Source organism: Streptococcus sp. FDAARGOS_520 (assembly GCF_003812685.1).
In the GTDB taxonomy this organism is placed as follows: Bacteria; Bacillota; Bacilli; order Lactobacillales; family Streptococcaceae; genus Streptococcus; species Streptococcus agalactiae.
Genome location: NZ_CP033810.1, coordinates 1355344 through 1402500, shown reverse-complemented (window position 1 = coordinate 1402500; position 47157 = coordinate 1355344). Strand labels below are relative to the sequence as shown.

Here is a 47157-nt window from a genome sequence, read left to right as displayed (position 1 = left end):
ACTACCTGTGTCGGTTTGCGGTACGGGTAGAGTATATGTATCGCTAGAAGCTTTTCTTGGCAGTGTGACATCACTAACTTCGCTACTAAACTTCGCTCCTCGTCACAGCTCAATGTTAAAGATATAAGCATTTGACTCATATCACACCTCACTGTTTGACCAGACACTTCCAATCGTCTGGTTTAGTTAGCCTACTGCGTCCCTCCATCACTATATACTCTAGTACAGGAATATCAACCTGTTGTCCATCGGATACACCTTTCGGTCTCTCCTTAGGTCCCGACTAACCCAGGGCGGACGAGCCTTCCCCTGGAAACCTTAGTCTTACGGTGGACAGGATTCTCACCTGTCTTGCGCTACTCATACCGGCATTCTCACTTCTATGCGTTCCAGCGCTCCTCACGGTACACCTTCTTCACACATAGAACGCTCTCCTACCATGACACTTTTGTGTCATCCACAGCTTCGGTAATATGTTTTAGCCCCGGTACATTTTCGGCGCAGGGTCACTCGACTAGTGAGCTATTACGCACTCTTTGAATGAATAGCTGCTTCTAAGCTAACATCCTAGTTGTCTGTGCAACCCCACATCCTTTTCCACTTAACATATATTTTGGGACCTTAGCTGGTGGTCTGGGCTGTTTCCCTTTCGACTACGGATCTTAGCACTCGCAGTCTGACTGCCGATTATATCTCGTTGGCATTCGGAGTTTATCTGAGATTGGTAATCCGGGATGGACCCCTCACCCAAACAGTGCTCTACCTCCAAGAGACTTAACATCGACGCTAGCCCTAAAGCTATTTCGGAGAGAACCAGCTATCTCCAAGTTCGTTTGGAATTTCTCCGCTACCCACAAGTCATCCAAGCACTTTTCAACGTGCCCTGGTTCGGTCCTCCAGTGAGTTTTACCTCACCTTCAACCTGCTCATGGGTAGGTCACATGGTTTCGGGTCTACAACATGATACTATGACGCCCTATTAAGACTCGGTTTCCCTACGGCTCCGTCTCTTCAACTTAACCTCGCATCATATCGTAACTCGCCGGTTCATTCTACAAAAGGCACGCTCTCACCCATTAACGGGCTCGAACTTGTTGTAGGCACACGGTTTCAGGTTCTATTTCACTCCCCTCCCGGGGTGCTTTTCACCTTTCCCTCACGGTACTGGTTCACTATCGGTCACTAGAGAGTATTTAGGGTTGGGAGATGGTCCTCCCAGATTCCGACGAGATTTCGCGTGTCTCGCCGTACTCAGGATACTGCTAAGGTTAATCTATCATTTTAAATACGAGGCTGTTACTCTCTTTGGCTTACCTTCCCAGGTAATTCTTCTATAATGATTAATCCTATATCGCAGTCCTACAACCCCGAAGTGTAAACACTTCGGTTTGCCCTCCTGCCGTTTCGCTCGCCGCTACTAAGGCAATCGCTTTTGCTTTCTCTTCCTGCAGCTACTTAGATGTTTCAGTTCACTGCGTCTTCCTTCTCATATCCTTAACAGATATGGATACTAGTCATTAACTAGTGGGTTCCCCCATTCGGACATCTCTGGATCAGCGCTTACTTACAGCTCCCCAAAGCATTTCGTCGTTAGTCACGTCCTTCTTCGGCTTCTAGTGCCAAGGCATCCACCGTGCGCCCTTATTAACTTAACCTTATTAACCTAGTTTCTTTAAAACTAGAAAACTCATTAAATATTCACAGCGTTTTCGGTTTATTTCTTGTTACTTTCTACAATCTATTTCTAGATCGTGGAATTTGATATAGATATTCAATTTTCAATGAACAATTTGAACCTTTCGATTCAATGGAGCCTAGCGGGATCGAACCGCTGACCTCCTGCGTGCAAAGCAGGCGCTCTCCCAGCTGAGCTAAGGCCCCACAAGACCTCTCAAAACTAAACAAGACGCAAATGGCAGGTTTCCTTATCCTTAGAAAGGAGGTGATCCAGCCGCACCTTCCGATACGGCTACCTTGTTACGACTTCACCCCAATCATCTATCCCACCTTAGGCGGCTGGCTCCTAAAAGGTTACCTCACCGACTTCGGGTGTTACAAACTCTCGTGGTGTGACGGGCGGTGTGTACAAGGCCCGGGAACGTATTCACCGCGGCGTGCTGATCCGCGATTACTAGCGATTCCGACTTCATGTAGGCGAGTTGCAGCCTACAATCCGAACTGAGATTGGCTTTAAGAGATTAGCTTGCCGTCACCGGCTTGCGACTCGTTGTACCAACCATTGTAGCACGTGTGTAGCCCAGGTCATAAGGGGCATGATGATTTGACGTCATCCCCACCTTCCTCCGGTTTATTACCGGCAGTCTCGCTAGAGTGCCCAACTTAATGATGGCAACTAACAATAGGGGTTGCGCTCGTTGCGGGACTTAACCCAACATCTCACGACACGAGCTGACGACAACCATGCACCACCTGTCACTTCTGCTCCGAAGAGAAAGCCTATCTCTAGGCCGGTCAGAAGGATGTCAAGACCTGGTAAGGTTCTTCGCGTTGCTTCGAATTAAACCACATGCTCCACCGCTTGTGCGGGCCCCCGTCAATTCCTTTGAGTTTCAACCTTGCGGTCGTACTCCCCAGGCGGAGTGCTTAATGCGTTAGCTGCGGCACTAAGCCCCGGAAAGGGCCTAACACCTAGCACTCATCGTTTACGGCGTGGACTACCAGGGTATCTAATCCTGTTTGCTCCCCACGCTTTCGAGCCTCAGCGTCAGTTACAGACCAGAGAGCCGCTTTCGCCACCGGTGTTCCTCCATATATCTACGCATTTCACCGCTACACATGGAATTCCACTCTCCCCTTCTGCACTCAAGTCCTCCAGTTTCCAAAGCGTACAATGGTTAAGCCACTGCCTTTAACTTCAGACTTAAAGAACCGCCTGCGCTCGCTTTACGCCCAATAAATCCGGACAACGCTCGGGACCTACGTATTACCGCGGCTGCTGGCACGTAGTTAGCCGTCCCTTTCTGGTTAGTTACCGTCACTTGGTAGATTTTCCACTCCTACCAACGTTCTTCTCTAACAACAGAGCTTTACGATCCGAAAACCTTCTTCACTCACGCGGCGTTGCTCGGTCAGACTTCCGTCCATTGCCGAAGATTCCCTACTGCTGCCTCCCGTAGGAGTCTGGGCCGTGTCTCAGTCCCAGTGTGGCCGATCACCCTCTCAGGTCGGCTATGTATCGTCGCCTTGGTGAGCCTTTACCTCACCAACTAGCTAATACAACGCAGGTCCATCTCACAGTGAAGCAATTGCTCCTTTTAAATAACTAACATGTGTTAATTACTCTTATGCGGTATTAGCTATCGTTTCCAATAGTTATCCCCCGCTATGAGGCAGGTTACCTACGCGTTACTCACCCGTTCGCAACTCATCAGTCTAGTGTAAACACCAAACCTCAGCGTTCTACTTGCATGTATTAGGCACGCCGCCAGCGTTCGTCCTGAGCCAGGATCAAACTCTCATTAAAAGTTTGAGCTTTGCTCTTTTCTGTCTCGCTGACAGATTTATTGTTTTTTGTCATTGACGGATTTACAATGTAAATCCACCCTGCACATTCGTTCGTCTTGTTCAGTTTTCAAAGGTCTTTGCCTCTCTTGAGACAACTTCTATATTCTAGCAAACTTATTCTGCTTTGTCAACTACTTTTTTTAAGTTGTTAACTACGCGCTAATAGAAACTGCTCTCTCGAGACAACTTATTTAGTTTACTACATCATCTCTTACTTTGTCAACTCTTTTTTCATACTTTTTCTACATTTTCTGAAAATGTAGATAGAGCGCAAGAAAAAAAGAGGTCTCACCTCTTTTTATTTCTTAGTAACTACTACAAATCTATTAGGATCGTTACCTTCAGAATAACTTTCAACACCCTCTATAGTTGCAATTGTTTTATGAACAGTTTTTCGCTCACTGTTACTCATAGGATCCATATGGTAAGGTTCATTAGTCTCTAAAACACGCCTAGCTATTTTTTTAGAAAAATCAATTAAAGTTTCTGTACGATGCTCAACGTAGTCATGGACATTAATGGATACTGAAAAACTCTTAGAAAAGCGGTCATGAAGATAATTTTGTGCTAACAACTGCAACGATTTTAATACTTTTCCATGATAACCAATGATGCGCCCAGCTTCTGGCGTTTCTATTTGGAGATTTATTTGTCGCTTACTTGTCGTAGTTTCTATTGTTGCATCTAAATCCATCTCATAGATGATATTTTCAACGTATTTAGTCACCTGAGCAGCTGCTACTTCAATATTAGGAAGTAGGTCAATTTTTTCAATAGCTTCACTTGTAGTTACAACGTTTTTATCATCAATTTTTGGAAGTTCTGGTTGTGATACGTCTTCTTTTTCAAGCGTTTCATCAACCTCCTCTATATATTCTTCCACCACATCTACGCTAGACGGTACATTCTTAATATTTTTTAACGCTACCGATTCATTAATATCAGTTACTTCGTCGGTGATACCTTCTATTTCAACTTTTGCTGGCTTTTTACCAAAGCCCAAAAACCCTTTTTTCTCACGTGATACAACTTTTATATGTGCCCTCAATCGTGAAATGTTTAACTCTTGTAGTCCTTTTTCAATAGCTTCTTCTACAGTCGCTCCTGTAAATAATACCATGGTTTTCCTACTTTCTTTTCTTACTTGCTTTTCTCTTAGCACGTTTAACTCTTTGTTCTTTTTCATGTGCCACTCTTACTGCTTCTTCTCGAACCTTTATAATCTTGTATGGGTTGTTCAATAATAGAATTTGAAATACTTGAAAAGCATTAGACACCGTCCAGTATAAAACAACACCACTAGCAAAGTTAAAGCTTGTTACCAATATGATAAACGGCATAACATAAGTCATAAGAGTTAAAGCAATATTTTTTTCAACAGCTGCTTTGTTAGTTAACCAAGTTGATAAAAAGGTAAATAAGGCCGCCAGTACAGGTAAAATATAATATGGGTCCGGCTGTGATAATTCTAGGCTCAAAAATGTTCCTACTTTTAAGAAAGAAACCCTAGTCAAAGCTTGGAAAAGAGCCCATAGGACAGGTAACTGAATTAGAAGAGGTAATACACTTGCATATGGGTTAACTCCCTCAGCTTTATACATAGATTGCATTTCATCATTTAGCTTTAAACGGTTATCAGGATCTTTCCCTGGATATTTTTTTTGTAATTCCTTGAGCCTTGGCTGAATTTCCTGCATCTTTTGGCTGGATTTCATTTGCATATTATAAAGCGGCATCATAATCGCTCTGATTATTAGAGTGAATAAGATTATTCCCAAACCAATTGAATGGTTAAAGGAGAGCCATTGTATTGATTTAGCAAATGCATAAACTATTTGCTCCCATAATGTGGCTGAATGACTAGATACTTCTCCTCGTCCGCAAGCAACCAATAAAGAGCCTGTCAGCAATATTAAGCTAAATGTTTTAAGTTTTTTCTTCAATTTTATACCTTTCTAGATGAGTCCTGCTATTTTTAAAACGTGTATAAGATTTTTTTCTAATGCTTGATAGTCCAATTCCTCTACACCTTTACGCGCAATCACGACAAAATCATAATCTTGCAGCGCTGTTTTCTGAGAGAGTAAAACATGCCTAATTTTTCTTTTAATAGCGTTACGAACAACAGCATTTCCTAATTTCTTACTAACAGAGATTCCCACACGAAAGTGTTTTTGTTCTTTTTCTAAATAGTAGATAACAAATTTTCGATTAGCAACATTTTTACCTCTGCTGAAAATCATTTGAAAATCCTTATCACTTTTTACCCGATAGGTTTTTTTCAAAATAGTGCTCCATTTATCTAAATTGGTTTTATTATACCATAAATAACCTAAAAGACTCAATTCTTTTCTAATGTTACTATCATTGACAACAGACTAAACAAGACAAAGTGTATTAGAGTATGATATAATGTTAGCGCTATATGCCTTATTATTAGAAAGAAGGAATAAGATGACAAAACAAAAAATTGCCGTTCTTGGACCTGGTTCATGGGGGACTGCTCTTGCACAAGTATTAAATGACAATGGACATGAGGTACGCTTATGGGGAAACGTGGTTGAACAAATAGAAGAGATTAATACTAACCATACTAATCAACGTTACTTCAAAGATATTACCTTAGATTCCAAAATAAAAGCCTACACTAATCTTGAGGAAGCGATTAATAATGTTGACAGCATTTTATTCGTCGTCCCAACTAAAGTTACAAGACTTGTTGCTAAACAAGTGGCTAATCTTTTAAAGCATAAAGTTGTTCTTATGCATGCTTCTAAGGGACTAGAACCTGGTACTCATGAACGACTTTCTACAATTTTAGAAGAAGAAATCTCTGAACAATATCGTAGTGATATCGTTGTTGTTTCAGGTCCCAGTCATGCTGAAGAAGCCATCGTTCGTGATATTACTTTGATTACTGCTGCTTCAAAAGATATTGAAGCAGCTAAGTATGTCCAAAAATTGTTTAGTAATCATTATTTTAGACTTTATACTAACACTGATGTCGTAGGAGTAGAAACAGCTGGTGCTCTAAAAAATATTATTGCTGTTGGTGCTGGAGCACTACACGGTCTTGGTTATGGTGATAATGCTAAAGCAGCTATTATTACGCGTGGTTTAGCTGAGATAACACGTCTTGGTGTACAATTAGGGGCCGACCCTCTCACTTTCAGTGGTTTATCCGGAGTTGGAGATTTAATTGTGACTGGTACATCTGTTCATTCTCGCAACTGGAGAGCGGGAGATGCTTTAGGACGTGGTGAGAAACTTGAAGATATTGAAAAAAATATGGGGATGGTTATTGAAGGTATCTCAACAACTAAAGTTGCTTACGAAATCGCCCAAAACTTAAATGTTTACATGCCCATTACAGAAGCTATTTATAAATCAATATATGAAGGGGCTAATATCAAAGATAGCATTTTAGATATGATGTCCAATGAATTTCGTTCAGAGAATGAATGGCACTAATATCGTTTATATTAATACTATTTAAAGGAGCTATATATGAAAGTCAGAAAAGCAGTTATCCCTGCCGCTGGTTTAGGAACACGTTTTTTACCTGCTACTAAAGCTTTAGCTAAAGAAATGCTTCCAATCGTTGATAAACCAACTATTCAATTTATTGTTGAAGAAGCACTAAAATCTGGAATTGAAGATATTTTAGTTGTAACTGGTAAATCAAAACGTTCTATAGAAGACCACTTTGATTCAAATTTTGAATTAGAATATAACCTAAAAGAGAAAGGGAAAAACGAACTTCTCAAACTTGTTGATGAAACAACTGGCATTCGACTCCATTTTATTCGACAAAGTCATCCTCGTGGGCTTGGAGATGCTGTGCTACAAGCAAAAGCCTTCGTTGGTAATGAACCTTTTGTTGTTATGCTAGGTGATGATCTAATGGATATTACCAATAATAAAGTTATTCCTCTCACCAAACAATTAATTAATGACTTTGAAGCTACTCATGCATCAACAATTGCTGTTATGGAAGTTCCACATGAAGATGTTTCTGCTTATGGTGTTATTGCTCCACAAGGAGAAGGAGTTAATGGTCTATATAGCGTTAACACTTTCGTTGAAAAACCTTCTCCCGAAGAGGCTCCAAGTAATTTGGCAATCATTGGTCGCTACTTGTTAACTCCAGAAATTTTTAATATTTTAGAAACTCAAAAACCTGGTGCAGGAAATGAGATTCAACTAACCGATGCTATCGATACTTTAAATAAAACGCAACGTGTTTTTGCTAGAAAATTTACAGGAGACCGTTACGACGTTGGTGACAAGTTTGGTTTTATGAAAACATCTATTGATTATGCTCTTCAACACCCACAAGTTAAAGATGACTTGAAGAAATATATCATTGATTTAGGAAAATCTCTAGAAAAAACATCTAAGAAGTAAAATATGAGTCAAGTACAATAAAAAAGTTTCCTAAATAGGAAACTTTTTTATTGTACTTGACGAAGAACTTATTGTTCCTCCACACTTTTATCATTTCATAGGAACTTGTATTTTCCCTGAAACAATATCCTCTTTAGCTTTTTTGACAGCAACAGATCCCTCACTAGACAATTGATGCTCTTTAATATCTACACCACTATCCTTTAGACCAAAAACTGTTACTTTCCCTCCTGGATATTGTTTTTTCTCTGTTAATTCTGCTACAGATTGGAGAGATTTCCCCACCTCTTTTATAGTAGATGCCAGAACAAAGTTTGCTTTCTTACCATCTTTTGAAACATAATTGCCTTCTTGACTTTGATCTCTGTCAACACCAATTACCCAGACTTTGTTAGATTCCTTGCGGGTCTCATTTTCAGTTTTAGCCTCACTAAAAATTCCTGCTCCTGTACCACCAGCAGCCTGGTAAATAACATCAACACCTGTTGCATACTGTGTGGCAGCAATCGTTTTACCTTTAGCTGCATCTGTAAATGAGCCTGCATAAGATACCGCAACTTTAATAGCCGGATCAATTGATTTTACTCCAGACTTAAATCCTGCTTCAAATCGCTTAACAACGACGCCTTCCATCCCTCCGATAAAACCAACTGTTTTTGTCTTAGTTGTCCTAGCTGCAGCAACTCCAGCTAAGTAAGCAGCTTCATTGTCTGCAAAAGTAACACTAGCTACATTTTCTTTACCTTTAATGATATCATCTACAATAACGTATTTAACATCTTTATTATTTTCTGATACTTTTTCAATAGTATCATGAAGACCAAATCCAATACCAAAAATTAAATTATAACCACTAGAGGCTGCCGTATCAAGGTTATTAGCATGATCTGATTCATTAGATGACTGGAAATAATCAAAGCCATTACCTTTTGTCAACCCCTTCTTTTTTCCCCACTTTTGTAGCCCTTCCCAAGCTGATTGATTAAACGATTTATCGTCTACTCCACCTTGATTAGTTACCATCGCAACTTTGATATCTGATTTATTTGCAGACTTATCTGAACGATTACCACATGCTGTTAATGTTAGTACAGATAAAGATAGTAGAGTTAAGCCAATAATTTTTCTGTTCACCGAGAATGAACCTCCTAATAAGTTATAGTCACATAAAAACAGATTTCTATCATAACATAAAAAAATCATTTAGCAAACTTTATTCTATTTTTCCCAGAGAAAGTTTGGTTTTAGAGGCTATAGCCGTAGAATTATACCAACGATAGACCTATTAAGCTGATCGATACAATAATAAATATCATTAAAGCTAAAATACTTTGCCAAGTTTTAAATAATAAAGAACCATTTTGTTTTGTCAAAAAAATAGCCACCAATACTCCACCAACTAAACCACCAACATGGCCTGCTAAACTCACTCCGGGTGTGAAGATATTAAAAAATAAATTTAACAAGATCATCACTTGATATGATTTTCCAACTTGTTTTAAATAAGGATTTTTTCCAAAATACCCTGCGATTGCTATAGCAGAAAAAACACCAAATAAAGACGTTGAGGCTCCTGCTGCCACCACATGTGGAGTAAAAAATAGCGTAAAAATATTACCCATTAAGCCAGATAAAATATAGAGAATTAGAAATCTCAAACTTCCCCAAATACTTTCCCCCATTTGTCCTACGAAATACAGAGCTAAACCATTTAATAAAAAATGTTCCCAACCAATATGAACAAAGATAGGACTTATTAGTCTCCATAGATTTGTTGGATATGCTTTTAGATAATCACCTTGTATTCCACCAAATTGAAAAATAACTTGGCTAGACTCCGCTTGACTTCCATAAGTTAGTTGCATCAATAAAAAAACAAGGGTTGTCAGACTGACCAAGAGTACTGTCGTCGGATACTCTTTAGCGAACTTCTTCATAGACATAATACCTCCTTAACTGCTACGTCATGCTTCTCTTCTACAAAATCCTGTCTCTGACACCTATAAATAGTACTAATAGTATCACCTTCAAAATCACTCAAATAGCGATCAAAATAACCTGCACCATAACCTATACGAAAACCTTTATTGTTAAAGATAAGTCCGGGCACATGAATTAAGTCTATACTAGCTTTTTCAACAGCTCTATCATTAACAGGTTCTAATAAGCCAAACGGTGTTGTCCTCAAGTTATCTTTTTGATAGTCCACAAAAATCATTTTACCTTTTGGATAAGTTTTGGGAACAAGGACACGTTTGCCATCACATAAAGCTTGTTTAATAAGAAGTTGTGTATTGTATTCGTAGTCAAAAGATAGGTAAGTAGCAATTACACAACTATTTTGATAAGCTTTAGTTTTTATAAAAGCCTCTAAAAGTTTACAGTCAACTTCTGATTTGTAAGCTTGAGGTTGAGATTTTAAGGTTATCAAAACTTCTTTTCTTAATAATTTCTTTTCCATATATCTATGATACCATTAATATTGACCATTTATACAAAAATAGTATAGGGGAAAATAAAATGATAAAGTATGAATTTTTAAGGTTTATTTAAGGTTTCTACTGTATACTAGTATCATCCTAAAATAAGCGGTTTATCCTAGCCGTTAGGAAAATATTATCCTAAATTATTTTCCTTTTTCATAAATCTCCTGAGAAAAGTTAATAACTTTTCTCAACCCTTTTTCCAACCCACTATCGCTACCGGTGCTAGTGGGTTTTTAGTTATCCTACAACAAAACTAAAAAGTTCCTCTCTTTGAGGAACTTTTTAGTTAGATATTTTTAAAGACGTGCATTCAATTCAGCGCTAAGCTCTTCGAATCCAGGTTTACCTAGAAGAGCAAACATATTACGTTTATATGCTTCTACCCCTGGTTGATCAAATGGATTTACTGAGTTAAGATAACCTGAAAGGCCAATTGCTAACTCAAAGAAGTAAATAGTGTAACCAAGGGTGTAAGCGTCTTGTGTAGGAAGCGTTACAAACATATTTGGAACCCCACCATCTGTATGAGCAAGGAGTACACCATCTGTTGCTTTTTTATTAACAAAATCTACATCTTTTCCTTGAAGATAACCAAGACCATCTAAATCTTCGGTTAATTCAGGAATAGTCACATTTTTACGAGGTTTCTCAACGCGAACAACTGTCTCAAAGAGGTTACGGTAACCTTCTTGAATAAATTGACCAAGTGAGTGAAGATCAGTTGAGAAGTTTGCTGATGTAGGATAGATACCTTTTTGATCTTTACCTTCTGATTCACCTGCTAATTGTTTCCACCATTCACCAAAGTATTGTAATGATGGTTCGTAGTTAGCTAAAATCTCTGTGATATAACCTTTGCGATAAAGAACATTACGAACTGCAGCGTACTGATAAGCAATGTTTTCAGAGATTTTATCTGAAGATAAATCTTTACGAGCAGCATTTGCGCCTTCCATAAGAGCAGTAATATCTGCTCCTGAAGCAGCAATTGGAAGAAGACCTACGGCTGTCAGTACTGAGAAACGACCACCAACATTATCAGGAACTACAAATGTTTCCCAATTATTAGCATCTGCTTCAACTTTTACGGCACCTTTAACTTTATCAGTTGTAGCGTAGATACGTTTATTAGCTTCTTCTTGACCGTACTTTTTAACTAGAAGTTCTTTAAATACACGGAAAGCAATCGCTGGTTCAGTTGTTGTACCTGATTTTGAAATGACATTTACTGAGAATTCTTTATCTTGGACGTATTCAACTAAATCGGCAAGGTAAGTAGATGAAATAGAATTTCCAGCATAAAGAATCTGAGGCGCTTTACGTTCTTCTGCGGTTTGCAAATTAGCAAAATGATTATTCAAAAAGTCAATTGCTGCTTTTGCGCCAAGGTACGAACCACCAATACCAATAACCACGAGTACTTCGCTATCTGATTTAATCTTTTCAGCGGCTTTTTGAATGCGAGAAAATTCTTCTTTGTCATAGTTTTCTGGGAGGTCCATCCATCCGAGAAAATCTGAGCCAGGACCAGTCCCTTGACGAAGGAAAGCATCTGCTGCACTTACTTGTGGTTGTAGGTAGTCTAACTCGTGTTCGCCTACAAATTGACCCAAGACTTTTGAATAGTCAAATGTAATATGTGTCATTTTATTTCTCCTAACAATTATGTTTCACTATCATCTTACTCTTTTGTGAGTTTTTTTTCAAGGTTTTTTAACTGTATTTTCATATTTTTTGAAACGCTACCAATTTTTATGAAACTTTCATAATTATTTCCAAAAACACTTTGACTTTTGAAAATAAAAAGAGCACACATTTAGCATCGCTTAGGGCTGCTGGATTCCTCCCCTGACCCACTTCACGAGTAAATGTTGCTCCAAAGATATTATAACAAAACTAATATTTTATTGCAAGCTATCAAATCTTAGTTTTTTCACTTAGTTTAGCTTCTTTCTTGCGTTGTCGTCCTTTTCGAAAGAAATCCTGCATTATTTTAGCGCATTGATCTTCTAAAATGCCGGTTTCAACCTCAACTCTATGATTAAGTCGGCTATCACTTAAAATATCATAGAGACTTCCCGCTGCTCCAAATTTCGTATTCTTAGCGCCATATATAACGTGGGGAATTCTAGCTAAGCCAATAGCTCCACTACACATTACACAAGGTTCTACAGTAACAAATAAAGTAGTATCTAATAAGCGCCAATTCCCTACCTTCTCATTTGCATTGTTAATAGCCATGATTTCAGCATGTAAAATAGCTTTATTAAACTCTTCACGAGCATTATGTCCTCTTCCAATAATATGACCATCTTTTACAATGACACAACCTATAGGAATTTCTTCTTTCTCTAAGGAGGATTTTGCCTCCTTTAGAGCTTCTGTCATAAACCATTCTTTTTCTTCTTGGGTAAATTTCTGCATTATAGTTTTCCTAAGTCCCAAGATTTATGTGGCTGAGCTAAATCAACAGAGATGCCACCTGCATACTTTTCAGACTGTAGTCGAAGTTCTTCCAAATGATTTTCGGGGTTTATTCCTTCTCCCGGAAACTGCGGAACATGTGTTAAAACTAATTTCTTAACTTTAGCGTTATAAGCAATCTCACCTGCTTCTTTACTAGTCAAATGTGCAATATGATTTTCATTTCCCTCGTAAAGATAAACGTCTGCTAAAAATAAATCTGCGCCTTTTGTAAAAGGTACAAGGTCAGCAAAATACCCAGAATCTCCTGTAAAGACTAATACTTGACCAGTTTCTCTTTCTGTAATCCTCATGGCATAGCAGACGACTGGGTGGACTGTTTTGATAAACGTAATATTGAAGGGACCAACTTGCTCAACTCCATTGGTATGATAAGCAATTCCTTGAGCAACGTTAGGTAATGTCAATTTAGAAAACTCATAATCATCCTCATTATGTCCATAAACTGGCAATACTTTGGGTTCCCATTTATCTTTAGGGTATAGCAAACGATAATGATACAACACACCCAAATCTGCTACATGATCTGGATGATAATGACTGATGATAACTGCATCCAAATCCAACGGGCTTATTTCTTTTTCTAGCTCATTGATTGAACGACTTCCCGCATCTATTAATAAGTGAAAATTATTTTCTCCAGTTAATAGAAAACTTGTGGTTCCTCCATCTTTATAAGGATAACCACCCCAACAACCTAACGTTGTTAATTTCATGATAATCCCCTCCTTACTGATTTAATGCTATTATACCAAATTTTATTAAGAATAACTGTTTTAGATTTTATGCACAAAAAAGACTAGTAAATCTAAATTTTTAGATTTACTAGTCCATCTAATATATAGCAATCTTGATTATTTTTCAGTCAAGAAAAAACTATCTTTATATTTAACAGCAACAACAGCAGCTATAATGGCTTTTATTGTATCTCCTGGGATAAATACTAAGTTTTGAAGAAGTGATTTATCTAATGGGATGTTCGTATAAGATGCCAGCCAAACTGCTCCTGCTACATCTACAAAAAGGACCCCTGCTAGCCATACAATAAGGAAAATAGCTATAAAATTCTTTTTATTTACTAATTTTACACCATATGAGATAAGCAAAGGAACAAACAACCAAGCAATAACATAACCAGCTGTTGGTCCTGTCAATACAGGTATAGTCGAACGTAAACCTGAGAATACAGGAATAACTAAACCGACAAGAAAGAAGAGCAAAATAGATAAACTCCCTTTTCTTCCGCCCAAAATAACACCAGCCATCATAACCCCTAGGTTTTGTAAGACGATAGGGACCGGAATGAAACCAAGTGGTAGAGCAGGAATGAAACCAAGTACCACCAATAAAGTAGCCATCATAGCCATCTGGATTAGGCTTTTTGTGTGAAACATTAAAAATTACTCCTTCGAAAAATAAATAGAATCATGGCGTTGACAATTTGGATTAAAAAGCATACGACAATAAGGACAAAAACCAGTTTTATACTCTTTTAATGTCAACATCTGACGACAAGAACCGCATAAGACAGGAAACGTTTCATCAGATTTTGTTGCTGCAAAACAATGCTCCTCGAGTGCATCATGACATTTATAACAAGCATAATATTTTTGACAAACAGCACATTTTAAAGCGACAATATCCAATTTAGTATGATAGTGGTAACAGCGGCTGCTACTATCAAGACCAATACCAAAGTACTCTTGCATCATGATTCCTCCTATAACATATTATACAAAAGTTTTTCTATTGTCAACTTTTTTAAAAAAACGGTTAACAAACAATTCAAAAAAAAGCCCTGTTTTACCAGGAACTTTTTTAAAAATTACGGTTATTCATGCCATAGCCATAGCGCTCCATAAAATCTTGACGGAATTCTAGAAGATTATCATCCATAATAGCTTGTCTGACATCTTTCATAAGATTGACAAGGAAATAAAGATTATGGTAACTAGTCAAACGAATACCAAAAGTTTCATCTGCTTTCAATAAGTGACGAATATAAGCGCGTGTATAATTTTTACAAGTATAGCAATCGCAATTTGGATCAAGAGGCGTAAAATCTTCTGCAAATTTAGCATTCTTAACAACTAAGCGACCTTGACTTGTCATACATGTCCCATTTCGAGCAATACGAGTAGGTAAGACGCAATCAAACATATCTACTCCTCGGATAACGGCGTCTATTAAACTATCTGGTGCACCAACTCCCATCAAATAACGAGGCTTATCATTCGGAAGCATTGGAACAGTAAAATCAAGAACTGCATTCATCTCATCATGTGTTTCTCCGACCGCAAGCCCTCCAATTGAATAACCTGGAAAATCCATCGATACTAAATCTCGTGCTGATTGACGACGTAAATCCTCAAACCCTGCCCCTTGAACAATACCAAATAGTCCTTGATCATGAGGACGGCGGTGGGCATTTAATCCACGTTCTGCCCAACGGCTTGTTCGCTCAATTGATTTTTTTACATAATCATAAGGCTGGTAAAATTGTGGACACTCATCAAAACTCATCATAATATCAGAACCAAGGTTATTTTGAATTGAAATAGCTTTTTCTGGTGATAAAAACATTTTCGCACCATTTAAATGGTTTTTAAAGGTTACTCCTTCTTCAGTGATGTTTCGACTATCAGCCAAAGAATAAACCTGAAAGCCTCCACTGTCTGTTAGAATAGCCTGATCCCAGTTCATGAATTTATGTAAACCTCCAGCTTTAGCAATCAATTCATCACCTGGACGTAACCATAAATGGTAGGTATTTGATAGAATAATTCCTGAACCCATTTCTTTTAGTTCTTCAGGAGATTGTGTCTTAACAGTTGCTTGTGTCCCAACAGGCATAAACATTGGTGTCGGAAATGTACCATGTGGTGTGATTATTTCACCAAGTCTGGCTCCTGTGTGTTTTTCCTGTTTAATTAATCGATATTTTATTGGATGATCAGTCATCGTTTTCTCCTTGCTTCCATGAAAAACAGTCATGGGCTTTAGTGCTAATCAATATCTAAATGTAATACTTTGTATTAATTTCTTTTTTAGCCATTAAGATTTTATCAAAAAAATGTACTCTTGTCATGCTCATCTTAAGGAATGTGTTATAATGAAATGAATTGTACTTTTGTGTATGGAGGAGATATGACGAATTCAGAAATTAAAAATGAGGCAAAAACTATATTAAGCAATCTTCAAGGTAAGAATCAACTTTTTTTACTCCCGATTCTCCTTAGTATTATTACGTTATATATATCATTTTATTATCAATATAATAATATGACACTACTTGATTTTTTTGTACCTCTTCCAGTTTATTTCTTTTACACACTTTTTATTATTTCAGTCAGTTTTGTAATGTTAGATGTCGTCAAAAATCAGAAACTAAACGTTAGATTCTCGGACAATACTTATGTATTTTCAAGCCATATTTTCTGGAAATTACTCTCAGTACTTGTTCTAAAAGGACTAATTTTATCTTTCTTTTATCTACTAAGTACTTTTGGTCTACTAATCATCATTTCAAGTTTTAGGCTACTTTTGAGTGGTAACCTTATCCTTGCCCCTGTTTTAATAGTTGTTAGTAGCCTAATTACTACTAAGGCAGTTATAAAACTCGTTCAACAATATTACTCCTATAGTATCTCAACTTTAGTATTTTACACTCAATTAGAAAGTGGAAACTATGAGGGACCGTCTAAAGTACTGGTTGCTAGTCGAGAACTAATGAATGGTAATAAACTTAGACTCTTCCTTTTAGACTTAAGTTTTATTGGTTGGCAGTTCCTTACAATCTTCAGTTTCGGATTAGTCTATATCTATCTCCTTCCTTACCAAACTACTGCGCGCTTAATCTTTTATAGAAACATTACAAAAAATAGCTAGGAATAATTCCTAGCTATTTTTGTAATTTAAGTACTAAAGAGAACTTACTGCCTTTTTGATACTGACTTTCGACCAAAATATCCCCATTCAGTTGATGTGCAAGTTGTCGCGCAATATAAAGACCTAGACCATGTCCTCCTGTCTTCATATTTCGTGAAGATTCTACACGATAAAGACGATTAAAAATAGAAGCAAGATCTTCATCTTTTATCCCATAGCCTTGGTCAATAATATCGATAACGATATCTTGACGATTTGAATAGGCCTTGATAGTCAAGGGACTTCCAGGATCAGAATATTTGACTGCATTGCTAATCAAATTCAATAAAATTCGTGATAATTTATCATATTGACTAGATAATTTCGAAACATCTGGCGCAACATCAATCATTACTTGGCGATTTTCTTTTTCAAACACCAATTGAAATTCAGATAAAATATCAATCAGTAGTTTATCCAGATAAATTGTTTCTTCTTTATGAGGTTCAGCCGTGTCTGACATAGTCTCTAATGTAATAAAACTTAATTCTTCAACCAGATGGTTAAGACGGTTTGTTTGACGAGAAATGGTATTGAGATAATAGTTAACTTCTTCTTCAGATATAATACCATCTAAAATACCTTCTACTGTTGATTGTATAGAAGTAATTGGAGTCTTGATATCATGTGAAAGTTGTGCAATCATCATTGTTTTTTCGCGTTCACTCTCGTTTAGAGATTTAAACGTTGACTCTAACTCCGAAGACATTTGGTTAAAGGCTGTCTCTAAATCCTTGAATTCTTGTGGTGAACAAATTTGTGCTTTTGTATCAAAACATCTTTGAGAAATATCCTTCATTTTTTGTTTTAACTTTTTCAAAGATGTAAATACACTTGATAATAAGAACAAATTAACTATACCACCTACAATACAGGCAATAATTGTAACTGAAAGGATGTAGTAAACACCTCGAGTCTCAATCAGCATATGATTAAGCCCAAAGAAAACACCTGCTACAGTTATTAACATAGAAATAAGGTAACCAATAACAATATAATATTTTAATTTCATTTTATTCCTCTAATTTATACCCTAATCCCCAAACTGTTTTGATAGTTGGGGTATTGTCTGTACTAAATTTAGCAAGGTCATTGCGTAAGGCATGGATATGAACATTCAAAGTATTAGTGTCATCTAAAAATTCTTCGCCCCAGACACGTTCATAAAGCTCTGTTTTTGAAAAAACACGATTCAAATGATTTGCTAATATCCAAAGCAAGTCAAATGATTTATTGGTTAAGGAAATTGTATTGCAGTCCACCATTACCAAACGTTGTTTTTGGTCGATAACCAAATCACCAATCGTCAACACTTCAGATTGTTGATGATTCCCATAGATACGTCTTAGAATATTTTTAACACGTAAAACTAATTCCCTAGGACTGAAAGGCTTGGAAATAAAGTCATCTGCACCCATACTCAAAGAGTAAATTTTATCTGGTTCAGATACTTTAGCGGTTATAAAGAGAAAAGGTTGGTTGGGTTCTCGAACTAGAACTTCACTAATAAAATCATAGCCATCCATTTTAGGCATCATAATATCACTAATAATTAGGTCAAAACGATTCTCATCTACCTCTTTGAGTGCTTCTATGCCATCCGCAGCTACTGACACTTCATATCCTGCTTGCTCTAGATAACGTCTATTAATATCAATAATTTCAAATTCATCGTCAACTAATAATAATTTTTGTGTCATTCTACTCTCCTAATGAGTCAAAATAGTGCTATACCTCTAGTATAACACTATTTTACCACGATAACCCTCAATAATTTTAAACAAATTTGGTGTTCTGAATTAAATACTATCCCTATCTTTGTTTAGATTTTTTAAGACCTAGCGCAGTTAGACCTGTCGCAAAGGCTAGACTAAGCATACCTAGCACACCTACATTTTGTTGCTTTGTTTCACCTGTATTAGGTAAATTTTTAGACATCATAGACATTTTTTTACCAGCTTTATCATTTGATTTGGCTTGTGATGACATTTGCATATTAGCTGACATCTTGTTGTTAGACATCATCATACCGGTATTTATTTTAGATGAAGTCATTTCTTTCTTCATAGGCATTGTCATCTTATCTTTTTTCATCATCATTGATGTGCTATTCATATCTTTTTTAGCGACATTAATATGAATCATCACTGTCTTTTGTCCTAAAATAGTATTCATATCAACTTTGCCATCTTTCGTACCATAAATAGTGATAGTTGCTTGATAAGTATGGCTTCCATTTGCCTTAATTTGATCTAAGAGAGCTTGGCCTTTTTTACCGGCTGTATTGCCATTAAGAGAGACTTGGTAGAAGTATTTACCCTTAGTTAAATCTTTTAACGGTAATAATGGACTATTTTTATCAACACCATTGTCTGACCATTTTGCTCCCTCTGAAGCTTTAAGGATTAAACGCGTTAACATGCCATCCCCACCAAACGCTTCATATGGAATCGTTTCGTTAACACCTGCTAAAAATGGACCTTTAGCTTTTGCAGCACTAACATATTTTGCTGGGACGTCTACTTTTTCTTTAAAGGCCATCTTTAGAGAATTTTTTACTTCCATATCAGTTGTAATGTGAGGAATGTTAATGGTTACCATTTTTTGGCTAATCATGTTTTTTAAATCAACTTTACCATCTTTAGCACCATAAACTCTAATTGTGGCTTGGTAGCTATGTTTATCATTAGCTTTAATTTGATCTAAGAGAGCTTGTCCCTCTTTACCTGTCGTATTACCATTTAAAGAAACTTGATAGAAATATTTACCTTTAGTTAAGCCTTTCAATGGTAATAATGGACTATTTTTATCAACACCATTATCTGACCATTTTGCTCCTTCAGAAGATTTAAGGATTAAACGCGTTAACATGCCATCTCCACCAAACGCTTCATATGGAATCGTTTGATTTACACCTGCTAGAAATGGGCCATTCCCTTTTGCTGCATTAACATAATGAGCCGGAACGTCTACTGTCTGTTTAAAAGCAGTATCAGTTGATTTCTTTACCTCATCTACACTAGTCGTTTTGGTCATCGCTACAGGTGTCGGCGTTGCCATCATTTTTCTAACAGAGGTAGCCACCATCATAGGTTTGTCACTCGTTTTTTCAACTTTTGCCATATTTTGCATTTTAGGCATTTCTGAACTTGTCTCCATCGTAGTAACTTTTGATAATGCCTTATCAGTACTACTTTCTACATTTGTAGAAGTGTTAGCTGTTGGAGCTGTAATGGTTGTTTTAGGTTGGGACATCTCATCTGCTGAAACAATATGAGATTGCCCTAAAGCAACAATGCTTCCACTAGCAATCATTACAGATGCAGCTCCAACTTTCAATCGGCGAATTGACCATTTATTGTATTGTGATATTTTCATAAGGGATTCCTCTTTCTTTTTGTTAATGAGAGTATACCAACAAAAAATAAATCATTTTTTAAGCAATTATAAATTATTTCTTAATTATTACTTAGTAAAACTTAAACTTTTTCTCTTAGTCTATAAACAAAAAAAGATTGAACAATTACGTTTCAATCTTTTTTATATTTATCCTTACGCTTCCTCTGACACTCCGGACAGATACCATAAGCTACTAACTGAACTCTAGTCACTTCAAAACCTGTTTGTTGGTGTGCTTCTCTAGAAATATCCAATAAGTCAACATCGACAAAATCAACGATTTTCCCACAATCTTCACAGGCAATGTTTAGGTGCTGATGCCCCATAAAATCATAATAAGTTGTACTATAATTGCAAAGTTTTAGCTCTGTCACAAACCCCTCATCCACAAGGACCTTAAGGTTATTGTAAACTGTTGCCAAGCTCATGTTAGGATATTCTGGTAATAAATCATTGTAAATCTTTTCTGCACTCGGATGCTCACGACTATTAACCATATAGGAAATAATAGCTTTTCGAGTCTCAGTAATTCGAATACGTTTTTCACGGAGATGCTCTAGGACGTTTTCATAAGCATCGAGAGGTCTATGACCATGTGAATGACTGTCCATAGGACTCCTTTCCAGCACGAACTTTAATTTAGCATGGTTATTATAGCATAATTTATATTATTTGCCTATTAAACACGGTAATTAGTTAGTTTCTGAGTGTAATTTTTGGCATTCAACTTTCAGACATTTATTCATGACAATCTGTTTGTGTCCTGCTTGCTTTAGAATTGTCTCTGCTTCTTGACTTTCAAGTCCAAGCTGAGCCCAGAAAATATCAGCGTCTACTTCTAAAAATTCTCTTGCAATATCAGGTAAATACTCGCTACGTCGAAAAATATTAACAATATCAATATGTTCAGTGACATCCTTAAGTGAGGCATATGTCATTTGCCCAAGTATTTTCTGTCCTGCATTTTTAGGATTAACTGGAATAATTTGATAACCTGCTTCTTGCATTATTTTTGATACTTGATAAGCTGCAGTTTCTTGACGGTCTGACAGTCCTACAACTGCGATGGTCTTTGCTTTTGTTAAATAATTTTTTAACATAAAATCACTTGGATTTTGAAAATGATAAACCATATTAATGACTCCTTTACGTATGTTGTCCACTACTTCGCTTCATACCAAGTCTCACCTGCGTTCTCATCTGCAATCAAAGGTACCGATAAACTAATTGCTGACTCCATTGTTTTTGTAACCAACTCCCTGATTGCTCCTATCTCCTCGTTAGGGACTTCAAGTACAATTTCATCATGAACTTGCAACAGCATTTTTGATTTATAACCACCTTTATCAAGTACCCTATCTAAATTTATCATTGCAATTTTAAGAATATCAGCTGCACTTCCTTGGATTGGTGAATTGATTGCTGTGCGCTCTGCAAATTGGCGAATGTTAAAATTACGAGAATTAATATCTGGTAATGAACGACGACGATGGAAAAGTGTTTCAACGTAACCCTTATCTTTTGCTTCACGAACAACTGTTTCCATATAGTTTTTTATTCCAGGATAACGCTCAAAATAGGTGTCAATATATTGCTTCGCTAGTTTACGAGGTATTCCTAAATTATGCGATAGACCAAAATCTGAAATACCATAAACAATTCCAAAATTAACAGCCTTAGCATTTCGACGATCATTGGGAGTGACATTCTCAGGTTTTTCGATACCAAAAACACGCATAGCTGTTGAAGTATGAATATCAGCTCCCTCTTTAAAGGCAGCGATCAAATGTTCGTCTTTTGAAATATGTGCTAACACGCGCAATTCTATTTGAGAATAATCTGAACTCAATAAAACAGCATTGTCTTCTGATGGAACAAAAGCTTTTCGGATAAGCCGTCCTTGCTCTAGTCTAACTGGTATATTTTGAAGGTTTGGGTCAGAACTTGAAAGACGACCTGTCTGAGTCAAATCTTGAACATAACGTGTATGAATTTTACCATCTTCTAAAATATAATCTTGTAAACCAATAATATAGGTTGATTGCAATTTAGTGATTTGACGGTACTCTAAAATTTTAGTTACAAGAGGAGAAATCGGAGCTAAGCGCTCTAATACATCTACTGCAGTTGAATAACCTGTTTTTGTTTTTTTAGTCATTTCTACAGGAAGACCTAACGTTTCAAACAACAACTTTCCTAACTGTTTTGGAGAATTAATATTAAACTCTTGCCCAGCCAATTCATAGATTTCTTGTGTTAATGTTTCGATGACTTTTTGATTTTCAATGGCCATTTCATTCAAGGTATTTTTCTTAACCTTAATACCTCGAATTTCCATTTTAGCTAAAACATTCGCTAAAGGTTGCTCCATTTCAAACAGCAATTCTTCTTGCTCATTAGCTTTAAGCTGTTGCATAATATTAGCCTCAGAATCCACTAAAACTTTTACTTTTTTAGCTAGATGCTCAAGAAATCGTGTTTTTTCTGGTATAGCGCGTTTAGCACCTTTCCCATAAACAGCATCATCAGTATCCAGTGGCAGATTTGTATATAACCTAGCAATTGTTGATACTAGATTATCCTCAGTAGTAGACAAAAGGTACTTGGCCAATCTAGTATCAAAGGCTGGCTCTGGTAAATCAATATTAAAACGATTTAAAAGGACCTTACTTCTTTTAAAATCATAAGTTTTGATAGGTTTTGATAAAGCTTTTTTAAATAAAGCTTCTTGCAATAACGATACATTACTAGTAGCGTAGATTGTATCGCTATTTCCCCAAGCTATCCCAATTAAATCTTCTACATGGTAGTTATCACCCAACATCTCAAAGTAATAAAAATCATTATCGGAGAACATTTCTGTTTTTAATTGCTCCACTTCAGTAAAGTCAACCTCAAAATCTTCCTGACTTGTCTCCTCACCCAGAGCTGCTTTAAACTGTTTAAAATCCATCTCATCATAAAATTGAGACAAGGCTTTTATATCTTGCGGTCCACTATAAAGGATATCTTCTAAGCCGATTGTTATAGGTGATGCTATGTTGATTGTAGCTAGGGTCTTTGATAAGAAAGCTTGCTCCTTATCATTGATAAGGTTTTCTTTCATCTTAGACTGTTTCATAGCCTCAATATTTTCATAGATCCCTTCTAAGGAACCATATTCTGATAGCAACTTCAAGCCAGTTTTTTCACCGATTTTAGTAACCCCAGGAATATTATCTGATTTATCTCCCATCAAAGCTTTTAAATCAATAAATTGACTCGGCGTAATTCCCATTTTTTCCATAAGGTAAGCTGGCGTGAATTCTTCAAACTCAGCAACTCCCTTTTTAGAGATTTCTACTACCGTGTTAGTGTCTGTTAATTGAATTAAATCTTTATCCCCAGAAACCACCGTTATATCAAAATGTTCATTACTAGCTTCGGCTTGTTTTGCAAGAGTACCAATGATATCATCGGCTTCATAATGTTCCAATTCATAATGTTTGATGCCTAAGACATCTAATTGTTGACGAATGTAAGGAAATTGTTCACGAAATTCATCCGGAGTTTTAGCACGCCCACCTTTATAATCTGCATACATTTCCGTACGGAAAGTAGTTTTTCCGGCATCAAAAGCCACTAAAATATGACTAGGCTGGACACGACCTAAAATATGATTCAACATCAAATGGAAACCATATATGGCATTAGTATGAAGTCCAGAATTGTTTTTAAAGCGGTCAATTTGATTATAAAGAGCAAAAAAAGCACGAAAGGCTACAGATGAGCCATCAATTAAAAGTAATTTATTCTTGTTTGTCATAGGTCTATTATAGCATAAGCTATCTGTAAACTTCTGAATTTTGTTAGTTTATTAAACAAAAGAACCCTAAACAAACAGTGTTTAAAGTTCCCTTTATTATTCTATATCTATTTTAACGTAAAGCATAGTCATAAATAGCTTTAGCAACCCCTGCTTTGTTATTATCCACCGTTATATATTTACATCTAGATTTAATCTCATCTGATGCATTCCCCATAGCAACGCTATTGGGAACTAAATCTAATAATTCAATATCGTTAGGAGCATCACCGATGGCCATAACTTGATTAATATCCAGTCCTAATTTTGCTATCAAGGATTTTAAGCCTCTTGCTTTTGTTACTCCTTGAGGCATAATCTCATAAATATAGTCTTGGCTTCGAACTCCACTAAATTTCGAGATTAAGGCTTCTTCAACAGCTTCTTGAAAAGCAGTTACATCTGCATCTAATCCCATGTACATTGCTTGAAAGACAATTTCTTCTTGATTGCGAAGAGCATCTAAACTTGTTGACTTTGCTTTTGTAAAAACTAAATCAGCATCATAAGCAACAATTTCAGGAACTTCCTCTCCAACAGCGTAAAATGTATTTTCAGCTGTTAATGTTAAACAAACGTTGGGAAATTCTTTAACAACCTCCTCAAGAAAGATGAGTTCATCATGTGTTAAAGTTGCAGAATCAATCAATTGCCAATCTTTCGTGCTATAAGTGCTACAACCATTATTCATGATAATATACTCCTCTTTTGTTAAACCTAGTTCATTAAAATAAGGAAGTATACCTGACATCGGTCGCCCAGTACACAGTACAATTTTAATACCTGCTTGAGTTGCTTCTTTAATAGCTTGGATATTTTCCTTTGGAATTTTCTTTTCATCATTTAAAAGCGTTCCATCCATATCAATAGCAATTAATTTTATCATCTTTTTCTCCTCTATCATTTCTTACGTGGTCTGACAACTGGCAAGTGCCATTGTTTCTTATAACCCAACATCCTTAGGCTAGTTACAACTAACACTAACAAATAATAGTCAGTTGTTGTTTTAGCAATTTTAAAATATAAAATGATCCCCACTAATATTGACCAACCTGCATATATTTCACTTCTTAGTACTCCAGGTTTTCGGCCAGCCAGAACATCTCTGACAATACCACCACCTGCACCAGTTAGTACTGCTGCGACAATGACAGCACTAAGAGGTTGATGAGATTGAGTCGCATATAGTGCTCCTTGAACACTAAACGCTGCTAACCCAATAGCATCTGATACAACTTCGGCATCCCGTCCCTTACCACTCAACAAATTAGGGAAAATCATAATAAATAAAATAGCTGCTGCTGCTGCATAAAAAGCAATTCCTTGACTCCAAAGTGTTTCAATAGGCAAGCCAATTAGTACATTTCTAATAGCTCCACCACCAAATGCCGTTACAAAACCTAAGATAAAAAGCCCTAGAATATCAAATTCTTCCTCAATCGCCACAATAGCTCCCGAACTTGCAAAAGCTACGGTTCCAACCAAACTTAAAATGTTCCAAATATCAATTGACATCTGCACTCCTCACAACTAATTCTATTCTAGTTTATCATTTTTAGAATAAAAAAGAAGTGAGAAACTGCTCAAATTAAGAAATTAAAAGCTGTAACCACTTCTTTAGTTATTAATTTATTTCCTCTTCTAGTGAATACTTTGTGTCTTTTAAAGAACGTTTTAAAAGCCATTTGAATGTTTTTCCACTTACGACAACTTGATTTTTAGTCAAATCAACATTAACCTCGTCAACACCAATCACACTTGATAACTTATCAGAAACTGTTTTGGCACAACCATCACATTTCATGCCACTAACTCGATAGGTATGTTTCATATTCTTCTCCCTTCATAAAAATTCAGTCTTATTATCTTTATTATTTTAAGACTTTTAAGCGAAGTGCGTTTAAAACTACTGAAACTGAACTAAACGCCATAGCTAAGCCTGCCAACATAGGATTGAGTAAGGGACCACCAAAAAGATGTAAAACACCCATTGCCACTGGAATCGCTAAAACGTTATAAAAGAAAGCCCAAAATAAATTTTCCTTAATAATTTGAATCGTTTGTTTACTGATAGTCATTGCTTTTAAGAGATCTGTTAACTCAGGTTTCATCAACACGATATCTGCTGATTCAATAGCAATATCTGTTCCAGAACTCATAGAGATACCTACATCACTGCTAGCTAGCGCAGGAGCATCATTGATGCCATCACCAACCATCGCAATCTGTCCGCCTTTTTCTTTAAGTTCTAAAATAACGTTTGCTTTCTGATCAGGTAAAACTTCTGAAACAACTGTCGTGATACCCAATTTTTGTGCTATGGCATCTGCACTAGCCTTATTATCACCAGTAAGTAAAACTAAATTAAATCCTAATCTTTGTAACTGCTTAACTGTTTCTTGGCTATCTGTCTTTAGCTGGTCCGTTAAAGTTATTAAACCGCTCAACACTCCATTTTCGGAAACGTAAACCACAGTTTGTGCTTCTTCTTGAGCTATTTCTATATCAGCCTTTGCTAAATCTAAATTAACATCGTTCTTAGTCATTAAGTTAGCATTACCTACAAGCATAGTTTTACCATTAATAGTTGCACTCAAACCGTAACCCAAAATATTTTTAAAAGCCATGACTTCCCTTAAGGGAAGTTCTTTCTCTTTTGCTTTATTAACAATTGTTTGGCTAAGTGGATGATTTGAAAGTTTTTCTACTGATGCTACCTGACCTAAAAACTCCTCTTTATCTCCCCCATATGTTTTGATAGCAACTACTTCTGGTTTCCCTTTGGTCAAGGTTCCTGTTTTATCAAAAACTATTGTATCAATGTGGTGAGCCTTTTCCAACACTTCACCACCTTTAAATAAAATACCATTCTCAGCTGCTTTACCACTAGCCACCATAATAGCTGTAGGAGTTGCCAACCCTAAAGCACATGGACAAGCAATCACTAAGACTGCAATCATAATCTTCAGAGAGAAGGCAAAACTTTGCCCCAGAATTAAGTACCAACTCAAGCCTGATAAAATTGCAATGACAATAACAAAAGGGACAAAGACTCCTGATACTTTGTCTGCTAAGTTAGCAATTGGAGCCTTACTTGTCTGTGCAGCTTCTACTAAGTTAATAATTTGTGATAGAAGGGAACCGCCAGCTTCTTTTTCAACGAAAATCGTTAAGCTACCTTGCCCATTAATGCTGGCACCGTAAACCTTACTACCAACCTTTTTTTCAACTGGAATACTTTCACCTGTTAACATGGATTCATCAATACTTGATTCTCCTGCTACAACATGGCCATCAAGAGGAATTTTTTCTCCAGGTTTGACAAGAATTGTTTCACCTATTTTAACTTTATCCAAAGGAACCATATAGTCTTCACCATCTTTGATAACTCTTGCTTCTTTTGCTGATAAAGTTAATAATTTTTCAATCGAGGCCGAAGTACGCCCTTTGGATAATATTTCAAAATATTTTCCTAGAGTAATAAGTGTTAAAATAACTGCAACAGATTCGAAATAAAGCTGGTGAGCGTAGTGTATGTCACCCTGTAATATTTCGTACAATCCATATAAGCTATAAATGAAAGCCGCTGTTGTGGCTATAGCAACTAATGAATCCATATTGGGATGCCTTTTAAAAAGTGCTTTAAAACCATTTTGGTAAAAGATACGCCCAAAATACATCACCGGTAGTGTTAACAATAATTGTATCATACCATAGTTTAGAGGTCCCTTATCTGGCATCAAAAATGATGGTAACCATAAGTTAATCATTGGTCCCATGGAAATATAGAGAAGAGGTATAGTTGCAACTGCTGACATCCAAAAGCGATGCCACATCTTTTCAATGGCTAATTGGTGCCGTTCAGATTGGCTTTTAGAAGTTTCCTCTTTGAAAAGCGATGCTTCGTATCCACTCTCAGAAACACACTCTTCAATCACATTTGGCGATAAGGTTGTATCATCAAACGTAACTGTCATTTTCTCTGTTGCTAAATTTACTACTGCACTATCCACATGGTCTAACTTGTTGACAGCTTTTTCTATCGTTAAAGCACAAGATGCACAAGTCATCCCATCAATCAAAAATGTTTCTTTTCTATTAGCCATATTTTCTCCTTTCTAATGGCATTGACACTGACCAGGAATGCAATTACAAGCTACACGTTCAAGTGTTTTGCCTTTCTTAGCTTCTAGTGATGATTGCAAATTTAATCGATCCTTCTCTGTCATTGGTATACTTTCCAATAAGTGTCTAACAATAGCAACATGTTTGGTCTGGCAAACTTTTTGAAATACACTATCTACCTCTGACATCATAGCTAAATCTTCATCAATTAAAGGAGAATAGCTAAATCCTTTTCCCATTTTTTCTCTGCTCACGTAGCCTTTATCTAAGAGCCTTCTTAATAAGGTTTTGACAGTTGAAGGAGTCCAATCATACTTCTCTAGTAAAACTGCTAGTATCTCATTACTGGTTGTATTCTGCTGTGCCCAAACCACTCTCATAATTTCCCATTCTGCGCTTGAAATAGTCATTTTCTCACCTCTTTCGATTTACGTTTGTAAACCAATTTTAGCAAATAAATCTACATTTGTAAACCGAAAAACATTTCTCATCTTTCTTTATTCTATTGACAAAGATGTTGGTTTTATTATAATAATATTACACAAAAATAACATTATATTAAGGAGAATACCTTGAAACCGTCCTTCAAAAAACTATTGCTACTATTTAGTATTATCACCATTTTATCCATCGCCTGTACACCACATGCAAAAGCAAGTGGGCGTTCATGGAAAAGTTGGTTTATCGAACAATACTTTTGGCTAAAGCGCGATAAAAGTTATTATAAAGTTCAAGATGAAAGCTCATTTCAAAAGTACTTAAATGCTAGCCGTGAACAATCTGATAAGGGTTATTACTTAGACCCAAACTCTGTTAATGGAGGGCTTGTTCAAGAGAGACTTTTTGATATGCAAGTCTATTCTTGGAATGACAACGGTAAAGCTAATCAAAAGACCATTTTCTATTTAGCTGGTGGCTCTTACTTAAATAATCCAACGCCTTACCATATCAGCATGCTTAAGACGCTCTCAACTAGTCTTGATGCAAAAATTATTTTACCAATTTATCCAAAAACTCCTCGTTATACCTATGATTATGCTATCCCTAGATTGGTTAACCTTTATAGACACTTTCATGAAAAAAACGCTAATCTCACTTTGATGGGTGATTCAGCTGGCGGAGGATTAGCACTAGGATTAGCGCATGCATTGTCTCACCAATCAGGGCAAGAGGCTATTCCTCAACCTAAAAATATTATCCTCTTATCTCCATGGCTAGATGTGACAATGAAACATCCAGAAATTCCCAAATACGAAGATACTGATCCTATCCTATCTGCTTGGGGTCTCGCACGTGTAGGTGAAATTTGGGCAAATGGTTCTAATAATACTAACCATACATATGTTAGTCCTAAAAATGCCCCTGCTACTAAACTCGCTCCTATTACGTTATTTACTGGAACACGAGAAATATTCTTCCCAGATATTCGCGATTATGCTGCACAACTCCAAGCAGCTAATCACCCCGTTAACTATATTGCACAAGAGGGAATGAATCATGTTTATCCAATTTACCCTATTGAAGAAGCTAAAACAGCACAGTATCAAATGATTGATATCATCAATAAAACTCCTTAATACTAGCTATCTCAACTCTAAAGCTATAAAAAATAAACCATGATTTTGACATGGTTTATTTTTTATTATTCTTAATCTTGATTCTAATCTTTTTTATCTAGATTGCGCAACATTTCATCAATCTTATTTCCGTATTCAATAGATTCATCTTTAACAAATTGTAAATCTGGTATTTTATACATAGTAAGGTTTTTGCCAAGTTCACGCTTAATAGTACCAGTTGCTTTTTCTAAACCAATTTGTGCTTTTTGATTATCAGAAGCAAGTGTCGAATGAATAGTATAAAATACTTTAGCCATTGAAAGGTCACCCAACATCTGAACATCAGTAATTGTGACATCTTGTACACGTGGATCATTAACTCGGAGACGCAAAATCTCATTGACTTCACGTTTAATTTCCATTCCAACGCGATCAATACGATGATTAGCCATAATTAATCCTTTCTTCATTGTGCTCATAACTTGAAAGCTAGGACGAGCCTAGCCATAATTTTGTATTTCCCTACCAACTAAAGATACAAGTTGAGTTTCTCATAGGGGTTATTTACGTTTAATTTCTTCCATAATGTATGCTTCAATAGTGTCATCTTCTTTGAGATCGTTATAATTCTCAATCATTAGACCACCTTCTTGAGCATTGCCGACTTCTTTAACATCATCTTTATAGTGTTTAAGACTTGCTAATTTACCATCAAAAATGACAACACCATCACGGATAACACGAACACTTGAATCACGAGTAACTTTACCATTGATAACCATAAATCCACCAATAGTTCCCACTTTTGAAACTTTAAAGGTCTCACGAATAATGGCTTCACCAAGGATTTTTTCTTGGTATTCAGGATCAAGTTTACCTTTCATCGCTTCTTCAACTTCTTCGATAACTTTATAGATAATGCTATGTTGACGAATTTCGACATCATCAGCATCTGCTTGTTGACGAGCTTGTGGAGTAGGGCGTACGTTAAATCCTATAATAACAGCATTTGATGCTTCAGCAAGTGTTACATCAGACTCATTAATAGCACCAACTGCTGAGTGAACAACGTTAACTTTTACTCCTTCAACATCAATCTTAAGGAGAGAAGCTGCAAGTGCTTCTACAGAACCTTGCACATCAGCTTTGATAATAACATTAACTGACTTAACTTCACCAGCTTTAAGGGTATCAAATAAGTTCTCGAGGCTAACACGTTGCGTGTTTTGGCGTTGTTTTAAGAGAGCACGTTTTGCACGTTCTTCACCTGCAGCACGCGCAGCTTTCTCATCTGCATAAACAGCAAAATGATCACCAGCCATTGGAGCTTCGTTCAAACCAGTAATAGAAACTGGTGTAGATGGACCCGCAACTTTGACACGACGCCCAAGATCATTAGTCATCGCACGAACACGTCCAAATGTATTACCAACAACGATTGGATCTTGTACATTTAAAGTACCTTGTTGGACAAGAAGCGTTGCAACGGCTCCCTTACCTTTATCAAGACGGGCTTCAATAACAGTACCAATAGCACGAACATCTGCATCTGCTTTTAATTCTTCCATTTCAGCAACTAAAAGAACTGTCTCAAGTAATTCTTGAATATTTTTACCAAACTTAGCTGAAATTTCAACAAATTCAGACTCACCACCCCATGCAGTAGAGATGACACCATGCTCAGCTAATTCACTGATAACGCGTTCTGGATTTGCACCAGGTTTATCAATTTTGTTGATAGCAACAATAATTGGGACACCCGCAGCTTTAGAGTGATTAATTGCCTCAACTGTCTGCGGCATAACACCATCATCAGCGGCAACGATAAGGATAGTAATATCAGTTACTGATGCACCACGCGCACGCATAGAAGTAAAGGCCGCATGCCCTGGTGTATCCAAGAAAGTAATTTTCTTGCCAGCTTCTTCAATCTGATAAGCACCAATATGTTGAGTAATTCCACCAGCTTCGCCAGTAGCGACACGTGAATTACGTAGAGTATCAAGAAGAGTTGTTTTACCATGATCAACGTGTCCCATGATAGTAACAACAGGCGGACGTTCCGTTAAGTTATCAGGATTAAGGTAATCCTCATCTGCAAAGAAGCGTTCAATATCAGCTTCATCAACTTCAACCTTAGCATGTGCTTCAATCCCGTAGTCAACCATCAATAGCTCAATAGTGTCTCCATCTAATGATTGATTCTGCGTTGCCATAACTCCCATCATAAAGAGTTTTTTAACAATTTCCGCTGGTTCGCGTTTAATACGTTTTGCAATTTCCGCAACGGTCATGCCCTCAGTATATTCAAATTCTTTTGGTAATTCATGGAATTTACGCTCTGTTACTGGTTTTGGAGCTCCATTAGTCTTACCTTTTTTATTTTTCTTATTATGATTCCAGTTACTATTTCTTTGATTTCTCACTTGGTTTTGATTATTCCAGTTTTTCTTATTTTTTGTTTGCTTTTGTCCATCTTCATTTTCATTTGAAAATTGACGAGACTTATCAGAACGAGTTTGTTTTTTACGACGACTATCTGCTGTCTGTGATGGCGTAGCGGCTACTTTATTGACAATTTCTTTTACCTTAGCAACAGGTTTAGAAGCAAGTTTTTCCTTAGCTTTTTGAGCTTCTTCTTGCGCTTTTAACGCTGCTGCTTTAGCTAGTTCTTGCTCCTTAGCTGCTTGACGTTTGGCTTCTTGCTCTTCACGGAAACGCTGCTCACTATGACGTGAGTATTCAGCATTTTGCTCAGCTTTCAAAGCTACTGCTCGAGCTTTAAAGTCAATGCGATTGCCTGCAGGTTGCTGAGGACGCGTTTGGGGTTTCTGTTTATGATCAGCATAACGCCCATCATTTTTATTACGGTTATTTTGCTGACCTTGTCGGTTATCATTACGATTACCATTTGAACGCTTTTGACCTTGATGGCGTCTGTCGTCAGAGCGTGTATCATTATGGCGATTATTCTTACGGTGATCCCCATTATGTTGACGCTTCTCCGCTTCAGCTTTAGCACGAGCCTCGCGCTCCGCCTTAAAGTTACGACTTTGTGGTTTCGGTTTAGCTACAGGTTGAGTTGAAGGTTTATCATCGGACAAGCCTTGTTTGGTTTCAACAGTTTTAGATTCTGTTTTCACACCTTGATTAGTTTGAACAGAATTTGTTGGAGCTTTAGTTTTAGAAGAGCTAAAACTCTCAACAATACGTGTAGCATCATTTTCTTCAACGCTAGAAGCATGACTTTTTACAGGTAAGCCAAGCGATTGAGCTTGCTCAACCACTTCCTTACTCGTTTTTCCAATTTCCTTAGCGATTTCGTGTAATCTTTTCTTTGACAATTGATGTCCTCCTATTCTGTTATGCCATAAGAGTCCTCATTTTCTTTGAAAATCCAGCGTCTGCGACAGCAACCACTTTTCTTGGTTTGCCTAACGCATCACTTAATTCCAGTGTTGAAAACACTGTGGAGACTTCTGTTTTGTAGTAATTACTTTTATCAGTTACTTTTTTCGTCAAATTTGGGCCAGCATCATTTGCTAGAAAGATTAGCGATACTTGTTGATTTTGAATTGCTTTAATAACCAATTCTTCACCTGTAATAAGGCGCCCCGCACGCTGTGCTAACCCAATGAGATTTAATACTTTTTCTGAATTATTCAAGGCCTAACTCTCTTCTTTTGACCTTATGGTCGACATATGCCAATAGTTCATCATAGAATTCATCAGAAACTTCCATCGAAAAACTGCGATCAAACACTCGTTTCTTTTTCGCTAGGATAGCTTCATCATTGTCCAATTTTATGTAGGCACCTCGACCATTTTGCTTTCCGGTAGGATCTATAAAAACCTGTCCTTCTTTATTTTTAACAATTCGTAAAAGATCTCGCTTATCGATCACTTCACCAGAAACAACTGATTTTCTTAAAGGTATTTTTTTTGTTTTAGCCATAAAACACCTCTCTCATTTATATTATTCTGCCTTATCTGAAATAACTTCAGATTCTTGAGCTACTTCCTCAGTTTGAAGTTCTTGCGCTTCCATTTTTTCGTATTCACTTGCAGATTTAATATCAATACGATAGCCAGTCAAATGAGCTGCTAAACGCACATTTTGTCCTCGGCGACCAATAGCTAGCGATAACTTGCTATCTGGAACAACTACAGTAGCACGTTTTGTATCTTCATCATCAAAAAGTACCATATCAACTTCGGCTGGTGCAATAGCATTGTAAATGAATTCCGCTGGATCTTCAACCCATTGAATAACATCAATGTTTTCTTCAACCGGGATCTCCAATCCTGTTTTAGCATCAACGCGTTTAGGATGGAAATTACTGATAACTTTTTTAATGTTACTTCCACCGCGTCCAACAATTGTTCCAATCGCATCAACGTTTGAATTATGACTGCGTACAGCAACTTTAGTACGATCTCCAGCCTCACGAGAGACGCTCATAATCTCAACAGTTCCATCAAATACTTCTGGAATTTCTCGCTCCATAATGCGTTTGATAAACTCTGGATGACTACGGCTAACAAAAACGTTGACTCCTTTAGGATTATTCTCCACTTTATAGACATAAACATCAATCATATCATGAGATTTAAAGCTCTCTCCAGGAATCTGATCTTGATGCGATAATTGCGCCTCAAGTGAACCGAGATTGACATAAATAAAACGTTGGTCAAATCGTTCAACAGTACCAGTCATAATTTCACCTTCGTGTTGTTTGTATTCATTGAAGGTTACTTCACGCATTTGACGACGCATTTTTTCCATAATAGTTTGTTTTGCTGACTGAGCTGCCACGCGTCCAAATTCTGTAACAGATTCCTCAAAGCGAATCTTATCACCAAGTTCATACGCTGAGCTAATAGCAAGGGCATCTTTTAGGCTAATTTCCAAACGGCTATCAAAAACTTCATCAACAACTTCACGAACAGTATAGACGGTAAAGTCTGCTTTCTTCTCGTTAAATTCAATAACGCATGATTCTGATTGACCATAACGACGCTTATAGGCAGATTTTAGTGACTCAGTAACTGCATCAATAATATCTTCTTTATTAATGTGTTTTTCTTCTTCCAAAATACGGAAGGCTTCTAGCATTTCTTTGCTCATAGTGTCCATTCTTGCTTCGCAAGAATCATCCTTTCTTAAAGTTTAACCGCAAGACGGGCTTTTGCAACCGTCTGATAGGGAATATCTACAGTTTTATGACGTGTTTTGTCCATATAATCAATTGTCAAGGTTTCACCATCAAATGATAATAAGTCACCTTCAAATATTTTAACTTTATCAATGGATTTATACAGACTTACATTGATATAAGACCCAACAGCATTTGATAATGCTTCTGCTGTTTTAAGTGGTCTTTCCAACCCAGGACTTGAGACTTCAAGCATATACTGTTCTGGAAATGGATCTGGTTGAATTGTGTCAAGTAAGGGACTTACAACGTCTGTCAATTGTGCTGTATCTTCAACCGTAATGCCTCCGGGTTTATCAATTAAAATACTGAGCACATAGTCGCCACCCATTTTTTCGTATTCTACATCTACTAATTCAAACGGTGCTTGAATAGCAGGAGTTACGACTTGAGTAACAATATCAACAATAGTTTGATTTGCGATAACAGCTACCTCTTCTTTCTAACTTGCTTTAGAACTTATAATGACTATAAATTCTATGAATCACACACATAAGAGGCGAAGTAAAACTCCGCCCCTTTCTGTATTATTTAATACTATTATAGCACAAAATACGATTATTGCAATCATTTACTTTAAATTAGCATCACCGTACACTAATCTTATATCAAAAAATTAAAATTTTGTCCTCAGTTCTTTGTAAGAGCTTAGAAAACTTTATGCTAATACTTCAAGCTCAAAGAGAAACGATGATAAAATAAAAGAAATTTTTCGAAACTTGGACTTTTGACGAGTGAAAAAGGTGAACACTTAATAAACACTGATACATTAACAAGATTAAAGGAGAGGAGGGGATTCGAACCCCCGAGCCCCCATTAGGGACTACACGCTTTCCAAGCGTGCGCACTCAGCCACTATGCGACCTCTCCATAAAGGAGTAGCAAATAACTACCCACTTACTATTTACTTATTCTAAAATCGTGCTTCTACACGATAGATAACCTGTCCTTTATTTGAAAATTTGCGTTCGTACTCAGTCATGATATTTTGCTGGTAATCACTTGCATGTAAATCTAACCAAACTTGTTTTAAAGTCATACCGTATTGAGAAAAGCTAGCAAGGCTATATTCAAATAAACCTCTATTATCTGTTTTAAAATGAATTTCCCCCTGCTCAGGAAGTATGTCTTTATAGGTATCCAAGAAAGTCTTATAGGTCAATCGACGTTTCTCATGCTTTTTCTTAGGCCATGGATCACTAAAGTTAAGATACATCAAATCAACTTCGCCAGTATCAAAGTAGTTTGATAGACTAGAACCATCAACTAATAGTAATTTGATATTCTTAGCACCGCTATCTAGAACTTTATCCAAAGCATAGGAAAGCACTGACAATTGAATATCAATTCCAATATAATTGATATCTGGATTTTGCTCTGCCATACCAGTGATAAAAGCCCCTTTTCCGGAACCAACTTCTATGTGAATGGGGTTATTATTTCCAAAAATCTCATGCCAACGCCCTTTGGCTTCTTCTGGATTTGAAATAACATAGTGAGGATTATTTTCTAAGTGTTCCTCTGCACCCTTACGTTTTCTAACTCGCATTATGCTTTTTAATTAACTCTCTAAACTTTCGTAATTCATAAATTTCTTGATTGACATGCTCCATATCTCGTTTATCAAAACATTTGATTATCTGTGATAAATATGAAAATTGCCCATACCAGATAATTTTGCTCCAGACTTTCTCATTATCTTTATAACCGTAGTAAGACAGCCAATCTTTCCAGTGTTTTTGTGGAATATAATGACTTAAAATATATGCAACGTCATACATGCGATCTGTTAAACGAACAGAATCCCAATCAACCAAATAAATTAAACCACTTGTTGTAATAACCCAGTTGCTATGTTTGATATCTCCGTGAACGATTGTTGCAACCTCTGTTCGAAACTCAGGTAAACTACGCTTTAACTCAGTCACAATAGATTGCAAATAAGTGTTTTCCCGGATTTGAATAGGAGTTTGTTTTTCCCAATCCATCAACAAATCATAAGGGTTTTCAATTTTATACCCTAATTGTAACAGCTGATTTACTAAGGGACGAGACTTGTGCAGGCGCAATAAAATATGAATAATCTGTTTACTACCCATATCTTCTTTAGTCAATGTTCGACCATCTAACCATTCTTGAGCACTCATCATATCGCCATTACTTGTACGGCGTGCCCACAGTAGTTGTGGCGCAATCTGTTCCTTAGCTAAGGCTGGCAAAATAGGTGTCGTATTATATTTGACAAAGACACGTTCACCATTTGGATAAGTACCAATATAGGCTTTGCCACTTTTTCCTCTTAAGGGAGTAAGCGTCAATTCTTGATTTGATATTGTCACCAGCAGTCCCTCCTTTTCATTTAGTCGTTTCCTCTTATTTTACTTGTTTTATAGGCTTTAGTCAATCATCTTCTTTATTTTGTAAGGGATGTAATATTCCGTCACAATTAACATCAAAACTATCAATAATATAACAGGTTTCAATTCTCTTATAAGTATGCTATCAATTACTGTCACAGCATATGATAATACTCTGAGAAAACCTTTTAGCTGACTTGCTTTAGCATTTAATCTAACTGGATAGAGCTGATTCATGTATTGATAATCAAAATGGTGACCTAAAGCTAATAGTTGGAACAATAATAAGTAGTTAAATACAAATGCCAGAGCAAGGGCGAGGTAGGTTTCGTTAACAAAGATGACTGATAAGATATTTAAAGTTACCAACCTTATTGTTAAACCAAGATAATCTGAGCTTCTTAGAAATGCCCTCACAAATAAGTTAGTCCATAAACGCGATGGCGTTTTAGAAATAAGTTTTAAAATACCATCTAAAAATGAACGACGTTTTACACTTATCGAAATTCCTTTAACATTTGTAAACAAAGAGAAAAATTTTAATATACTCTGTTTTCTTTCCTGCTCATGATTTATAGCTGCATCCCAGTTCAAATTTTGATTGTTATAAAAGACCTTTACCTTGTAAGTTATTACCAACCATTTGATTATTCCTAGACCAAAAATTAACAATGTAATCATAAAAACTGACAAGCCTAACTTTATCAAAATTGGTGATATTAATACTAAAAATAAGGTTTGAATAACCAACCAAAAGATATAAGTCCGTTTTTTAGCAGAATTTATAATTTCCTTTATTGCTTCTTCTTTTATAAGTAAAAATTGTTTATCAGCCGGTTCTAAATAGCTGGCTATTCCCCCCATCGCTAGTAACATTAAGATAATGATTGACACAATCACGATAATTGGCCAATGTGTTTTTGGAAAGTCTTTTAGTAACTGGCTATACTGATATAACAAAAAACCTGACAAAAACATTAATACTAATACAAAATGATCGTTAAAGACGTATCTCAAATATTTACTATTTTGAGTTAAAAAGAGACTTCGACGTTTATTAAATAACTTTTTCATATCACACCTCTTTTGTCAGAGCTATGTAGATGTCATTTAAATTAGCATTACTGTCTCCAAAAATAGCCCGTAATTCCTCTAGGGTTCCAACTGCCCGTATTTCTCCTTTATGTAAAATAACAAAACGATCACACATTTTTTCGGCAGAATCTAATACGTGTGTTGACATCAAAATAGATTTCCCTTTAGCTTTTTCTTCTGCTAGAAGATTAATCAAATCTGAAATAGCTAGTGGATCCAAACCTAAAAATGGTTCATCAACAATAAATAAACTTGGAGATACAACAAAAGCACAAATAATCATAACCTTTTGTTTCATTCCCTTTGAAAAATGCATTGGAAACCAGTCTAATTTATCTGTTAGACGAAACATCTCTAATAGTTTTTGCGCACGTGCCATAACTTCATCGGTGGCAATATCATACGCCATAGCTACCGTTTCTAAATGTTCCCTGAGAGTTAGCTCCTCATAGAGACTTGGTGTCTCAGGAATAAAGCCTATTTTCTTTCTATAAAGTTCTTGGTCGGCTTCAAGACTAATACCATCAATTGTAATATCTCCTTGATAGGGTCTCAAAATACCAATAATCTCGTTAATAGTGGTTGATTTTCCTGCACCATTAAGCCCAATTAATCCAACTAACTCTCCATCATTTACTTCAAAAGAAATATTTTTTAAAACTGGGATATTAACATACCCCCCTGTAACATTTTCAATTTTTAACATTGTCATTCTCTCTATCTTTGATATACTTTATTAACTATTATAACAAAATAAGAAAGGGAAGGTCTATTCTTATGGATAATTGTACTTTAGAATTCCCTTATAGTTTTGAAAATAACTTTAAACCTATTTTGTCCGCTTTTACATCTAATGAAATGCCAAGCTACCCCATGCTCCCATTATGTTTACAAAAAGCACCTCCATCACTCATCGGACAAAAAAAGACACCTCAAAAAGGTGTCTTTTTAGTATCAATATAATAAATGCAAAGTAATCAGAATATTAGGCTATAAAACTATCAAACTCAATTATCAGAATAAATAACTGTATTTTTTAGTATATTCGTTGATTTTACCTTCTAATTTTTTTAGAGCAGTTCTCTTAGAAATACCCTCATCATATTTAACACCATCCAAGTCCCAAATTAGTTCTTTATGTAATTTTTCTGCTAAACTAGATTTCCCTTGCGGAAACTTAGCATCAATAAGAGCTGAAATTCTTTGATATTCTTGCTCTAGTTCTGAATACTCACTGTTTTTATTTTCAACTTCTTTTCTTAATGTGTCTAATACATAAGAATCTTGTCTTGATTTAACCTTTCTAAGTAAGGCAAGTTTTTCTTTAAAAGGTATATTTAGTTTTTTTATACGCTCCTGAAGTTCTATCTGGTTATTATAGTTATATTCCTCAGTTAAATCCATATTATTTGATCTATGTGGCTGATAGTTATTATATGTATCCGCAGTAACGCTATTATATCCTAAAAAGAGAGCAGTAAGAGCTGCAGTAGATAATATTATTTTATTTAATTTCAAAATAGTTTTCCTTCTATGATAAATCTCAATTATCATTTTTATTTTATTTATATTATTTATTATACATTTAATTAGATAAAAATGTCAATCATTATATTTAAATTTATTTTAGATACTTCCAAAATTCTAGAAATGTACTTACTCAATAATAAACATCATTAAAAATTGCAATACCCTTTAGGTCATGCTAAGATAAGTATGATGGTAAATATAGATATCACAATCAATACGGGCTACTTTCATTTCCCTGTACGACTTATGACCTATCAAACGATAAAAATTTACCATTCCTTAATAGCTACCCAATAAATTTTTCAACATGAAAGGAATTAGTTATGGATAATTGTATTTTTTGTAAAATCATCAGTGGAGAAATCCCTTCATCAAAAGTTTATGAAGATGATGAAGTATTAGCTTTTCTCGACATTACACAAACTACGACCGGGCACACCCTTCTTATTCCTAAAAAACATGTTCGAAATGTGTTAGAGATGGATGAAAAAACTGCACAGATAACCTTTGAACGCTTGCCTAAAGTGGCGCGTGCTGTCCAAGCTGCTACAAAAGCCAAAGGAATGAATATTATTAACAACAATGAGGAAATTGCTGGACAAACTGTTTTTCATGCACACGTCCACCTTGTTCCCCGCTTTGATGAATCAGACGGTATCAAAATTCACTACACTACTCATGAACCCGACTTTGAGGCACTTGCAAAATTAGCCAAAGAAATTAGAAAAGAGATTCAATTATGAAAATAGGTCGTTTAATTGCACTAGGTTTAGTTAGTTTAGGAGCGCTTGAACTTTACAAAAATAGAAAAACTATCAAGGATTCCTATCAAAATACAAAAAATGAGACAGATTCAGCTAAATTAAAATTAGAACGTATCAAAAATGATCTTGCTATTATTAGTCAGGAAAAAGAAAAAATCAGATTAATTTCTCAAGAACTCAATCATAAATTCCAAGTGTTTAATAAAGATATTCAACCTCGTTTAGAAGAAATTAATCAACGCATGGCTAAATATCAAGAGAAAGACGAATAAGCCGACGGTATAAAAATATCTACTCTAAATATAAAAAGAGCAAATAATGCTCTTTTTTATATTTTATGGATTAGTTTGACCTGGTACTGGTTGCGTTCCTGTGTTTGGATTAGGCGTTGCAGCCCCGTTATGATTATTGACACTTCCACTTGAATCAGCCTGACCTGTGTTAGTGTTACTGCTATAGTTACTAGCAGGAGTGCTACTATTATAGTAATTTTGATGAGTTGTTTGATTAGTCTCAGAACTATAAGTAGTATTACCACTGTAACTTGGTGGTGCTTCTGAATAAGGTGTTGTATTATAATTATTCTCTTGTGTTGATGAATAAGTAGAAGAATCATTACTAGCAGTAGTACCATAGTAATCTTCATATAGAATCGCGCTTGTCTTCAGAGTTTTACTACGCTTTTTATCCAGTTCTTTCTTAATTCTATTTTGAACTGCAAGTAGATGTTTCTTAGTTAAAATTTGATAAGAGCCACCATCTGATAAAGTAGCGTCTTCACCCTTCAACTGATAAGATTTAATATGTTCCAATGAATCTTTATAAGCTAACAAATTAGGAATCGTTTTTGATGATATCTCAATATTAGTTTGCATGTTATTACTTACTGCGGAAAGAATTTTTTTGTATGAACTAATACTATTTAACGCCAATATTTTTTTAAGGACTTTTTGAATTACTTCACGTTGTCTTTTTTGACGCCCATAATCTCCCTCTGGATCATCATAGCGCATACGAGAATAAACAAGTGCTTGTTCTCCATTTATTTTATGTGTCCCTGGTTCAACAACAGCCTTGTACTCTGGTTCATTGGCAGCAATTGATATTGGAAAGTCAAATTTATTAGTTACTGTTATACCACCAACAGCATTGACTAAATCAACTAATCCTTGCATATTAATTTGCATAAAGTAATCAACATTAATATCTAATAAGTCTTGAACAGTCATCAATGCCATTTCCGCACCACCAGAAGCATAGGCTGCATTTAGCTTTGCTTCTACTCCAGTCTGTCCATTATTTTTGGGACCACTCAATTTAATCAATACGTCACGTTCTAAGCTTGTCATCGTTGTTTTATTAGTTTTAGGATTTATAGTGACTAAGATCATAGAATCGCTATTTCCTGACCACTTAGATTTTCGATGCTCTGAACCTGTGTCCACCCCCATTAATAGTATTGAAAACGGCTTTGTTTCTTCAATAGCATGACTTTTTGATTTAGCTAGCTTAAAATCTTTAAAAGTCTTAGACAATTCATTAGTCGAAAAATTATAAGCTGAGGCAACATAGACTCCCAATGCAATTACTGTTGTTAAAATAATTGCAGAAAACATTAAGGTTATTTTTTTCCAAATTTTCATGTATATTCCTAATCTATCAACTTACTCATTCTGTAAATGTCTAGAAATTCTCCATTTTCTCTTTTAATACCTCTTGTTTGAAGCCCATCTATTTCAAAACCGAATTTTTGGTAGAGGTGAATAGCACGTTCATTACGTCCTTGGACTGATAGTTCTAAGCGGCGTGTAATATCGTTATCTGACGCCCATTCTATTGCTTCTTCCATGAGAATATGACCAATACCATATCCCCAATAATCCTTCTGAACGGCAATAAAAAGATCCCCAACGTGTTCAATTTCAATATCAGACTGACTAATGATTGTTATCAAGCCGATCACTTTATTTTTTAATTTAGCAATCAAACAAATGCAATTTTTCGTCATTAAGGTATTTTCAATAAACGTTTCCATTTCTGACAAAGATAGTTGATTGCTCACCGTATGCAAAATAAAATCTGTTTCCTCAGTAACAGTATTTAAAAATTCAAGGATCGCAGATGCTTCCTCTCTCGAAGCTTCTATAAAATCAACAGCAAATTGTTTAGACATCTTGAATCGCCTCAATAATTTCTCTTGCGCGATGCCCATAAGCTTCTAACTGAACCTGACGTCCTTGATTGCTCCTCGTAATAACAATTTCTAAGTAGTTATTGATAAGGTTATCACTAAGCAACTCTCCCCATTCAATAACTGTTACTCCTTGACCAAACAAGAAGTCATCTAAGTCAATAGAATCAGGATCATCTCCAATACGATAAACATCCAAATGGTAAAGTGGTACACGCCCTTCATATTCTCTAACAATAGTGTAAGTTGGGCTCTTAATCATTTGTTTTATGTCTAATCCCTTTGCAATACCTTTTGTAAGAGTTGTTTTGCCTGCACCTAAATTACCAGTCAATAATACGATATCTCCTGACTTTAAAACAGTACCCAGTTTTTGCCCTAGGGCAATAAGCTCTTCTTCATTTTGAGTATAAAACATAGAGATATTATACCAGAAATATCTCTGTCTTCCAACAGTTTGCTGATTCTGACAGCCCCATAGCATATATTTCTTCACTTTTCTTAAGAAAAAAGGAAACCAGGCTACAAATCTGATTTCCTTTTATCTTATTTATCAAACTATAATATTACAAAATAGCCAAGCTGATAAAGTTTAGAATAAATAATATATCTAAAATCCACAGTACCACATGAATATCTTTTGCTTGTCCTTTGATGACTTTAGCTAGTGTATAGGTCAAGAAACCAGCTGCAATACCATAAGTAATGCTATAAGTAAACCCCATAAAAAGAGAAGTAAAGAAAGCTGGGATAGCTTCTGACATATCATCCCATTTGATATCTTTTAAATTTGAAAGCATCATAATACCAACAATAACCAATATTGGTGCAGTAGCTTGACTCGGAACGATAGATACTAGTGGACTAAAAAAACTAGATATAGCAAACAAACCAGCAACTACTAAGGCTGTCAATCCTGTACGACCACCAGCTCCGATTCCTGCTGCTGACTCAACATAGGTTGTAACGTTAGATGTTCCACAAATAGCACCAAAAGTTGTCCCAATTAAGTCTGAATAGAGTGCTTTGTCTAAACTCTTAGATTCATGATTATCACCAGTCGTTGCTAAGATACCAACTTTTTCTCCGGTACCAATGAGCGTTCCAATGGTATCAAAAATATCAGTCAGTGAAAAAGCAAGAATGGCCATTAATACACTTGGTAGACGTGAAGGATTAGAAAATAAAGAAATTAATCCTTTCTCTCCTAATGCAACTCCAAATACTTGCTTCAAATCTCTAAAAGAGGCCGAGAGGTTAGTTGCTTCCCAATTAATAGCATCTAACTTAACCACTCCCATTAAAATACCTAAGAGGGTCGTTGTTAATATCGATAGAATAATCCCTCCACGGATACCCTTTACAATAAAGAAGATGGTAATGCTTAAACCAATCAAAGATAATAAAATGGCTGGATTATCAAACGACACTAGCCCTGGCGTTGCTGAAGAATTTGCTGTAATAGTAGCCAATCCTTTCGCAGCACCCTTTCCAACAACATCATACGTCCCAGGATCAATTGAAAATTTCAAAAAACCAGCATTTTTAATCCCAACGTATGCTAAAAAAGTTCCGATTCCTGCTGTAATGGCTGATTTTAAAGTTGTTGGGATAGACTCAATAATCATCTTTCTAACTTTCGTTAAAGTAATAATCAGAGAAATCAAACCACAAATAAATACCATAGCTAAGGCTTCTTGCCATGTATATCCCAATGCAAAGACAACTGTATATGTAAAGAAAGCATTTAATCCCATCCCAGGAGCTTGTGCATAGGGAAGGTTAGCATAGAAAGCCATAACAGATGTAGCTACAACGGCACCAATAATCGTCGCTAAGAAAACTCCTTGTGCTGGCATCCCAGTCTGAGATAAAATAGCTGGATTTACAAACAAAATGTACGACATTGCAAAGAAAGTCGTTAGACCAGCAGTGATTTCAGTCCGAATTGTCGTCCCGTGTTCCTTTAGCTTAAAAAACTTTTCCATTTTAAAATCGGATTCTCCTTTATTTTTTGCTATTTTACACTTTTAAAAAAATTAATCGTTCTTATATTTACGAACGACTAATATATATTAACAAAAAATAATTCACTTTTCAAGCTTTTTCCCTGCAGAATAATCCATAAAAATAAGACACAATACCTGTAAAAATGTAAATCCTAAAATAAAGTGGAATGAATCCCTACTCGGAACCGCTAAAAGTTCGTTAATTACCACTTGTGGCTTCGTTAAGATATCCCATGAATTTAGACGGGCATAACGACCAATATGAATACCAAAACTTGAAACAAATGATACAATTCCAATAATTCCCCATCTTAAAAATATATTGCTAATTCTAAATTTACGCATAATCACAGAAAAACTTTCGATACCTGATAAAAAACCAAACAAGATACTAGATACATACAAGATATAAAGTATTAAATTTGTCTTATTATAAAGAACGTCTCCGACAAAATGCATATGAATGATATCCGTCAACATATAAAAGGTATTAGGATAGAAAAAAAACCAAGCAAGTGCAAAAAGACCGATAAGAATTTTTTTCTTAAATAAACTAGTAAGGTATGCAAAATCTAACGCTATTAGGGCTAGAGTCATATTCCAAATCAAATTTGGTCCCTGCAAATGATAATATTTAATCCCAAAAGAAATAACAATAAAAAATAGATGTATCGCAAATAGTTTTACTTTCATTCTAACCTCCAATTAATATCTCATTATACAACATATTATTAAATTAAGGTTAAATAAACTTCAAACCTAAAAGACTAACCCTGTTGTGGTTAGTCTTCCATTAATATTCCCCAAAGTAATAATTGTACTAAAAAAAGGCAAGACAAGGCTTTAAAATCAAGGTTAGCCATATTAGTCTGTATTCCATTAAAAAATGCTGACGGATTTAAAATGATTCCTTCTAAACCTAATGATCCTGATTTTTCTAAGCAAAAGGCAAAACTACTAAAAAGCATTACAGGTATAACAGTTGCTAATTGATACCTTTTACTAATATCATATGCATTTACCAATAGCTTCAAGCTTAGTAAAGCTGAAGAGATAATAAAAAGAATTGCAAGAAGGTATGCCATATATTGCATAAAGTGATTAGACTGCCAAATGTCTTTTGTTGACCACTCTAAGCTCACCAAACTAAGAAAAATCCCTAAACTCTGTGGGTAAAAAAATAAAAGACCTAAACTTGCTAAAAGACGAATAAAAATATTACGACTATAATAAGCAATGAATCCCATCTCTAACGACAAGACTGATGCCAATAGAATTACCATCAAATGATCAATTTTTACATGATAATACCATATCCCTAAAATACTGACTATGGCAAAAAGATGACTCCAAATTAACTTTTTCATAATCCACCAACTTCCATATTTCCACAGTTATTATATCATATTTCTACTGTCTCTTTTTATTGAAATCTATTTTTGATATAATGTCAGCATGACAAAGAAAATTATCGCCGTAGATTTAGACGGTACTCTATTACATAATAATAACACTATTTCTGACTACACCGCTGATACACTTCGAAAAGTTCAAGCTCAAGGACACAAAGTAATTATTACAACCGGACGCCCATACCGTATGGCACTCGCTCATTATTTACGCCTAGATTTAAAAACACCAATGATAAATTTTAATGGTGCTTTAACTCATATCCCCGAAAAAAAGTGGGCGTTTGAGCGTAGTGCAACGATTGATAAAAAATTACTCCTTGAAACCTTAAATTTATCAGATGCTATCCAAGCCGATTTTATTGCTAGCGAATACCGTAAAAATTTTTACATTACTATGGATAATCGTGATAAAATTAACCCACAATTATTCGGTGTCAATGAAATTACTGATAAAATGGCATTAGATGTTACTAAAATCACACGCAATCCAAATGCTCTATTGATGCAAACACGTCATAAAGATAAGTATGAGTTAGCTAAAGAGTTACGACAACATTTTAATCACGAACTAGAAGTAGATTCTTGGGGTGGTCCATTGAATATACTCGAATTTTCACCTAAAGGTGTTAACAAAGCTTATGCTCTCAAACATTTATTAAAATCACTCAATCTTTCACAAGAAAATTTGATTGCCTTTGGAGATGAACACAATGACACCGAGATGCTGGCCTTTGCACATACAGGATATGCTATGAAAAATGCTAATCCAACTCTACTTCCATATGCCGACCAACAAATCCAATGGACAAACGAAGAAGATGGTGTTG

48 protein-coding genes, 2 tRNA genes, 2 rRNA genes and 1 other RNA gene (2 of these 53 cut by a window edge) are annotated in these 47157 nt (G+C 35.9%); 8 read left to right on the top strand and 45 right to left on the bottom strand.

The features are described from left to right. The 6 genes from EGX96_RS07510 to rnpA all read right to left on the bottom strand — a co-directional run. Positions 1-1655 (bottom strand): 23S ribosomal RNA (locus EGX96_RS07510); it reaches 1248 nt to the left of the window's first position. Positions 1656-1808: 153 nt separating this feature from the next. Further along, positions 1809-1881: transfer RNA gene (locus tag EGX96_RS07505), tRNA-Ala, on the bottom strand. Between the two features lie 54 nt (positions 1882-1935). Next, positions 1936-3484, bottom strand: a 16S ribosomal RNA gene (locus EGX96_RS07500). The 16S and 23S rRNA genes sit together here with 1 tRNA gene alongside, the layout of an rRNA operon. Before the next feature lie 339 nt (positions 3485-3823). Next, positions 3824-4645, bottom strand: a complete 822-nt coding sequence (gene jag / locus EGX96_RS07495; protein WP_000242577.1) for an RNA-binding cell elongation regulator Jag/EloR — start codon at positions 4643-4645, stop codon at positions 3824-3826. Between the two features lie 7 nt (positions 4646-4652). After that, entirely contained in the window at positions 4653-5468 is an 816-nt protein-coding gene (locus EGX96_RS07490; RefSeq protein WP_000727918.1) for a YidC/Oxa1 family membrane protein insertase, read from the bottom strand. A gap of 12 nt (positions 5469-5480) precedes the next feature. Beyond that, entirely contained in the window at positions 5481-5810 is a 330-nt protein-coding gene (gene rnpA / locus EGX96_RS07485; protein ID WP_000754611.1) for a ribonuclease P protein component, read from the bottom strand. A 169-nt stretch (positions 5811-5979) separates the two neighbouring features. Between rnpA and EGX96_RS07480 the strand changes: the two genes are divergently transcribed. Both EGX96_RS07480 and galU read left to right on the top strand, forming a co-directional pair. Further along, positions 5980-6996, top strand: coding sequence for an NAD(P)H-dependent glycerol-3-phosphate dehydrogenase (locus EGX96_RS07480; RefSeq protein ID WP_000166106.1), 1017 nt, complete (start codon positions 5980-5982; stop codon positions 6994-6996). Positions 6997-7032: 36 nt separating this feature from the next. Then, positions 7033-7932, top strand: a complete 900-nt coding sequence (gene galU / locus EGX96_RS07475; protein WP_000868271.1) for a UTP--glucose-1-phosphate uridylyltransferase GalU — start codon at positions 7033-7035, stop codon at positions 7930-7932. A gap of 90 nt (positions 7933-8022) precedes the next feature. Here the strand turns inward: galU and EGX96_RS07470 are convergent, their stop codons facing one another. The 10 genes from EGX96_RS07470 to tgt form a co-directional block, all read right to left on the bottom strand. Then, positions 8023-9066 carry a BMP family lipoprotein gene (locus tag EGX96_RS07470; RefSeq protein ID WP_001080268.1) on the bottom strand — a complete coding sequence of 348 codons (1044 nt, stop codon included), beginning with the start codon at positions 9064-9066 and terminating at the stop codon, positions 8023-8025. Between the two features lie 131 nt (positions 9067-9197). Further along, the gene (locus EGX96_RS07465; protein ID WP_000061940.1) at positions 9198-9875 is read right to left on the bottom strand and encodes a rhomboid family intramembrane serine protease; all 678 of its coding nucleotides are present in this window, start codon (positions 9873-9875) and stop codon (positions 9198-9200) included. Then, the gene (locus EGX96_RS07460) at positions 9866-10393 is read right to left on the bottom strand and encodes a 5-formyltetrahydrofolate cyclo-ligase (RefSeq protein WP_000412414.1); all 528 of its coding nucleotides are present in this window, start codon (positions 10391-10393) and stop codon (positions 9866-9868) included. Before EGX96_RS07460 ends, EGX96_RS07465 begins: the two co-directional genes overlap by 10 nt. A 321-nt stretch (positions 10394-10714) precedes the next feature. Next, on the bottom strand, positions 10715-12064 hold the full coding sequence (locus EGX96_RS07455; RefSeq protein WP_000148892.1) for a glucose-6-phosphate isomerase: 1350 nt from the start codon (positions 12062-12064) through the stop codon (positions 10715-10717). 151 nt (positions 12065-12215) lie between these two features. After that, an RNA gene (gene ffs / locus EGX96_RS07450) (signal recognition particle sRNA small type) lies at positions 12216-12301 on the bottom strand. 34 nt (positions 12302-12335) lie between these two features. Continuing rightward, positions 12336-12842 carry a tRNA adenosine(34) deaminase TadA gene (tadA, locus tag EGX96_RS07445; RefSeq protein ID WP_001169006.1) on the bottom strand — a complete coding sequence of 169 codons (507 nt, stop codon included), beginning with the start codon at positions 12840-12842 and terminating at the stop codon, positions 12336-12338. Continuing rightward, entirely contained in the window at positions 12842-13618 is a 777-nt protein-coding gene (locus EGX96_RS07440) for an MBL fold metallo-hydrolase (protein ID WP_000779461.1), read from the bottom strand. Before EGX96_RS07440 ends, tadA begins: the two co-directional genes overlap by 1 nt. Before the next feature lie 138 nt (positions 13619-13756). Continuing rightward, positions 13757-14296, bottom strand: coding sequence for a biotin transporter BioY (locus EGX96_RS07435; protein ID WP_000469149.1), 540 nt, complete (start codon positions 14294-14296; stop codon positions 13757-13759). Positions 14297-14302: 6 nt separating this feature from the next. Beyond that, a complete protein-coding gene (locus EGX96_RS07430; protein ID WP_000983191.1) occupies positions 14303-14614 on the bottom strand; it encodes a CHY zinc finger protein in 312 nt (103 codons plus the stop codon). A gap of 106 nt (positions 14615-14720) precedes the next feature. Then, the gene (gene tgt, locus EGX96_RS07425) at positions 14721-15863 is read right to left on the bottom strand and encodes a tRNA guanosine(34) transglycosylase Tgt (RefSeq protein WP_000129510.1); all 1143 of its coding nucleotides are present in this window, start codon (positions 15861-15863) and stop codon (positions 14721-14723) included. A gap of 186 nt (positions 15864-16049) precedes the next feature. On the opposite strand from tgt, the gene EGX96_RS07420 reads away from it, so the two are divergent. Then, entirely contained in the window at positions 16050-16790 is a 741-nt protein-coding gene (locus EGX96_RS07420) for a DUF975 family protein (protein ID WP_000185054.1), read from the top strand. A gap of 13 nt (positions 16791-16803) precedes the next feature. On the opposite strand, the gene EGX96_RS07415 is transcribed toward EGX96_RS07420, so the two are convergent. From EGX96_RS07415 to EGX96_RS07365, 11 genes are all read right to left on the bottom strand, one after another. After that, a complete protein-coding gene (locus EGX96_RS07415; protein ID WP_000770240.1) occupies positions 16804-17841 on the bottom strand; it encodes a HAMP domain-containing sensor histidine kinase in 1038 nt (345 codons plus the stop codon). A gap of 1 nt (position 17842) precedes the next feature. Continuing rightward, a complete protein-coding gene (locus EGX96_RS07410) occupies positions 17843-18529 on the bottom strand; it encodes a response regulator transcription factor (RefSeq protein WP_000192298.1) in 687 nt (228 codons plus the stop codon). 112 nt (positions 18530-18641) lie between these two features. Then, positions 18642-20207 carry a plasminogen-binding protein PbsP gene (pbsP, locus tag EGX96_RS07405; RefSeq protein WP_000703866.1) on the bottom strand — a complete coding sequence of 522 codons (1566 nt, stop codon included), beginning with the start codon at positions 20205-20207 and terminating at the stop codon, positions 18642-18644. A gap of 152 nt (positions 20208-20359) precedes the next feature. Further along, positions 20360-20839, bottom strand: a complete 480-nt coding sequence (gene perR, locus EGX96_RS07400) for a peroxide-responsive transcriptional repressor PerR (protein ID WP_000377090.1) — start codon at positions 20837-20839, stop codon at positions 20360-20362. A gap of 81 nt (positions 20840-20920) precedes the next feature. Then, complete coding sequence (locus EGX96_RS07395) at positions 20921-21361, bottom strand: CoA-binding protein (protein ID WP_000262487.1); 441 nt, start codon at positions 21359-21361, stop codon at positions 20921-20923. A gap of 29 nt (positions 21362-21390) precedes the next feature. Further along, positions 21391-24033, bottom strand: coding sequence for a DNA polymerase I (polA, locus tag EGX96_RS07390; RefSeq protein WP_000182605.1), 2643 nt, complete (start codon positions 24031-24033; stop codon positions 21391-21393). 112 nt (positions 24034-24145) lie between these two features. After that, complete coding sequence (locus EGX96_RS07385) at positions 24146-24958, bottom strand: Cof-type HAD-IIB family hydrolase (RefSeq protein ID WP_000593336.1); 813 nt, start codon at positions 24956-24958, stop codon at positions 24146-24148. A gap of 14 nt (positions 24959-24972) precedes the next feature. Next, a complete protein-coding gene (locus tag EGX96_RS07380) occupies positions 24973-25587 on the bottom strand; it encodes a trimeric intracellular cation channel family protein (RefSeq protein ID WP_000020721.1) in 615 nt (204 codons plus the stop codon). Between the two features lie 109 nt (positions 25588-25696). Continuing rightward, complete coding sequence (locus EGX96_RS07375) at positions 25697-25903, bottom strand: heavy-metal-associated domain-containing protein (RefSeq protein WP_000683375.1); 207 nt, start codon at positions 25901-25903, stop codon at positions 25697-25699. A 40-nt stretch (positions 25904-25943) separates the two neighbouring features. Next, complete coding sequence (locus tag EGX96_RS07370; protein ID WP_000013400.1) at positions 25944-28178, bottom strand: heavy metal translocating P-type ATPase; 2235 nt, start codon at positions 28176-28178, stop codon at positions 25944-25946. Between the two features lie 12 nt (positions 28179-28190). Next, a complete protein-coding gene (locus EGX96_RS07365; protein ID WP_000156042.1) occupies positions 28191-28607 on the bottom strand; it encodes a CopY/TcrY family copper transport repressor in 417 nt (138 codons plus the stop codon). A 162-nt stretch (positions 28608-28769) separates the two neighbouring features. Between EGX96_RS07365 and EGX96_RS07360 the strand changes: the two genes are divergently transcribed. Next, the gene (locus EGX96_RS07360) at positions 28770-29774 is read left to right on the top strand and encodes an alpha/beta hydrolase (RefSeq protein WP_000804611.1); all 1005 of its coding nucleotides are present in this window, start codon (positions 28770-28772) and stop codon (positions 29772-29774) included. An 83-nt stretch (positions 29775-29857) separates the two neighbouring features. Here EGX96_RS07360 and rbfA read toward each other — a convergent pair whose 3' ends face one another. From rbfA to EGX96_RS07305, 11 genes are all read right to left on the bottom strand, one after another. Continuing rightward, positions 29858-30208: a 30S ribosome-binding factor RbfA gene (gene rbfA, locus EGX96_RS07355; RefSeq protein WP_001273670.1), complete on the bottom strand. Its 351-nt coding sequence runs from the start codon at positions 30206-30208 to the stop codon at positions 29858-29860. Positions 30209-30316: 108 nt separating this feature from the next. Further along, on the bottom strand, positions 30317-33100 hold the full coding sequence (infB, locus tag EGX96_RS07350; protein ID WP_000039158.1) for a translation initiation factor IF-2: 2784 nt from the start codon (positions 33098-33100) through the stop codon (positions 30317-30319). A gap of 19 nt (positions 33101-33119) precedes the next feature. Then, positions 33120-33422 carry a YlxQ-related RNA-binding protein gene (locus tag EGX96_RS07345; RefSeq protein ID WP_001065560.1) on the bottom strand — a complete coding sequence of 101 codons (303 nt, stop codon included), beginning with the start codon at positions 33420-33422 and terminating at the stop codon, positions 33120-33122. Then, positions 33415-33711 (bottom strand): RNase P modulator RnpM, encoded by a 297-nt coding sequence (rnpM, locus tag EGX96_RS07340; protein WP_001140526.1) that lies wholly within the window; start codon positions 33709-33711, stop codon positions 33415-33417. The genes EGX96_RS07345 and rnpM overlap by 8 nt, the downstream gene beginning before the upstream one ends. 21 nt (positions 33712-33732) lie before the next feature. Beyond that, the gene (gene nusA / locus EGX96_RS07335; protein WP_000032295.1) at positions 33733-34884 is read right to left on the bottom strand and encodes a transcription termination factor NusA; all 1152 of its coding nucleotides are present in this window, start codon (positions 34882-34884) and stop codon (positions 33733-33735) included. Between the two features lie 35 nt (positions 34885-34919). Continuing rightward, positions 34920-35396 (bottom strand): ribosome maturation factor RimP, encoded by a 477-nt coding sequence (gene rimP / locus EGX96_RS07330; RefSeq protein WP_041971671.1) that lies wholly within the window; start codon positions 35394-35396, stop codon positions 34920-34922. Between the two features lie 358 nt (positions 35397-35754). Continuing rightward, a tRNA-Ser gene (locus EGX96_RS07325) sits at positions 35755-35842 on the bottom strand. Between the two features lie 43 nt (positions 35843-35885). Further along, a complete protein-coding gene (trmB, locus tag EGX96_RS07320; protein WP_001266024.1) occupies positions 35886-36521 on the bottom strand; it encodes a tRNA (guanosine(46)-N7)-methyltransferase TrmB in 636 nt (211 codons plus the stop codon). Further along, a complete protein-coding gene (gene ccrZ, locus EGX96_RS07315) occupies positions 36511-37311 on the bottom strand; it encodes a cell cycle regulator CcrZ (protein WP_000155919.1) in 801 nt (266 codons plus the stop codon). The genes trmB and ccrZ overlap by 11 nt, the downstream gene beginning before the upstream one ends. Positions 37312-37368: 57 nt before the next feature. Further along, positions 37369-38403 carry an ABC transporter permease gene (locus tag EGX96_RS07310; protein WP_000732712.1) on the bottom strand — a complete coding sequence of 345 codons (1035 nt, stop codon included), beginning with the start codon at positions 38401-38403 and terminating at the stop codon, positions 37369-37371. Position 38404: 1 nt separating this feature from the next. Next, entirely contained in the window at positions 38405-39130 is a 726-nt protein-coding gene (locus EGX96_RS07305) for an ABC transporter ATP-binding protein (protein WP_000912307.1), read from the bottom strand. A 71-nt stretch (positions 39131-39201) separates the two neighbouring features. Here EGX96_RS07305 and EGX96_RS07300 point away from each other — a divergent pair, with 71 nt between their 5' ends. Next, positions 39202-39387: a hypothetical protein gene (locus EGX96_RS07300; protein WP_000368100.1), complete on the top strand. Its 186-nt coding sequence runs from the start codon at positions 39202-39204 to the stop codon at positions 39385-39387. 51 nt (positions 39388-39438) lie between these two features. Here EGX96_RS07300 and EGX96_RS07295 read toward each other — a convergent pair whose 3' ends face one another. Beyond that, positions 39439-39942, bottom strand: coding sequence for a hypothetical protein (locus EGX96_RS07295; RefSeq protein ID WP_000773453.1), 504 nt, complete (start codon positions 39940-39942; stop codon positions 39439-39441). A 335-nt stretch (positions 39943-40277) separates the two neighbouring features. On the opposite strand from EGX96_RS07295, the gene EGX96_RS07290 reads away from it, so the two are divergent. Together EGX96_RS07290 and EGX96_RS07285 are read left to right on the top strand one after the other, a co-directional pair. Further along, positions 40278-40697, top strand: coding sequence for an HIT family protein (locus EGX96_RS07290; protein ID WP_000368097.1), 420 nt, complete (start codon positions 40278-40280; stop codon positions 40695-40697). Beyond that, the gene (locus EGX96_RS07285; RefSeq protein WP_000690175.1) at positions 40694-40990 is read left to right on the top strand and encodes a hypothetical protein; all 297 of its coding nucleotides are present in this window, start codon (positions 40694-40696) and stop codon (positions 40988-40990) included. Before EGX96_RS07290 ends, EGX96_RS07285 begins: the two co-directional genes overlap by 4 nt. Positions 40991-41053: 63 nt before the next feature. Here EGX96_RS07285 and lytR read toward each other — a convergent pair whose 3' ends face one another. The 6 genes from lytR to EGX96_RS07255 all read right to left on the bottom strand — a co-directional run bounded on the left by lytR (position 41054) and on the right by EGX96_RS07255 (position 46285). Then, on the bottom strand, positions 41054-42361 hold the full coding sequence (gene lytR, locus EGX96_RS07280; protein WP_000708156.1) for a glycopolymer--peptidoglycan transferase LytR: 1308 nt from the start codon (positions 42359-42361) through the stop codon (positions 41054-41056). An 8-nt stretch (positions 42362-42369) separates the two neighbouring features. Continuing rightward, positions 42370-42891 (bottom strand): GNAT family N-acetyltransferase, encoded by a 522-nt coding sequence (locus tag EGX96_RS07275; protein ID WP_000043146.1) that lies wholly within the window; start codon positions 42889-42891, stop codon positions 42370-42372. Continuing rightward, on the bottom strand, positions 42884-43327 hold the full coding sequence (gene tsaE, locus EGX96_RS07270) for a tRNA (adenosine(37)-N6)-threonylcarbamoyltransferase complex ATPase subunit type 1 TsaE (RefSeq protein WP_000500161.1): 444 nt from the start codon (positions 43325-43327) through the stop codon (positions 42884-42886). The genes EGX96_RS07275 and tsaE overlap by 8 nt, the downstream gene beginning before the upstream one ends. Positions 43328-43475: 148 nt before the next feature. Further along, positions 43476-44897, bottom strand: coding sequence for an NCS2 family permease (locus EGX96_RS07265; protein ID WP_000410400.1), 1422 nt, complete (start codon positions 44895-44897; stop codon positions 43476-43478). Positions 44898-44999: 102 nt separating this feature from the next. Continuing rightward, positions 45000-45611 (bottom strand): DUF1361 domain-containing protein, encoded by a 612-nt coding sequence (locus EGX96_RS07260; RefSeq protein WP_000865226.1) that lies wholly within the window; start codon positions 45609-45611, stop codon positions 45000-45002. A gap of 89 nt (positions 45612-45700) precedes the next feature. Further along, positions 45701-46285 carry a hypothetical protein gene (locus tag EGX96_RS07255; protein WP_000734042.1) on the bottom strand — a complete coding sequence of 195 codons (585 nt, stop codon included), beginning with the start codon at positions 46283-46285 and terminating at the stop codon, positions 45701-45703. An 88-nt stretch (positions 46286-46373) separates the two neighbouring features. Between EGX96_RS07255 and EGX96_RS07250 the strand changes: the two genes are divergently transcribed. Then, positions 46374-47157, top strand: partial view of a Cof-type HAD-IIB family hydrolase gene (locus EGX96_RS07250; protein WP_000162326.1) — the 5' portion only. 29 nt of this gene lie beyond the right edge of the window; 784 of the gene's 813 nt are visible here — the first part of the coding sequence; the start codon lies at positions 46374-46376; its stop codon lies beyond the right edge, outside the window.

What these genes read in the sequence shown, in the direction of transcription:
- EGX96_RS07465 (WP_000061940.1), bottom strand. Translation starts at nt 9,875, where the DNA reads ATGTCTATGAAGAAGTTCGCTAAAGAGTATCCGACGACAGTACTCTTG.
- EGX96_RS07460 (WP_000412414.1), bottom strand. Translation starts at nt 10,393, where the DNA reads ATGGAAAAGAAATTATTAAGAAAAGAAGTTTTGATAACCTTAAAATCT.
- jag (WP_000242577.1), bottom strand. Translation starts at nt 4,645, where the DNA reads ATGGTATTATTTACAGGAGCGACTGTAGAAGAAGCTATTGAAAAAGGA.
- EGX96_RS07375 (WP_000683375.1), bottom strand. Translation starts at nt 25,903, where the DNA reads ATGAAACATACCTATCGAGTTAGTGGCATGAAATGTGATGGTTGTGCC.
- EGX96_RS07435 (WP_000469149.1), bottom strand. Translation starts at nt 14,296, where the DNA reads ATGTTTCACACAAAAAGCCTAATCCAGATGGCTATGATGGCTACTTTA.
- EGX96_RS07420 (WP_000185054.1), top strand. Translation starts at nt 16,050, where the DNA reads ATGACGAATTCAGAAATTAAAAATGAGGCAAAAACTATATTAAGCAAT.
- tsaE (WP_000500161.1), bottom strand. Translation starts at nt 43,327, where the DNA reads ATGTTTTATACTCAAAATGAAGAAGAGCTTATTGCCCTAGGGCAAAAA.
- EGX96_RS07370 (WP_000013400.1), bottom strand. Translation starts at nt 28,178, where the DNA reads ATGGCTAATAGAAAAGAAACATTTTTGATTGATGGGATGACTTGTGCA.
- rbfA (WP_001273670.1), bottom strand. Translation starts at nt 30,208, where the DNA reads ATGGCTAATCATCGTATTGATCGCGTTGGAATGGAAATTAAACGTGAA.
- EGX96_RS07255 (WP_000734042.1), bottom strand. Translation starts at nt 46,285, where the DNA reads ATGAAAAAGTTAATTTGGAGTCATCTTTTTGCCATAGTCAGTATTTTA.
- EGX96_RS07480 (WP_000166106.1), top strand. Translation starts at nt 5,980, where the DNA reads ATGACAAAACAAAAAATTGCCGTTCTTGGACCTGGTTCATGGGGGACT.
- EGX96_RS07380 (WP_000020721.1), bottom strand. Translation starts at nt 25,587, where the DNA reads ATGTCAATTGATATTTGGAACATTTTAAGTTTGGTTGGAACCGTAGCT.
- EGX96_RS07430 (WP_000983191.1), bottom strand. Translation starts at nt 14,614, where the DNA reads ATGATGCAAGAGTACTTTGGTATTGGTCTTGATAGTAGCAGCCGCTGT.
- EGX96_RS07440 (WP_000779461.1), bottom strand. Translation starts at nt 13,618, where the DNA reads ATGAAATTAACAACGTTAGGTTGTTGGGGTGGTTATCCTTATAAAGAT.
- EGX96_RS07290 (WP_000368097.1), top strand. Translation starts at nt 40,278, where the DNA reads ATGGATAATTGTATTTTTTGTAAAATCATCAGTGGAGAAATCCCTTCA.
- EGX96_RS07410 (WP_000192298.1), bottom strand. Translation starts at nt 18,529, where the DNA reads ATGACACAAAAATTATTATTAGTTGACGATGAATTTGAAATTATTGAT.
- galU (WP_000868271.1), top strand. Translation starts at nt 7,033, where the DNA reads ATGAAAGTCAGAAAAGCAGTTATCCCTGCCGCTGGTTTAGGAACACGT.
- pbsP (WP_000703866.1), bottom strand. Translation starts at nt 20,207, where the DNA reads ATGAAAATATCACAATACAATAAATGGTCAATTCGCCGATTGAAAGTT.
- EGX96_RS07310 (WP_000732712.1), bottom strand. Translation starts at nt 38,403, where the DNA reads ATGAAAAAGTTATTTAATAAACGTCGAAGTCTCTTTTTAACTCAAAAT.
- EGX96_RS07455 (WP_000148892.1), bottom strand. Translation starts at nt 12,064, where the DNA reads ATGACACATATTACATTTGACTATTCAAAAGTCTTGGGTCAATTTGTA.
- EGX96_RS07385 (WP_000593336.1), bottom strand. Translation starts at nt 24,958, where the DNA reads ATGATAAAATTAATTGCTATTGATATGGATGGAACGCTTTTAAATGAT.
- tadA (WP_001169006.1), bottom strand. Translation starts at nt 12,842, where the DNA reads ATGCAGAAATTTACCCAAGAAGAAAAAGAATGGTTTATGACAGAAGCT.
- nusA (WP_000032295.1), bottom strand. Translation starts at nt 34,884, where the DNA reads ATGAGCAAAGAAATGCTAGAAGCCTTCCGTATTTTGGAAGAAGAAAAA.
- EGX96_RS07365 (WP_000156042.1), bottom strand. Translation starts at nt 28,607, where the DNA reads ATGACTATTTCAAGCGCAGAATGGGAAATTATGAGAGTGGTTTGGGCA.
- EGX96_RS07305 (WP_000912307.1), bottom strand. Translation starts at nt 39,130, where the DNA reads ATGTTAAAAATTGAAAATGTTACAGGGGGGTATGTTAATATCCCAGTT.
- lytR (WP_000708156.1), bottom strand. Translation starts at nt 42,361, where the DNA reads ATGAAAATTTGGAAAAAAATAACCTTAATGTTTTCTGCAATTATTTTA.
- EGX96_RS07300 (WP_000368100.1), top strand. Translation starts at nt 39,202, where the DNA reads ATGGATAATTGTACTTTAGAATTCCCTTATAGTTTTGAAAATAACTTT.
- tgt (WP_000129510.1), bottom strand. Translation starts at nt 15,863, where the DNA reads ATGACTGATCATCCAATAAAATATCGATTAATTAAACAGGAAAAACAC.
- polA (WP_000182605.1), bottom strand. Translation starts at nt 24,033, where the DNA reads ATGACAAACAAGAATAAATTACTTTTAATTGATGGCTCATCTGTAGCC.
- perR (WP_000377090.1), bottom strand. Translation starts at nt 20,839, where the DNA reads ATGGACAGTCATTCACATGGTCATAGACCTCTCGATGCTTATGAAAAC.
- EGX96_RS07260 (WP_000865226.1), bottom strand. Translation starts at nt 45,611, where the DNA reads ATGAAAGTAAAACTATTTGCGATACATCTATTTTTTATTGTTATTTCT.
- EGX96_RS07275 (WP_000043146.1), bottom strand. Translation starts at nt 42,891, where the DNA reads ATGTCTAAACAATTTGCTGTTGATTTTATAGAAGCTTCGAGAGAGGAA.
- trmB (WP_001266024.1), bottom strand. Translation starts at nt 36,521, where the DNA reads ATGCGAGTTAGAAAACGTAAGGGTGCAGAGGAACACTTAGAAAATAAT.
- rnpM (WP_001140526.1), bottom strand. Translation starts at nt 33,711, where the DNA reads ATGGCTAAAACAAAAAAAATACCTTTAAGAAAATCAGTTGTTTCTGGT.
- EGX96_RS07395 (WP_000262487.1), bottom strand. Translation starts at nt 21,361, where the DNA reads ATGGTTTATCATTTTCAAAATCCAAGTGATTTTATGTTAAAAAATTAT.
- EGX96_RS07265 (WP_000410400.1), bottom strand. Translation starts at nt 44,897, where the DNA reads ATGGAAAAGTTTTTTAAGCTAAAGGAACACGGGACGACAATTCGGACT.
- EGX96_RS07415 (WP_000770240.1), bottom strand. Translation starts at nt 17,841, where the DNA reads ATGAAATTAAAATATTATATTGTTATTGGTTACCTTATTTCTATGTTA.
- EGX96_RS07285 (WP_000690175.1), top strand. Translation starts at nt 40,694, where the DNA reads ATGAAAATAGGTCGTTTAATTGCACTAGGTTTAGTTAGTTTAGGAGCG.